General features: G+C 42.1%; 54 protein-coding genes and 1 riboswitch (2 of these 55 running past the window's edge). Of the genes, 22 read left to right on the top strand and 32 right to left on the bottom strand.

All coding sequences use genetic code 11. The annotated features are described in order from the left end of the window. Both DMZ48_RS18780 and DMZ48_RS09325 read right to left on the bottom strand, forming a co-directional pair. Positions 1–160 carry the start of a TolC family protein gene (locus tag DMZ48_RS18780; protein ID WP_242009166.1) on the bottom strand. Its footprint begins 1064 nt before the window's first position, so the window shows 160 of its 1224 coding nt (coding positions 1–160); the start codon lies at positions 158–160; the stop codon falls past the left edge of the window. After that, the gene (locus DMZ48_RS09325; RefSeq protein WP_242009167.1) at positions 150–3290 is read right to left on the bottom strand and encodes an efflux RND transporter permease subunit; all 3141 of its coding nucleotides are present in this window, start codon (positions 3288–3290) and stop codon (positions 150–152) included. Before DMZ48_RS09325 ends, DMZ48_RS18780 begins: the two co-directional genes overlap by 11 nt. Positions 3291–3469: 179 nt before the next feature. Between DMZ48_RS09325 and DMZ48_RS09330 the strand changes: the two genes are divergently transcribed. The 8 genes from DMZ48_RS09330 to DMZ48_RS09365 all read left to right on the top strand — a co-directional run bounded on the left by DMZ48_RS09330 (position 3470) and on the right by DMZ48_RS09365 (position 11500). After that, entirely contained in the window at positions 3470–4135 is a 666-nt protein-coding gene (locus DMZ48_RS09330) for a response regulator transcription factor (protein WP_143954866.1), read from the top strand. Further along, positions 4132–5529: a sensor histidine kinase gene (locus DMZ48_RS09335; RefSeq protein ID WP_143954867.1), complete on the top strand. Its 1398-nt coding sequence runs from the start codon at positions 4132–4134 to the stop codon at positions 5527–5529. Before DMZ48_RS09330 ends, DMZ48_RS09335 begins: the two co-directional genes overlap by 4 nt. Positions 5530–5601: 72 nt before the next feature. Beyond that, a complete protein-coding gene (locus tag DMZ48_RS09340; RefSeq protein ID WP_143954868.1) occupies positions 5602–7599 on the top strand; it encodes an LTA synthase family protein in 1998 nt (665 codons plus the stop codon). After that, positions 7568–8461 (top strand): diacylglycerol/lipid kinase family protein, encoded by an 894-nt coding sequence (locus DMZ48_RS09345; RefSeq protein WP_162558696.1) that lies wholly within the window; start codon positions 7568–7570, stop codon positions 8459–8461. The genes DMZ48_RS09340 and DMZ48_RS09345 overlap by 32 nt, the downstream gene beginning before the upstream one ends. Positions 8462–8535: 74 nt before the next feature. After that, the gene (locus tag DMZ48_RS09350) at positions 8536–8985 is read left to right on the top strand and encodes a thioredoxin family protein (protein WP_143954870.1); all 450 of its coding nucleotides are present in this window, start codon (positions 8536–8538) and stop codon (positions 8983–8985) included. Beyond that, positions 8975–9964: an FAD:protein FMN transferase gene (locus tag DMZ48_RS09355; protein ID WP_143954871.1), complete on the top strand. Its 990-nt coding sequence runs from the start codon at positions 8975–8977 to the stop codon at positions 9962–9964. Before DMZ48_RS09350 ends, DMZ48_RS09355 begins: the two co-directional genes overlap by 11 nt. Continuing rightward, positions 9961–10167, top strand: coding sequence for a DUF4266 domain-containing protein (locus tag DMZ48_RS09360; protein ID WP_143954872.1), 207 nt, complete (start codon positions 9961–9963; stop codon positions 10165–10167). The genes DMZ48_RS09355 and DMZ48_RS09360 overlap by 4 nt, the downstream gene beginning before the upstream one ends. Before the next feature lie 10 nt (positions 10168–10177). Further along, a complete protein-coding gene (locus DMZ48_RS09365) occupies positions 10178–11500 on the top strand; it encodes a DUF3570 domain-containing protein (RefSeq protein WP_143954873.1) in 1323 nt (440 codons plus the stop codon). A gap of 20 nt (positions 11501–11520) precedes the next feature. On the opposite strand, the gene DMZ48_RS09370 is transcribed toward DMZ48_RS09365, so the two are convergent. The 6 genes from DMZ48_RS09370 to rpsF form a co-directional block, all read right to left on the bottom strand. Then, complete coding sequence (locus tag DMZ48_RS09370; RefSeq protein ID WP_143954874.1) at positions 11521–11898, bottom strand: nuclear transport factor 2 family protein; 378 nt, start codon at positions 11896–11898, stop codon at positions 11521–11523. Positions 11899–12017: 119 nt separating this feature from the next. Further along, a complete protein-coding gene (gene hisS, locus DMZ48_RS09375; protein WP_143954875.1) occupies positions 12018–13391 on the bottom strand; it encodes a histidine--tRNA ligase in 1374 nt (457 codons plus the stop codon). A gap of 54 nt (positions 13392–13445) precedes the next feature. Then, positions 13446–13916 carry a DUF6495 family protein gene (locus DMZ48_RS09380; protein ID WP_143954876.1) on the bottom strand — a complete coding sequence of 157 codons (471 nt, stop codon included), beginning with the start codon at positions 13914–13916 and terminating at the stop codon, positions 13446–13448. A gap of 67 nt (positions 13917–13983) precedes the next feature. Then, complete coding sequence (rplI, locus tag DMZ48_RS09385) at positions 13984–14439, bottom strand: 50S ribosomal protein L9 (protein WP_143954877.1); 456 nt, start codon at positions 14437–14439, stop codon at positions 13984–13986. Between the two features lie 12 nt (positions 14440–14451). Next, positions 14452–14748, bottom strand: coding sequence for a 30S ribosomal protein S18 (gene rpsR, locus DMZ48_RS09390; protein WP_143954878.1), 297 nt, complete (start codon positions 14746–14748; stop codon positions 14452–14454). Between the two features lie 4 nt (positions 14749–14752). Next, a complete protein-coding gene (gene rpsF, locus DMZ48_RS09395) occupies positions 14753–15091 on the bottom strand; it encodes a 30S ribosomal protein S6 (RefSeq protein ID WP_143954879.1) in 339 nt (112 codons plus the stop codon). Between the two features lie 208 nt (positions 15092–15299). On the opposite strand from rpsF, the gene DMZ48_RS09400 reads away from it, so the two are divergent. Beyond that, positions 15300–15992, top strand: a complete 693-nt coding sequence (locus DMZ48_RS09400; protein WP_143954880.1) for a LytR/AlgR family response regulator transcription factor — start codon at positions 15300–15302, stop codon at positions 15990–15992. Positions 15993–16014: 22 nt separating this feature from the next. On the opposite strand, the gene priA is transcribed toward DMZ48_RS09400, so the two are convergent. Genes priA through nadC form a run of 4 tightly spaced genes read right to left on the bottom strand, consistent with a single transcriptional unit; the run spans position 16015 to position 20741 of the window. Then, positions 16015–18480: a replication restart helicase PriA gene (priA, locus tag DMZ48_RS09405; protein WP_143954881.1), complete on the bottom strand. Its 2466-nt coding sequence runs from the start codon at positions 18478–18480 to the stop codon at positions 16015–16017. 31 nt (positions 18481–18511) lie between these two features. After that, a complete protein-coding gene (locus tag DMZ48_RS09410; RefSeq protein WP_143954882.1) occupies positions 18512–18943 on the bottom strand; it encodes a DUF2147 domain-containing protein in 432 nt (143 codons plus the stop codon). Between the two features lie 9 nt (positions 18944–18952). Then, on the bottom strand, positions 18953–19882 hold the full coding sequence (locus tag DMZ48_RS09415) for a YihY/virulence factor BrkB family protein (protein WP_143954883.1): 930 nt from the start codon (positions 19880–19882) through the stop codon (positions 18953–18955). A 1-nt stretch (position 19883) separates the two neighbouring features. Continuing rightward, on the bottom strand, positions 19884–20741 hold the full coding sequence (gene nadC / locus DMZ48_RS09420) for a carboxylating nicotinate-nucleotide diphosphorylase (RefSeq protein ID WP_143954884.1): 858 nt from the start codon (positions 20739–20741) through the stop codon (positions 19884–19886). Between the two features lie 155 nt (positions 20742–20896). On the opposite strand from nadC, the gene rlmH reads away from it, so the two are divergent. The 5 genes from rlmH (at position 20897) to DMZ48_RS09445 (ending at position 26594) form a co-directional block, all read left to right on the top strand. Then, positions 20897–21370, top strand: coding sequence for a 23S rRNA (pseudouridine(1915)-N(3))-methyltransferase RlmH (gene rlmH, locus DMZ48_RS09425; protein ID WP_143954885.1), 474 nt, complete (start codon positions 20897–20899; stop codon positions 21368–21370). 14 nt (positions 21371–21384) lie between these two features. Then, entirely contained in the window at positions 21385–21960 is a 576-nt protein-coding gene (locus DMZ48_RS09430) for a non-canonical purine NTP diphosphatase (RefSeq protein WP_143954886.1), read from the top strand. A gap of 148 nt (positions 21961–22108) precedes the next feature. Then, positions 22109–23848 (top strand): DEAD/DEAH box helicase, encoded by a 1740-nt coding sequence (locus tag DMZ48_RS09435; RefSeq protein WP_143954887.1) that lies wholly within the window; start codon positions 22109–22111, stop codon positions 23846–23848. A gap of 247 nt (positions 23849–24095) precedes the next feature. After that, complete coding sequence (locus DMZ48_RS09440) at positions 24096–24857, top strand: carboxypeptidase-like regulatory domain-containing protein (protein WP_143954888.1); 762 nt, start codon at positions 24096–24098, stop codon at positions 24855–24857. 66 nt (positions 24858–24923) lie between these two features. Then, complete coding sequence (locus DMZ48_RS09445; RefSeq protein ID WP_143954889.1) at positions 24924–26594, top strand: alpha-amylase family glycosyl hydrolase; 1671 nt, start codon at positions 24924–24926, stop codon at positions 26592–26594. On the opposite strand, the gene DMZ48_RS09450 is transcribed toward DMZ48_RS09445, so the two are convergent. Genes DMZ48_RS09450 through DMZ48_RS09460 form a run of 3 tightly spaced genes read right to left on the bottom strand, consistent with a single transcriptional unit; the run spans position 26595 to position 28212 of the window. Beyond that, positions 26595–26975: a VOC family protein gene (locus DMZ48_RS09450; protein WP_242009168.1), complete on the bottom strand. Its 381-nt coding sequence runs from the start codon at positions 26973–26975 to the stop codon at positions 26595–26597. Then, the gene (locus DMZ48_RS09455) at positions 26968–27501 is read right to left on the bottom strand and encodes an SRPBCC family protein (RefSeq protein ID WP_242009169.1); all 534 of its coding nucleotides are present in this window, start codon (positions 27499–27501) and stop codon (positions 26968–26970) included. Before DMZ48_RS09455 ends, DMZ48_RS09450 begins: the two co-directional genes overlap by 8 nt. 57 nt (positions 27502–27558) lie before the next feature. After that, positions 27559–28212 carry a TrmH family RNA methyltransferase gene (locus DMZ48_RS09460; protein WP_143954890.1) on the bottom strand — a complete coding sequence of 218 codons (654 nt, stop codon included), beginning with the start codon at positions 28210–28212 and terminating at the stop codon, positions 27559–27561. A gap of 117 nt (positions 28213–28329) precedes the next feature. On the opposite strand from DMZ48_RS09460, the gene DMZ48_RS09465 reads away from it, so the two are divergent. Then, positions 28330–29016, top strand: a complete 687-nt coding sequence (locus DMZ48_RS09465) for an SIR2 family NAD-dependent protein deacylase (RefSeq protein WP_143954891.1) — start codon at positions 28330–28332, stop codon at positions 29014–29016. Here the strand turns inward: DMZ48_RS09465 and DMZ48_RS09470 are convergent. Continuing rightward, positions 28985–29458 carry a heme-binding domain-containing protein gene (locus DMZ48_RS09470; protein ID WP_143954892.1) on the bottom strand — a complete coding sequence of 158 codons (474 nt, stop codon included), beginning with the start codon at positions 29456–29458 and terminating at the stop codon, positions 28985–28987. The genes DMZ48_RS09465 and DMZ48_RS09470 overlap by 32 nt on opposite strands. Before the next feature lie 42 nt (positions 29459–29500). Here DMZ48_RS09470 and DMZ48_RS09475 point away from each other — a divergent pair, with 42 nt between their 5' ends. Further along, positions 29501–30037 (top strand): hypothetical protein, encoded by a 537-nt coding sequence (locus DMZ48_RS09475; RefSeq protein ID WP_143954893.1) that lies wholly within the window; start codon positions 29501–29503, stop codon positions 30035–30037. Positions 30038–30137: 100 nt separating this feature from the next. Then, on the top strand, positions 30138–31481 hold the full coding sequence (gene purB, locus DMZ48_RS09480) for an adenylosuccinate lyase (protein WP_143954894.1): 1344 nt from the start codon (positions 30138–30140) through the stop codon (positions 31479–31481). Between the two features lie 66 nt (positions 31482–31547). Here purB and DMZ48_RS09485 read toward each other — a convergent pair whose 3' ends face one another. From DMZ48_RS09485 to DMZ48_RS09500, 4 genes are read right to left on the bottom strand one after another with little or no spacing between them, the layout of a single operon-like run. Then, positions 31548–32090, bottom strand: coding sequence for a DUF4252 domain-containing protein (locus tag DMZ48_RS09485; protein WP_143954895.1), 543 nt, complete (start codon positions 32088–32090; stop codon positions 31548–31550). A 53-nt stretch (positions 32091–32143) separates the two neighbouring features. Further along, entirely contained in the window at positions 32144–32704 is a 561-nt protein-coding gene (locus DMZ48_RS09490) for a DUF4252 domain-containing protein (protein WP_143954896.1), read from the bottom strand. Between the two features lie 26 nt (positions 32705–32730). After that, positions 32731–33165: a hypothetical protein gene (locus DMZ48_RS09495; protein WP_143954897.1), complete on the bottom strand. Its 435-nt coding sequence runs from the start codon at positions 33163–33165 to the stop codon at positions 32731–32733. Continuing rightward, positions 33152–33661, bottom strand: coding sequence for an RNA polymerase sigma factor (locus DMZ48_RS09500; RefSeq protein WP_143954898.1), 510 nt, complete (start codon positions 33659–33661; stop codon positions 33152–33154). The genes DMZ48_RS09495 and DMZ48_RS09500 overlap by 14 nt, the downstream gene beginning before the upstream one ends. A gap of 146 nt (positions 33662–33807) precedes the next feature. Between DMZ48_RS09500 and DMZ48_RS09505 the strand changes: the two genes are divergently transcribed. Both DMZ48_RS09505 and DMZ48_RS09510 read left to right on the top strand, forming a co-directional pair. Further along, positions 33808–35361 carry a S41 family peptidase gene (locus DMZ48_RS09505; RefSeq protein WP_143954899.1) on the top strand — a complete coding sequence of 518 codons (1554 nt, stop codon included), beginning with the start codon at positions 33808–33810 and terminating at the stop codon, positions 35359–35361. Positions 35362–35420: 59 nt separating this feature from the next. Then, entirely contained in the window at positions 35421–36839 is a 1419-nt protein-coding gene (locus tag DMZ48_RS09510) for a S41 family peptidase (RefSeq protein ID WP_143954900.1), read from the top strand. 52 nt (positions 36840–36891) lie between these two features. Here DMZ48_RS09510 and DMZ48_RS09515 read toward each other — a convergent pair whose 3' ends face one another. Next, complete coding sequence (locus tag DMZ48_RS09515) at positions 36892–37947, bottom strand: YncE family protein (protein ID WP_143954901.1); 1056 nt, start codon at positions 37945–37947, stop codon at positions 36892–36894. 2 nt (positions 37948–37949) lie between these two features. Further along, positions 37950–39785 carry a TonB-dependent receptor plug domain-containing protein gene (locus DMZ48_RS09520; RefSeq protein WP_143954902.1) on the bottom strand — a complete coding sequence of 612 codons (1836 nt, stop codon included), beginning with the start codon at positions 39783–39785 and terminating at the stop codon, positions 37950–37952. A gap of 30 nt (positions 39786–39815) precedes the next feature. Next, positions 39816–40024, bottom strand: a riboswitch (cobalamin riboswitch). Positions 40025–40144: 120 nt separating this feature from the next. Between DMZ48_RS09520 and DMZ48_RS09525 the strand changes: the two genes are divergently transcribed. The 3 genes from DMZ48_RS09525 to DMZ48_RS09535 are packed head-to-tail and all read left to right on the top strand — an operon-like array spanning position 40145 to position 43138. Then, complete coding sequence (locus tag DMZ48_RS09525) at positions 40145–41296, top strand: ABC transporter substrate-binding protein (protein ID WP_143954903.1); 1152 nt, start codon at positions 40145–40147, stop codon at positions 41294–41296. 53 nt (positions 41297–41349) lie between these two features. After that, positions 41350–42330 carry a FecCD family ABC transporter permease gene (locus DMZ48_RS09530; RefSeq protein WP_143954904.1) on the top strand — a complete coding sequence of 327 codons (981 nt, stop codon included), beginning with the start codon at positions 41350–41352 and terminating at the stop codon, positions 42328–42330. 10 nt (positions 42331–42340) lie between these two features. Beyond that, positions 42341–43138 carry an ABC transporter ATP-binding protein gene (locus DMZ48_RS09535; RefSeq protein ID WP_143954905.1) on the top strand — a complete coding sequence of 266 codons (798 nt, stop codon included), beginning with the start codon at positions 42341–42343 and terminating at the stop codon, positions 43136–43138. A 213-nt stretch (positions 43139–43351) separates the two neighbouring features. Here DMZ48_RS09535 and DMZ48_RS09540 read toward each other — a convergent pair whose 3' ends face one another. The 10 genes in view from DMZ48_RS09540 to DMZ48_RS09585 are tightly spaced (at most 28 nt apart) and all read right to left on the bottom strand, a layout consistent with a single transcriptional unit that may run on beyond the window. Beyond that, a complete protein-coding gene (locus DMZ48_RS09540; protein WP_143954906.1) occupies positions 43352–44197 on the bottom strand; it encodes an endonuclease/exonuclease/phosphatase family protein in 846 nt (281 codons plus the stop codon). Then, positions 44194–45831, bottom strand: a complete 1638-nt coding sequence (locus DMZ48_RS09545) for a sulfatase family protein (RefSeq protein WP_143954907.1) — start codon at positions 45829–45831, stop codon at positions 44194–44196. Before DMZ48_RS09545 ends, DMZ48_RS09540 begins: the two co-directional genes overlap by 4 nt. Positions 45832–45841: 10 nt before the next feature. After that, positions 45842–46735 (bottom strand): alpha/beta hydrolase, encoded by an 894-nt coding sequence (locus tag DMZ48_RS09550; protein WP_143954908.1) that lies wholly within the window; start codon positions 46733–46735, stop codon positions 45842–45844. A 5-nt stretch (positions 46736–46740) separates the two neighbouring features. After that, complete coding sequence (bglX, locus tag DMZ48_RS09555) at positions 46741–49002, bottom strand: beta-glucosidase BglX (RefSeq protein WP_143954909.1); 2262 nt, start codon at positions 49000–49002, stop codon at positions 46741–46743. Position 49003: 1 nt separating this feature from the next. After that, complete coding sequence (locus tag DMZ48_RS09560; RefSeq protein WP_143954910.1) at positions 49004–49798, bottom strand: carboxylesterase family protein; 795 nt, start codon at positions 49796–49798, stop codon at positions 49004–49006. A 9-nt stretch (positions 49799–49807) separates the two neighbouring features. Further along, complete coding sequence (locus DMZ48_RS09565) at positions 49808–51193, bottom strand: glucoamylase family protein (protein WP_143954911.1); 1386 nt, start codon at positions 51191–51193, stop codon at positions 49808–49810. Beyond that, on the bottom strand, positions 51190–52557 hold the full coding sequence (locus tag DMZ48_RS09570; RefSeq protein WP_143954912.1) for a glucoamylase family protein: 1368 nt from the start codon (positions 52555–52557) through the stop codon (positions 51190–51192). Before DMZ48_RS09570 ends, DMZ48_RS09565 begins: the two co-directional genes overlap by 4 nt. A gap of 15 nt (positions 52558–52572) precedes the next feature. Further along, positions 52573–54312, bottom strand: coding sequence for a LamG domain-containing protein (locus DMZ48_RS09575; protein ID WP_143954913.1), 1740 nt, complete (start codon positions 54310–54312; stop codon positions 52573–52575). Positions 54313–54340: 28 nt separating this feature from the next. Beyond that, a complete protein-coding gene (locus DMZ48_RS09580; protein WP_143954914.1) occupies positions 54341–55879 on the bottom strand; it encodes a RagB/SusD family nutrient uptake outer membrane protein in 1539 nt (512 codons plus the stop codon). Between the two features lie 11 nt (positions 55880–55890). Then, positions 55891–57671 carry the 3' portion of a SusC/RagA family TonB-linked outer membrane protein gene (locus tag DMZ48_RS09585; protein ID WP_143954915.1) on the bottom strand. Its footprint extends 1225 nt past the window's final position, so only the last 1781 of its 3006 coding nucleotides appear in the window; its start codon lies off the right edge, out of view; it ends in the stop codon at positions 55891–55893.

Consider the following 57671-nt stretch of genomic DNA (forward strand, 5'->3'; position numbering starts at 1 on the left):
CTCTTGAACTACTTAGACCGGTGTTATTTTTCCACCCCTTATCAAGAGCCTCTTGAAGTGAAATGGATGCCTCCTGACCCTGAATTCCTATTGTAAATAACAAAATGATCAAAACGCAAAATACAGCAGGTGAAAATTTAAAATATATCTTATTTTTCATCAGAACCTTTTTTATCATTATTCATAAAAACAGTGTAAAAAACAGGTAAGACCAGTAATGTGAGTAGCGTGGAAGTGAAAAGTCCTCCGATCACCACGGTTGCAAGTGGTCTTTGGATTTCAGCTCCGGCCGAAGTGGATATTGCCATAGGCAGAAAACCAAGAGCAGCCGCCATAGCGGTTAGCAGTACGGGGCGTAATCGCTTTTCCATACCGGTCAACACCCTTCTGTGTATATTTTTCATTCCATGTTCACGCAATTCGCGGAATTCCTCGATGAGCACGATACCATTCAATACTGCAATACCAAAAAGCGCGATAAATCCAACTCCCGCCGAAATACTAAAAGGCATATCCCTGAAATACAGCAAAAGGATACCACCAACGATAGCAAGTGGTATTGCACTGGAGATCATCAATACTTCCCTAACATTACCAAAGGCAAAATACAATAACAGAAATATGAGCAAGAGCGATACGGGTACCGCGATTATCAATCTGTTTTTCGCACTTTGTAAGTTCTCGAACTGGCCACCATAGGTAACAGTGTATCCGGTGGGTATATTGATCTGCTCATTTATGATCTGCTGCACATCCTTCACTACGGATGCTAAATCTCTGTTTCTGACATTTACCCCCACTACAATCCTGCGACGCGTATCATCTCTGGATATCTTAGCAGGTCCTTGGGTATAGGTGATGGTCGCAAATTCAGACAACGGAAGGGAACGTCCATCATTGAGTGTAATTGCTGTGCGTTGCATATCTTCTATACCTTGCCGATAATCCGCACCAAAACGGAGTACAAGATCGTATTGTTGCTCACCTTCGAAAACCACCCCAGCAGTTGCCCCGGAAAATCCGGCGGAGATCAATTGATTCAAATCATCGATGTTTAGTCCGTAACGCGCTATTGCAGATCTGTTATAGCGCACTGTGATCTGAGGAAGACCTGTGATCTTTTCTACGGTGATATCGGATGCCCCCGGAACATTCGCGATCGCTTTTTGAATTTCATTCGCTTTTGATGCCAGAATATCGAGATCCTCTCCAAAAATCTTGATGGCAAGATCTGCTCTAACCCCGGTAATGAGCTCGTTGAATCGCATTTCAATGGGCTGGGTAAATTCATATTCAATACCCGGAATACCGTTTACAAGTGCCTCTTTAAATGCCTCGGCCAATCCTTCTTTGGTGTCAGCCGTGGTCCAGGTATCCTTCGGCTGCAAGGTAATGATCACATCACTTTCTTCCATAGACATAGGATCGGTTGGAACTTCCGCAGCACCGATTCTGCTGACCACCTGTTTTACCTCAGGAAATTTTTTAAGAATCTTCTCCATTCTTGTCGTTGCTGTAATCGTATTACTCAGGGTGGTTCCGGTTTTCAATATCGGCTGAATCACAAAATCACCTTCGTCCAGGGTCGGGATGAACTCTCCCCCCATTCGGCTGAAAAGAAATATGGCGACACCCAGCAATAAAGCAGAAATAGTTATCACCGTTTTTTTCCATCTTAAAGCCATTAACAAACTTGGCTTATACATGCGTTTCAAAGCATTGATCAGTCGATAGGATATGCCCTTGTTGTTATTCTTTTGCGGTTTTATGAAAATAGATGCCATTACCGGTACATAGGTAAAACACAAAATCATCGCACCGAGCAAGGCATAGCAGAAAACGAGAGCCATCGGTCTGAACATTTTCCCTTCCACATTCGCCAACGATAAAACAGGTATAAAAACGATGATAATGATCAATTGTCCGAAAACAGCAGAATGCATCATTTTATTGGCCGATTCTATGGCGATCTTATCGATCCCGGATTGCCGTTCCTGTTTATTAAGGCCGACTAGCGATGTTCCTCCTGTACTTAACCGAAAGGCGATAAATTCAACAATGATCACTGCCCCATCGATAATGATTCCAAAATCTATGGCACCTAAACTCATCAGGTTTGCGTCGATACCGAAAATATACATCAATGAAAGGGAGAAGAACATACATAAAGGGATCACCGAGGCGATCACAAGTCCGGAACGCAGATTTCCCAGTAACAGAACCACAACGAAGATCACAATAAGACAGCCCAGAATAAGATTTTCAGCGATGGTAAGAGTTGTTTTATGAATAAGTTCGCTTCTGTCCAAAAAAGCATTGATCCTGATTCCCGGAGGCAGGGAGGCACTGATCTCTTTTACTCGTTCCTTAACAGCGGCGATCGTCTTATTCGCATCGGCATCCTTCAGCATCATTACCTGTCCCAATACCTTCTCTCCTTCTCCATTTGCTGTGATCGCTCCAAACCTGGTTGCATGGCCGAACCGTACTTCCGCAACATCTCTGACCAATATAGGACGTCCATCTCTTGTTGTGATGACCATTTTACCGATATCTTCCATCGAGGATACCATCCCTTCTCCTCTTACGAAATAAGCCTGATCCGACTTTTCGATATAACCTCCACCGGCAATACTGTTATTGCGTTTCAGGGTTTCATAAACCTCGTTCAGGGAGATTCCGAGATTCCTGAGTTGTACCGGATCGATGGCTACTTCATACTGTTTGAGATTCCCACCCCAGGTATTCACCTCAACAACACCAGGAATTCCTGAAAGCTGTCTTTTGATGAGCCAATCCTGAATCGATCTCAATTCTGTAATACTATAACGGTCGCGGTATTCAGGATCCACATCGATTACATATTGAAAGATCTCACCCAACCCAGTGGTTATTGGTCCCATAAATGGTTCGCCGAATCCTTCAGGAATCCTCGATTGCGCCATTTTTAATTTTTCTGCGATCAATTGACGTGGTAAGTAGGTTCCCAGATCATCTTCAAATACAATCGTTACAACTGACAAACCAAATTTTGACACAGAACGGATCTCTTTTACACCTGGTAAATTGGCCATTTCGAGTTCCACAGGATAGGTAAGAAACTTCTCTACATCTTCGGTAGCCAGGTTTCTTGTCGTGGTGATCACCTGAACCTGATTATTCGTTATATCCGGAACGGCTCCAAGTGGAAGATTAAATAACGAATAGATACCAAAGGCTGCAATAAATCCTGTGAATAGAAGAATTATGAGCTTATGCTTAACACTATATTGAATGATCCTCAGAAACATGGGTTAAAGTTTGCTAAGCAGCCAAATCTATATGATATCTCTGAAAATTGGCTAAGAATTGTCTTAAGATAGCCTTAATTCGATGAAATACACGCTGTATTTTAAGGACTTTTTCGATTTTAAGCAAATCTTAAGAGTGCACTAAGAAAATCCTTAAATTAGTCTATCATATTTAGACCATGAATATATTGATCGTTGAAGATGAGCCTGGAATTGTAGATTTTCTTAAGCAGGGACTTGAAGAGGAATCCTATAATGTCTCTGTAGCCTATGAAGGACGCAGCGGACTCACTATGGCAATGGAAGGTCATTTAGACCTGATCATTCTTGACTGGATGGTTCCCGGAGTAAGCGGTATCGAGATATGCAGACAGGTACGAAAAAATGATCTGTCAACCCCTATCATATTTTTAACTGCAAAGGATACCGTAGATGAAACCGTTTTTGGCTTGCAGGCCGGAGCGAACGATTATATCAAAAAACCGTTTCATTTTGCAGAATTACTGGAACGGATCAAAGTTCAATTACGATCCAGAACCGAATCTGAAACTTCATATCATGTCGGCCCTATCGTTCTGAATCCATCCACCCATCAGGTCTTTAAAAGTGATAAAGAGATCAAACTCACTTTAAAGGAATTCAGCTTGCTGGAATACCTCATGAAAAACAAGGACCGGGTTTGTACCCGGGCAAGGATTCTCGATCACGTTTGGGATATTAATTACGGTTATGATACCGGGGTTATCGACGTTTACATCAATGCGTTGAGAAAGAAACTGGACCTCACAAACGAAGACTATATTCAAACCATACGAGGTGTAGGATATCTTATCAAGAATCAATGAAATTTCGCTTTAAAACACGAATCGCCCTTTACTACCTGATGGCAACCACTGTTGTGGTGGCTACCGTCTTCTTTCTCATTTTCTTTATTGTTAAAAAAACCGTATATGACAGTCTCGATCAGGATCTTAGCCTGGAATCAAATATTCACCTGGCCGAAATTGATCCCAATAGTTTAAAATTTGAAAATAAGGAAGAATGGGAAGAAAGAGAACATAGGGAGGTACAGGTAAATCCGGTATTCGTACAGGTCATTGATCAATATGGCCATACCACTGATAAGTCTCCGAACCTTAAAGAATCATTGCTTTCCTTTGATAGTAAAGAACCGGATAACGGACACTTCAATACATTTCTGAATGAAACCCTGATACGTCAGACTCAATTACCGATTCAATTTCAGGGAAAGACTAAAGGATATATATTAACCGCGATGTCATTCGAATCTTCCCGAATGGTGATCATCAAACTTCGAAATATACTATTGCTAACCTACCCAATGGTAGTGTTCGGATTGTTCTTTATTTCCCGGTTTCTGGCAGGAAGAAGCATTGAGCCGATCAGGGAAATCACGGATACAACCAGACGTATTCACAGAAATAATCTTAGTGAACGCGTAACATTACCAGCAAATGAAGATGAACTTTATGAACTGTCTGCTTCCATCAATGAACTGTTGCAACGTATTGAAGATTCACTGAACAGAGAGCGACAATTCACTTCAGATGCCTCTCATGAATTGAGAACACCACTGGCATCCTTGAGAGGTACACTGGAGGTACTGGTAAGAAAAGGTCGGTCACAGGAAGAATATGAAAAGAAAATAAATTACAGCCTTAAGGAAGTTGATCGTATGTGCGAAACGATCGACAAACTTTTGTTTCTGGCGCGATATGACCATAGAGAGCAAAGACTGGAAATGGCTTCGGTAATTCAATTACTCGATGAAACCATTAGTCGAAATGCGCCTATGATAGCTGATAAGAAGCTGAAGATCCAAATGAAAACAGATCCTCAGAATCTCACGGAACTAATCGAAGTACCCAGATATTATGCCTCGATGATACTTGATAATATCCTATCCAATGCGATCAAATATTCGCATGCTGGAAGCGCCATTCAGATCGACGTTCATCAAAAAAAAGAAAAGTTGCTCTGCAGGATCACTGATACTGGTATCGGTATAGCGCAACAGGACTTAAAAAATCTTTTTAATGCATTTTACAGGTCTGAAGCGCTGGATCATAAAGATATTACAGGAACCGGACTCGGACTCTCCATTGCGAAAAAAGCAGCGGATGCCATCGATGCTTCAATCAAGGTAGCAAGTGAGAAAGGATCCGGAACAACTTTTGAAATTCTTTTCTCCTACCCCCCCATAAAACTCCATTCTTAATCGAATTTTAAGAATCTGCTAAGCCTATCCTCAGATTCGACTGTTACGTTTGATTTCCGTAACACTCACAAAATGAAATCAAAACCAACAGGAAAAAGATATAGTCTTTTGGTGCATTATCTCTTTTTCTTTCTCATCATTTCTGCGGTCTTCAGACTTCTTCTACTGATCCTGGATTTTGAGGATACAGACCATGGAATTATCGATATTTTACATTCCCTGATTACCGGAACTTTTTTTGATATCGGTGTTATTTCCTTTTTCCTTTTACCCGTCACACTTTATCTCTTTCTGTTACCCTCCCGATGGATCGGATCTGTTTTCGATAAGATCATTATCATAGGAGGAACAGTCCTTATGACCGTAATTCTTACATTTTCCTTCTTCGCAGAATTCGTTTTTTGGGAAGAGTTCAGCAGACGATTCAATTTCATTGCCGTTGACTATCTGATCTATACATATGAGGTGGTGAGAAACATTGATGAATCATACCCGATCCCTGTATTAGTCTCCGCTGTTTTACTATTGGCCGGAGGCCTTCAGTATTATTTTAAAAGGAGAAGGTATTATGATCAGACCTTTACACATTCTACACCGAGATCGCTACGCGGATTATTTTTATGCATCAACATTTCAATGGTGCTCTTCTTTTCCTTTAAAGTGGATAATGAAATGGCAGAATGGTCTCCTAACCGATATAATAACGAAATTTCTAAGGCAGGGATCTATTCGTTTTTCGCCGCCTTCAGGAACAATGAACTCTCGTATCCGGAATTTTATGAAACGATCCCGGATGAAAAAGCATTTGAGGAAGTCAGAGCACAACTGACTCAACAAAATGTAGCATTTTCCAATGACTCGAAAACTTCGATCTACAGAATGATCACAGATACAGTTCCGGAAAGCCATCCGAATGTAATGCTGATCTGTGTTGAAAGTCTGAGTGGGTCATTTTTGGGATCCTTTGGCAACCCAGAAAACCTGACCCCTAACCTTGATACACTTTCAGAAAGGGGCATTTCATTCACAGATCTGTATGCTACCGGAACACGCACGGTCAGAGGCATGGAAGCGCTAACCCTCTGTATTCCTCCCACACCCGGTAGAAGTATCGTGAAACGGGAACAAAACGAACATCTGTTCACAATTGGAAGTGTTTTCCGGGATCAGGGATACAACAATACCTTTTTTTACGGCGGTGATGGATATTTCGACAATATGAACCATTATTTCAGTTCAAACGGATTCGATATCGTAGACCGAGGCAGAAAACTCAACGTAGGAGATGAGATCATGACGCATCGGGAAAACATCACGGATACTGAGGTTAGTTTTGAAAATGCATGGGGAGTTTGTGACGAAGATCTCTTTGGAAAAGTTCTAAAATATAGTGATTCACTAAGTGAGAAAGCGAATAAGCCTTTTTTCAATTTTATCATGACCACTTCAAATCACCGGCCGTACACCTATCCGGAAGGTCGCATCGATATCGCTTCAGGAACCGGCAGAAAAGGTGCTGTAAAATATACCGATTATGCGATCGGAAATATGATCCGCTCTGCACGAAAGCATAGTTGGTTTAAAAATACGGTGTTTATAATCGTTGCGGATCATTGTGCAAGCAGTGCCGGAAGATGGGATCTGGACGTGGCAAACTATCGTATTCCTGCTATAATCTATAATCTCCCGGGACATGAAAATCCGGAAAAAATAACCAAGGTGTGTTCTCAGATCGACCTGTTACCCACGCTGTTCGGAATGCTTCACTGGACCTATGAAAGTGACTTCTATGGTCGGGATATTTTAACTGCCAATAGTCTTGAGAGGGCATTGATCGGAAATTACAGAAAACTTGGACTATTGGAGAACGATCGTCTTGTGGTATTAGGAGACGAGGGATCCTCTGATTTTTACCTATGGAACCCTGCTTCAAATACACTGACACCTGATCAGGCAGATATCGCACTAAAAAACAAGGCTATTTCCTATTACCAGTCGGCATACTATCTGTTCCATCATCAGGGATTAAATGATAAAAATGATGAAGACGAAGGTTTGGTTCATAATTAATCCGATCTCCGGAAGGGGAAAACATACCCTGGAAAGATCACAGATTGAAAATCACTTTCCGGAATCGACCTATACTATTGAAGTTCATATCACCCAATATAAGCTTCATGCACATCATCTGGCTCAAATGGCCGTTGCACAGAAGGTCGACATGGTTGTTGCCTGTGGTGGAGACGGAACGATCAATGAGGTTGCCTCGGCCTTGGTCAATACCGGGGTCACACTGGGATGTATTCCTTTGGGTTCCGGAAACGGATTTGCATCACACCTCAGGATGCCTTCTGATATTTCCCGTGCCTTGTGCATGATTTCAGACAGGGAAAGTACCCGTATCGATATCGGTAAGATCGACGACTCCTATTTTTTCAGTAATATGGGTATCGGATTTGATGCAGAAGTGATCCACCGCCATAAGAGAGATAACAGAAATCCCTTTTTGGCCTATTTAAAGGCTGTTTTAAATGCATTCAAAAATTATCCGTTTGATTATAACCTCACCTTTGAAATCGGAAATGAAACCCATAAAATTCAGCCCTTTATGTTCTTTATTTCCAATTCAAATCAAATGGGCTATAATTTCTCACTTACCCCAAAAGCATCACTCAATGATGGAAAACTGGATCTGGTCATTATAAAACGAAGCTCCAGGCTTTCCATACTCACTCTGGGAATACTGTTGCTATTCAAAATGGAAAAATTCTATCCGGGATTACAATATCACAGTATCGAAAATCTCGAAGTTGCACATGAAAGAAACGAACCGATCACCTGCCAGAAAGATGGAGAACTTTTTCCTGTTTCATCAGATACGATCAGGATCTGTGTAATCCCTAATGCATTGAATGTGATTTCGAATATATAACCCCTTAAGACAATCTTAAGATTACACTAAGGATATTTATAGAAACACCATTTACTTTTATCAAAATTCAACACATGAAGAATATCTTGTTGCTCACTATAATCGCCTTGTTTTCAATAACAGGCTTGCATTCGCAGGAGTGGTATAATGATCTGGATACAGCCAAAGAAATGGCTGTTACTAAAGATGAACCGATCATTCTGGTCTTTCAGGGTTCAGACTGGTGTGCTCCATGTATCAAACTGGACCGACAGATCTGGAGCACAGAAGAATTCAGGAATTATGCCCGGGACCATTACATAATGCTCAAGGCTGATTTTCCCAGAAAATCGAAAAACCAGTTACCGAACGAACAAGCAAAGAAAAATGAAGCTCTTGCCGCCCGCTATAATAAATCAGGATACTTTCCCTTTGTTGTGATCCTCGATCATCAGGGTGAAGTTCTTGGAGAAACAGGCTTTAAGAATATGTCCCCCCAGGACTACATTAATCATATTAACTCCTTCTTACCGGATGCCGACTAAATCAGTGATTCTTCTGTTCTTTATCATCAATGTCTTTAGTTCGCTTCAGGCCCAACACCCCTATAAGCGAACTCTTAAGCTCATGGGAAGCAGGTTTGACATTACGGTAGTTGCAGCAGATGAAACTGCCGGGAATGGTTACATCGATGATGCTGTTTCAGAAATCACCAGAATTGAGCGCCTCATTTCCTCTTGGGATCCTGATTCTCAAACTTCAAAGATCAATGCGAATGCCGGAATTCAACCCGTAAAGGTTGATCACGAACTATTCATGCTGATCAAAAGAGCTATTGGAATTTCGGAATTGACAGATGGCGCGTTCGATATAAGCTATGCGGCGATGGATAAGATCTGGCATTTCGACGGCACCATGAAGACGATGCCACCGGATAGCCTGGTAAAAGCTTCGGTTTCCCGTGTTGGTTATCAGAAAATAATTCTTGATGATAAGGCTTCAACAGTATTTCTCAGGGAAAAAGGAATGAAAATAGGTTTTGGAGCGATCGGTAAAGGATATGCGGCAGATAAAGCTAAAACCCTTCTCATGGATAAGGGGGTAACAGCCGGAATTATCAATGCTTCTGGAGACATGAACACATGGGGTACGCAAACCACCGGAGAACCTTGGAAAGTTGCCATCACCAACCCTATGGATAAACACAAAGCTTTCGCTTTACTACCTATCGACAACAAAGCCGTAGTAACATCCGGCAATTACGAAAAATATGTGATCTTCAACGGCAAGCGTTATACTCATATCATAGATCCGAGAAGTGGTTATCCGGCAAGTGGTATCATCAGCGCCACCGTCTTTGCTCCGAAGGCTGAACTTGCAGATGCTCTTGCTACTTCGGTCTTTGTTATGGGTAAAGATATAGGCCTGGATCGCATTAATCAGCTACCTGGAGTGGAATGTATCCTTATCGATGATCAGGGAAATATTTTTACCTCAACCAATATTAAAATCGACACACAATGAAAAGAATCCTGATGATTGCAGGATGTATATTCATCACATCCTGCACCACCGTAAAAGAATATGAAAAAGTATATCTGAATGACCCGGATATGGTTTTAGGCAGCAAAAATGCCGATCGTTTTCAAACGAGTTTTCAAGCTTACAGAGAAGCAGCAGCCGGAGCCAATGGCGGTAAGACCGGTGGTGGTTGCGGATGTAATTAACTTTCGATTTATGAAGAAATTCATCTATATAACTGTACTAATCTTTTGTGTTCTGCCTTTAAGAGCACAGGAAAAAGAAGAACAGGGTTCTTCTGAGTATAAGAAAAGAGTACTCGAATCTACAGAAGTAGATCTGCTTTCCAGTTACTATTCTCAGGATGGTGACAACGCCGCGGTAAGCGGAGGGATCGGCACCGAAAAACTCACTGATTTCACACCGACCATTGTGGTTGCCATACCGCTTAACGATGACGATGTACTGACAATCGACGCCGGAGTATCGGCTTACACTTCAGCATCCTCAAGCAATATAAATCCATGGGATGGCACTTCAGAAGCAGACCCGTTTCAGGCAAGTTCAGGTGCATCTTCCAGTGACATGTGGGGTAACTTTACCGGAACATTCAGTCATAGTTCCGATGACAGAAACAGTATTTGGACAGCCAAAATATCAGTCTCTTCGGAATATGATTATTTTTCAGTAGGATTTGGAGGAAGCTATACGAAACTGTTAAATGAAAAGAATACCGAACTTTCAGGACATCTGAATGTATATCTGGACACCTGGAATCCCATTTATCCCTACGAACTTCGGCCATTTGCCCCAGGAGGAAGTGGATTAAATGATTCTTTTTATCAGAACCATACCATCACAGGAAATCCCGATTATCAGCCTGTTTTCGATCCTTTTCGGGATAAAGGAAGAAATTCATACTCGGCTGGAATCACCGCTTCCCAGATTTTTTCAAAGCGATCTCAGGGAACATTGATGTTCGATATCGTAAGGCAGGACGGATTATTATCGACCCCTTTTCAAAGGGTATATTTTCAGGATGTTGAAGGCAGCTATATAGAAAACTTTCAATTAGCTGACGCCATCGAACAATTACCGGATTCCCGAATGAAAATAGCCGTCGGTGCGCGGTATAATCAATATTTGAATGAAATGTTCGTTCTGAGAACCTATTACCGGTATTATTTTGATGATTGGGGAATTCGCTCACATACGGCAAGCCTTGAAATACCGGTGAAGATCGCCAGTCGCTTTACTTTATATCCATCCTATCGATATTACTCACAAACCGCAGCGGATTACTTTGCACCTTATGAGCAACATCTGTCTACCGATGAATATTATACCTCTGATTATGATCTGAGTAAATTCAATGCCAACCAGTTTGGCTTCGGGATCAATTATACAGATATCTTTACCGGATTTAAATTTTTACATCTGGGCCTTAAAAGTTTTGATCTGAAATATTATCATTATAAAAGAAACACCGGCCTTACGGCCAACATTATTACGGGCGGATTTACGTTCCTGCTTGAATGACCTGATCGCATTAAATGATTTCAGGCTTTCGGAATTCCGCTTGTATCATAATAGAATCGGGCAGATACTATTTTCCCATCGAGAACCTCATAAACACAAAGTTCCTCCATACTGTGTCTGCCCCCTTCTTTAAATGTAATATCATAGAACATCGGTACCGCAAAATGATTACCGGCCACTAAAGGCTCTCCCACCTCGCCTGAGTGAAATTCCTGAATATTAGAGGCCCACTGATCGTATCCTTTAATAATCGCTTTCTTTCCATGCGTCTCATCATTTGGAATTCCATCCATCTCTTTACTAATAGCATTCTCGGCATATAATTCTTCATATGCCTGATGATAATTACCATTCTGACATAACTGCACGAGTCTTTCAGCAACTTCTTCTGTGTTCATAGTCCTGCAATTTAAATTGACACTTCCTTAAATGTAACACTTTAAACACAGAAATCACTGAACTTTAAGTGATTATAAACAAAAAAAGAGGCTTAAAACCTCCTTTTAATTATAAATACCTATGCTTTTATTCGTTCTTCCAATTCCCGGTAATCGATGGTGAACTGTTGTCCGGTATGCATCTCCTTCAGGGTGAACTGCTGGTCAGTTATCTCCTGAGTTCCAGCCAGCACGACAAAAGGTATAGCGCGTTTATTCGCGAAATTCATCTGTTTTTTCATCTTGGCACCGTCAGGGTAAAGTTCAGCCTTTATACCTGCTCGCCTTAAGCGAGTGACTGCTTTTATGGCATATTTTGACTCCTCATCGCCAAAATTCAGGAAAAGAACCTGCGTATTTCTTTGCACTGAATCAGGGAAGAGTCCGAGTTCTTCAAGTACAAGATAGATTCGATCTAATCCGAAAGAGATCCCTACACCACTAACGCCTTTGAGTCCGAATATTCCGGTAAGATCGTCATAACGGCCTCCACCACCAACAGATCCCATTTTAACCTGTTCCGGTGCAGCGACTTCAAAAATCGCCCCGGTATAATAATTGAGCCCGCGGGCCAATGTAATATCTACCGTTAGCGTTGCGGTTTGTAAAGACATATCTTCAAATGCATTCAGAATAAACTTCAATTCTTCAATACCTTTGAGTCCTTCTGCAGAACTGCTTAAGAGATCAGAGAGAAGCTCCAGTTTTTCAGTATTGGAACCGGTAAATGTAAATAAGGGCGCTACCTTAGCGATCGCCGTTTCGGAAATACCTTTACCTAGCATTTCATCACGTACACCATCAGGTCCAATTTTATCAAGCTTATCCAATGCTACCGTAAAATCGATCAGTTTATCAGAGGCACCGATTACTTCCGCTAATCCGGCCAGGATCTTACGGTTATTGATCTTAATGGTAACTCCCTGCAGATTAAGATTTGTAAAAACTGCATCATACAGCTGTACGAATTCAACTTCCTGCCAGAGGGAATCAGAACCAACCACATCGGCATCACACTGATAGAACTCTCTAAACCTTCCTTTTTGAGGGCGATCGGCTCTCCACACAGGTTGAATCTGATAACGTTTAAACGGCAGATCGATCTCATTCTGATGCATGACCACGTAACGCGCAAAAGGAACGGTCAGATCATAGCGTAAAGCCTTCTCAGTGATCTTTGGCGCCAGTTTCGCGGCATCCTTGAGCTCGTATACTTCCGGGCGCACCTTTGACAGGAAATCACCTGAATTGAGAATCTTAAAAATCAGTCTGTCACCTTCTTCACCGTATTTACCCATCAGGGTATCCGAATTTTCAAAACTCGGAGTTTCGATAGGTAAGAATCCGAACAGTTCGAATTGATTTCGGATGGTCTGAATGATATAATTACGTTTGATAACCTCCTCAGGACCAAAATCTCTGGTCCCTTTAGGTATACCTGGTTTCTGTGCCATGGATAAATCTTGAATTTTAAACAAATATCGAATATATGAACGGTAACTGAAAGTCTATGGGAGCATTTCTTCGAACCAGCGAAACAATTCTCCGCGGGTGATAACGCCTCCTTTTTCGATCAGTTCGAACTTATCTTTATTCGAATCTTCCGAATACTTTTTGGCCGCGGTCATGATCTCTACGGAATCCTCCAGGAAATTTTTCCTGAACCATGCAAATCCACTTTCTGTAGTCAGGTCAACAGCGGGATGTAGCACCCGGATCGCAATTAGCTTCATCTCTGCGACTCCACATTCGAAAAGATGCATCTGTTTTTCAGAAATATTCTCTATATAATCTACTTTACTGAGTACACCTTCCCAGATAAGGTCGCTAAACACATCGAGCTCTTCCTCAGCTACTTCGGGTTTATCAGCTTTGAGACGCTCCCATTCCGTCCCGGTTATGGATTGGGTTGCAAGGAAATTGATAAATTCCTGATGTAATTCTTCAAATTGTTCTTTTGTAAGTCTTCTGTATTTCATAATGCTGCAAAAATAAAAAAGGCCACTGAAGTCAGTGGCCTTAATCTATATAATCTCGGTGTATAAATTACTTGGCTTCCGCTACAACTTCAAATGGGAAATCAACGATTACCTCACGGTGAAGTCTGATAACTGCTTCGTATTTACCGGCAACTTTAACATTACCACCTTTGATAGAGATGAATTTCTTTTCGATCTCTACATTTCCTTCAGTACGGATCGCTTCAGCAAGATCTGCATCAGTTACAGAACCGAAAAGTTTGTTTCCGGAACCTGTTTTAGCAGTGATCTTAGTATCAAGCTCTTTAAGTTGAGCTGCTACTTTCTGAGCATCTTCAACGATCTTTTTCTCTTTAAAAGCTCTTTGCTTCAGGTTTTCAGCCAATACTTTTTTGGCAGAAGCAGTAGCCAATACAGCAAATCCCTGTGGGATCAGGTAATTACGACCATAACCGTTCTTAACGGTTACCACATCGTCTTTAAATCCTAGATTATCTACGTCTTTCTTTAAAATCAACTCCATGGTTACCTGCTTTTATTTTAATAAATCTGCTACGTATGGCATTAACGCAAGGTGTCTTGCACGTTTAACGGCAGTAGACACTTTTCTTTGATATTTCAGCGAAGTACCGGTAAGTCTTCTTGGAAGTAGCTTCCCTTGCTCGTTTACAAATTTCAGGAGGAAATCCGGATCTTTGTAGTCGATATACTTGATACCTGACTTTTTAAAACGACAATACTTCTTTGTTTTGCTGGTCTCTATGTTAAGAGGAGTAAGATATCTGATCTCTCCGTCTTTTTTTCCTTTTGCTTGTTGCTCTATGGATGACATATGATTAAGCTTTTTCTTTTAGTTTTTTTCTTCTTTTCTCTGCCCATGCGATAGCGTCCTTATCAAGTTTTACAGTAAGGTAACGCATAACACGCTCGTCACGTCTGAACTCAAGTTCATAGGTTTCAATAGCTTCTCCAGCTACTTTGAACTCAAAAAGGTGATAAAAACCACTTTTTTTGTTTTGGATCGGGTAAGCAAGCTTCTTAAGCCCCCAATCTTCTTTCGATACAAATTCTGCCCCCTTAGAGATTAAGAAATCTTCAAACTTCTTAACTGTTTCCTTTATCTGGGTCTCAGATAAAACGGGATTTAGAATGAAAACAGTTTCGTAATGATTCATTTTCAATGATATTAATTAATTTTCAAGGGTGCAAAAGTAATACTAAATAACTAAATAAACAAACACTTAATCTTATGTGCTTTGTTTTAGGGTGAAAACCACCTTTTTCCAACACAAACCCGCGTTTTCACAACATTTTCTTTGTTTCACCTCTGTTTTTTCACTAACATTGTACTGTTCATAAACCCAACCACTTACCTGAGTAATTATGAGAATGAATTGTATTATCGTAGACGACTCGAGTATCCAAAGAATGTCTGTTGCCCGGTTGATTAGAAACCACCCTATGCTGAACCTCATTGCTGAATACAGCAATGCTATCGAGGCTAAAAATGGTTTGAAAAATCAGAAGGTCGATCTCATTTTTCTGGATATTGAGATGCCCGTTGTGAACGGGTTCGATCTTCTAGAGTCATTGAGTGACCCACCACAGGTAATCCTGATTACTGGTAGTGCAGATTACGCATTGAAAGCCTTTGATTATGATGTAACCGATTATCTCCACAAGCCTATTACCCAGGAGCGTTTTGAAGCTTCTGTTAAAAGGGCACAGGAAAATTACAAACTTAAGATCGCTTCTAAAGAGGATGACGAGCATATCTTCGTAAAGAGCAACCTTAAGAAACGTAAAGTATTCCTGAACGAAATCAATTGGGTCGAGGCCCTTGGAGATTATATCAAATTGGTTACCGATGAAGCGAACATCGTGATTCTGTCTACTATGAAATCCTTCGAAAAGGAGCTACCTGCAGAAAGATTCCTAAGAATTCACAAATCTTACATTGTGAATCTGGATAAAGTAGAGAAATTCAACAGTAAAAGCGTAGAAGTTAATGGTAAAAAAATACCTTTAAGCAGAAACAAGAAGCAAGAGCTTTCCGAAGCTTTAAGCAACTTCTAACAAATTTTTACATTCTTGATGTCTAATAATTATCGACATCATAAATGACACGAACACTTCTGAAATTGGCAATAGCATTAAAGCTGTTGTCAATTTTTTTTAGCTGCTGTTTTACCAATCCCACCGATCGGTCTGCCGGAATTTTTATCACCAGATTCTTATTATACGAATTCCTCACTCTGGGAATTGCCGGAAACTCAGGTCCCAGCACCTCCATCGCAGCATCTACCCGGAGTACATTACGCACATATTTCGCATACCATTCTGATGATTCATTGACCTTATTATAGTCTTTATGACGAAAGGTTATCTTGATTAGCCTGTAAAACGGTGGATATCTAAACTGCCTCCGCTCTTCCATCTGTTCTGAAAACATCGTTTCGAACCTGTTCATGGAGGCCTGCTGCAAGATCTGATGAAAAGGGTTATAGGTCTGTATGATCACCTTCCCTCTTTTAAGGGTACGCCCTGCCCTTCCGGCGACCTGCTGTATCATTTGAAAGCTTCGTTCATGCGCCCGGAAATCCGGAAAATTTAGCATGGTATCCGCCTGCATGACCCCTACTAAGCTCACATTTCGAAAATCAAGTCCTTTAGTCACCATTTGAGTACCTACCAGGATATCCAGTTCCTGCTGTTCAAAGGCCGAAATTATCTTATCATATCCGTATTTACCCCGCGTGGTATCAGAATCCATCCTGCCCACACTGGCTTTAGGAAATAACACCTTAACCTCCTCCTCGATCTGCTCTGTCCCGAATCCTTTTGTATCCAGCTCATCACTACCACAAGCCAGACATTTTAACTGTCGGGCCATCCGGTATCCGCAGTAATGACAGCGCAGTTGATCCTTGAATTGATGATAGGTAAGCGTCACGTCACAGTTGGGGCAACCGGGAGAATGTCCACAGGTATTGCATTCCAGTACGGGCGCATATCCCCGCCTGTTTTGAAAGAGTATCACTTGCTCTCCTTCCGATAAGGATTCCTGAATTTCCTCCATAAGCCGATCCGAAAAATGACCGTTCATTCTTCTTTTTTTCAACTTATCCTTAATATCCACCAGCTCCATATCAGGCATCAGCACGTTTCCATATCTTCTCGTGATATTCACAAGGCCGTACTTTCCGGTTTGTGCATTGTAGTAACTCTCCATCGAAGGAGTAGCCGACCCCAGCAAAACCCTGGCATGATGCAGCTTCCCCAGGACGATCGCTGCATCCCGCGCATGATATCTCGGTGCAGGATCATATTGCTTAAAGGAAGTTTCATGTTCCTCATCAATGATAATGAGTCCGAGAGACTCATAGGGGAGCAATAGTGCCGAACGCGCACCGATGACCACCTGCGCCCCTCCTTCATTGGCAGCGATCTTATTCCAAACCTCCACGCGTTCATTAGCGGAATATTTTGAATGATATACCAGTACTTTTTCTCCGAAGTACTCGCGCAACCTTCGGATGAGCTGGGTTGTAAGTGCTATTTCCGGCAACAGGTACAGAACCTGCTCTTCCCTGGCTAATACCTCCGCGATCAGCTTAACATAAACTTCTGTTTTACCGGAAGAGGTCACACCATGCAACAGCACAACATCCTTACTCTTAAATTCCGAGGAGATCTGTAAAAGTGCCTCCTGCTGATATTCATTAAGCTCCTTGGTCTGATCGAGTTCGCCTTCCTCATATCCGACCCTGTCATGTTGCAGCAAATACGCTTGCAGTATATTCTTTTCGATCAAACTTTTGATCACCGCTGACGAGGCACCACTCCGTTCCTGCAACGTCTTTACTTTAACAGGCTTGGGATCGGATACTTCAAGGGTAAAAAGACTCATGATCACATCACGCTGCCGTGGTGCTCTGCTAAGCTCTTCAAGCAACTGATTCAGAGCCTCATCTGTCGAATAGTTTTCATGAAGCTTAACGTACCTGATCATTTTAGGTTTATACTGCTCCTTAACTTCTTCTCTGATTTGGATCACTCCTTTTGCAAGCAATCGTTTTATAATCGGAAGTACTCGCTTACGATCTGTAATACCGGCTATCTCCTGTACATTTAAAACAGACTGATGCTGCAAAGCTTCAAATACAAGCCATTCATCATCTTTCAGAGTTTCTTCCGAATCATCAAAGGTTTCATCACGAATCACCATGGTCTCGCTTTCCAAAAGAAAAGAAGGAGGCACAGCAGCCCTGAATACCTCTCCCACACTACACATATAATAAGAAGCAATCCATTCCCAGTGCTTCAGTTGCACCTCTTTTACAAGAGCAACCTCATCCAGAATCTGATCGATCTCCTTTGCATCATAATGCTGAGGCGGATCCTGATGTACCGACCTAACCAGACCGGTATAGATCTTTGCTTTACCAAAAGGCACAGCCACCCTGAATCCCGGCGAAAGAAATGCTGCCTCTCGCTCAGAAACCTCATACGTATAGGTCTTAGGTATCGGAAGTGGTAAAATGACATCTATGAAATGTCGCATGAAAGATTGAATATTTTAATTGAATATAGCGCTATTCCGCTCTGAACCATTCCTGTGTACGAAACAGGAAGGCTATATACCCTCTGACATTGAGCTTATTTGGATCATCTTCATCGAGCCAGATCTTACAACGATATACCTTGCCCTTATTCGGATCGAGAATAGTTCCTCCTTCATACTCATCCCCATCCTGTTCAAGATCTTCAACGATCACCATCCCAAGAATAGGTTTATCCTTTTTGGCGCCTTCACATTTATCACATACATTATCCTTCTTGGCTTTGTTCAGGATCTCAACTACCTTCCCATAAACCTTTCCATTCTCCTTATAAAGTTCAACGATGGATTTTGCTTCTCCGGTTTCATCATCAATGGTTTTCCATTTACCAAAAATGTCCTGAGAATAGACATTTATTGCAGACATGATAAACAGTCCTGCAAACAGAATGATACTTCTTTTCATACTTTAAGTTTAATAGTTGTTGCGTCTTAAACTCCTCAACGAGGCATTTAGCTCAAAGCCCAGTAAAAGGATGCTTGAATTTAACCAAATATAGAGCATTAATATAAGTAACGCTCCTATGGATCCGTAAATTTCATTATACTGGGAGAAATTCTCTATGTAGATTCCAAAGAGATAGGTATTTAAAATAATAAGGATCGTAGTCAGTAATGCCCCGGGAGAAAAGAACCTGGATTCCTTCCCTTCTTTCGTACCGAAATAATAAAGCACTGCTGTGGTCACATAAGAGATCATTACAAAAAAGAAGAATTTACCGATCCTCACGCCCACCAGATTATCTCTTTCAACGCCTTCAACCACAGGTGTCCCTGCAAATTGTGTTAAAAACTGAAGATATACATATACGATAACCGCGAACAGGAATAACAAAGCCAATAAAAGTGCAACCCCGAGCGATACAAAATATTGCTTCACCACATTTCTGGTGATCCGCACATGGTACGAAGTCTCAAAACCTCCGAAAACAGCATTGATACCATTTGCCATCAGTAATATAGAAAGAAAGAATACCGACGAAAGTAAGCTGGCCCTTCGGTTCCCTATGATATCTGAGATGATACCATCGAAGAATTCAACGGTTTTAGGCGGTAATAAACTATCCACGAAATTCAGAAAATCGGTCTGAAAACCATCGATCGGCACATAAGGGATGAGATTCAGCAAAAACAGCAGAAATGGAAAAATAGCCATAAAGAAACTGAAGGATATGGCACTGGCTCTGTAGGTCAATGCCCCACGCACAATACCCACAAAATACATCTCCAGAAGATCGTAGATCGATAACCCCTCAAACCCCGGTAGTCGCAAACGCTTCAGAATGTCGACCAGAATATTGATCAACGGGATTTTAGCGAGTTTAGCTTCGATCTCTTTAGACATATTAGACTGCTTTTAAGCTCAGATCCAGATTGTATACCGAATGTGTCAATGCCCCTGAAGATATATAATTTACGCCGCATTCCGCGTATTTTCTTATAGTTTGTTCGTTAATTCCTCCGGAAGATTCCGTCTGGCATTTATCACCGATCAGCTGAACGGCTTCACGGGTTTGCTTATAATCGAAATTGTCCAGCAGAATACGGTATATACCTCCCGCTTCAAGAATGGTGCGTACTTCTTGAAGATCTCTGGCCTCAACGATGATCTTCAGATCGAGGTTCTTATCCTGCAGATACTGCTTCGTTTTAGCTATTGCTTTTTCGATGCCTCCTGCAAAATCAATATGATTATCCTTTAACATGATCATATCATATAAGGCAAACCGGTGGTTTTCTCCTCCACCGATCTTTACCGCCCATTTTTCAAGAGCTCTAATCCCCGGAGTTGTTTTCCGGGTATCGAGAATCTTTGTTCCGGTTCCTTCGAGGAGATTTACATAATAAGCCGTCTTCGTCGCTATAGCACTCATACGTTGCATGGCATTTAACACCAGTCGTTCCGCTTTTAAAATAGACTGAGACCGCCCCTCTACATAAAAAACAATATCACCATAAGCAACCGTTGTTCCGTCTTTGATAAGGGTTTTAACAACCATTTCCGGATCAACTGCCGCAAAGACCATTTTAGCAAATTCCACACCGGCGATCACCCCCTTATCTTTCACGAGGAGTTTTGCCACCCCTTTAGCTTCATGTGGAATACAAGCCAATGAACTATGGTCACCATCACCGATATCTTCACGTAATGCATTGGCTATGATCAGATCGAGTTCTTTACGAAATTGTGCTTCGCTTATCATGTTAAAAATTTTCTGCTAATTTATTAAAAATGCCGAACAGCCTGTACTTCTCAAACGGCCATTCGTTCAAAATCAGGGAAACTCCATATAGGATGAACAGGTACTTATTCTGATTTTAAGTCTTTATTTTCACGCTTTGTTAATACTTTTGCAGCATGCAGATCAAATTACTGGCAATCGGAAAGACAGACAATAAGGACCTCGAAAAACTGATCGATATCTATACCGACCGGTTAAAGCATTATATCAGGTTCAGTCTGGAAATAATACCCGACCTAAAGAACACGAAAAATCTTTCGGAACAGCAGCAAAAGGAAAAGGAAGGAGAGCTCATTCTGAGATCGATGAATCCTGGCGATAAACTAATCCTGCTGGATGAAAGAGGAAAATCGCTGGATTCGGTACAATTTTCAGAATACCTGCAAAAGCATATGAATTCCGGGGTCAGACAAGTGATCTTTGTAATCGGCGGTCCTTACGGATTTTCTGAAGCTGTATATCAAAAAGCGGAAGGAAAATTATCGCTGAGTAAAATGACCTTTAGCCACCAGATGATTCGTCTATTCATCACCGAACAGATCTACAGAGCCTTTACGATCCTGAAGAACGAACCTTACCACCATCGCTAAAACCATTAGGCAACATGAAACTTGTATTCGCTACAAACAACCCGAATAAATTAAGAGAAGTACAAAATTTACTTCCTGAATCTATCACTGTACTCACTCTGGAAGAAATCGGCTGCGATGAAGATATCCCTGAAACCGCAGACACAATTGAAGGAAACGCGGCTCAAAAAGCGGAATATGTTTACGAAAAATACGGCTATTTCTGTTTTTCTGATGACACCGGACTCGAGGTAGATGCTCTTAACGGAGCCCCTGGTGTTTATTCAGCCCGATATGCCGGACCTCAGAAGAATGCCGGCGACAATATGAAGAAGCTACTGGAAGAATTAAAGGGAATTTCCAACAGAAATGCCCGATTCAAAACGGTAATTGCTTTAAGATCGGCAGAAGGGATGCAATTATTTCCGGGTATTGTGGAAGGCGTTATAACTACGGAAGGAAAAGGAACTCATGGCTTTGGATACGACCCTGTATTCATGCCCGATGGTTATGACAGGACCTTCGCCGAACTATCGCCGGAAGTCAAAAATGAGATCAGCCACAGAGGCCGTGCAGTGAGGTCTTTGACCGATTACCTGAACGGTAAGTGATCCGGTAATGAAGCCTGATAAACCTCAAGGATACAATTTATTAAATATCAATATTTTAGATATTCGAAAAAATATAATATTTCTCGTGATATACTATCGTTTATCCATTTATTAAGAGTACCTTTGCGCCCTGTTTTTAAATACATTTATGAATAAATTCAAACAATTAGGGCTGAACGACTTCCTTGTACGCGCGGTAGAGGATCTCGGCTTTGAAACTCCGTCAGAAGTGCAACAAAAAGCGATCCCGGAATTATTAGCCCAAGACACCGACATGGTGGCACTTGCGCAGACCGGTACAGGAAAGACGGCCGCATTTGGATTTCCAATGATCCAGAAAGTTGATGTTAACAACAGAGACACACAGGGTCTTATCCTTTCTCCTACAAGAGAACTTTGTTTGCAGATCACCAATGAACTGCAGTTATACTCAAAATATGTCAAAGGTCTGAATGTAGTAGCCGTTTACGGAGGTGCGAGCATCACTGAACAGGCACGTCAGATCAAAAGAGGGGCACAGATTATTGTAGCAACTCCCGGAAGAATGAAAGATATTATCAATCGAAATATGGTTGATATTTCTACCGTTGAATATTGTGTACTGGATGAGGCAGATGAAATGCTGAATATGGGATTCTATGAAGACATCACCAGCATCCTTTCGCACACACCACACGAAAAACACACCTGGTTATTTTCTGCGACCATGCCCAAAGAAGTGGCTTCCATCGCTAAGGAGTTTATGAAAACTCCGTTGGAGATCACCGTAGGTGTGAAGAATTCCGGATCCGATAAGGTACAACACGAATATTATGTGGTTGGAGGAAGAGATCGTTATGCAGCATTGAAACGTCTGGCTGATACCAATCCTGATATTTTCTCAGTGGTATTTTGCCGTACGAAACGCGATACTCAAAAGATCGCAGAAAAGCTTATCGAAGATGGCTACAATGCAGGTGCACTACATGGTGACCTAAGCCAGAATCAACGCGATATGGTGATGAAAGCATTCCGTACGCAACAGATCCAAATGCTCGTTGCTACAGACGTAGCTGCCCGCGGAATCGACGTTGATGATATCACGCACGTAATCCATTACCAGTTACCTGATGAAATCGAAACCTATACGCACCGTAGCGGACGTACAGGTCGTGCAGGTAAATCAGGAACTTCTATGGTGATCATCACTAAAAGTGAAACCCGTAAGATCCATGCGATCGAACGTATCATCAACCAGAAATTCGATGCTCGTAAAATACCGAACGCCGAGGAAATTTGTGAAATACAATTATATCACCTGGCTAGTAAGATCAAGAACACGAAAGTAAATGACGAAGTTGAGGCTTTCCTTCCTGCTGTCAATGATGTACTCGAAGGGATCGATCGTGAAGAACTGATCAAAAAACTCGTATCTGTTGAATTCAGCAGATTTGCAAACTACTATAAAAACGCCAGTGACGACCTAAACGCAGGTGGAGATAGTTCTTCCAGATCTGACAACGGAAGTGGAAGTGCAGTTCGTTACTTTATCAACGTTGGAGCAAGAGATGGATATGACTGGAAAGTACTTAAGGATTTCTTAAAAGAGCAACTAGGACTCGACAGAGATGATATCTTCAAAGTTGAAGTAAAAGACAGCTTCTCATTCTTCAATTCCGAAGCGGTTCACACCGACCTTATCTTGAGCACTTTCTCTGAATTTAAATTAGACGGAAGATTCATCAATGTGGAGGTATCCAAGAATACACGCGGTAAATCAGACAGAGGAGATTTCGGCAACAGAAAGCGAAAGCGTTCCGGAAATGACAACTGGTCTAAGAAATCGTTTGGCTCAAAAGGAAACCAAAATAAGAAGGGTAAAAAGTCTAAGGGCAAAAAGAGATTTTAGTTAATTATAAATTAAAAACTAAGGGTAAAAGTCAATATTTTCCATAGTTTAGTATTTTTAGCATCAGATACCATACGGACAAGCGATAGGTTTAATCATATAAATAATCACTTGTCCGTAGGGATCTGCTAAAAAAAGGAGACCAATTCAACCCGAAAACAACCTGCTAAACGAAATTATATGAGCCCAATGACTATACTACTACCCTTGGAATGTTGGATATCTGATCAAAAAAAAGGTTGAGCGGATGAACAAGTTGATCCTATTTATCATACTGGTTTTTTCCGGATTTGCATGTTTTGCTCAGGAAGATGAGATGCGGGGAACCGTTGTGAACTCTGAGACCTCATTTCCGCTGGAAAATGTACACGTGGTCAATCTGAATCAGGTGATCGGAACCATTACCGACGGTAAGGGTGAGTTCGCTATTTCAGCACGAGCAAACGACACCTTATACTTTTCCTTCATTGGATATAAAGCTATCAAGATTCGGGTAACCAATGATATGCTCAAATTTCAGAATACCAAGATCGACCTGACCGAGTTGGCTTACGCTTTGGAAGAAGTGGTAGTCATGCCATTCCAGCTTACCGGTTATCTCGAGATCGATTCCAAAAATATTCCGATAAATACTTCGCGTCGCTATCGTATACCTGGCCTTGATCTGGGTTATGAAGCCGGTGACAGCAATCCTAATGCCTTTGCAAAAACGCTGGGCTCTATTTTCAATCCTGCGGATTTCCTGCATAACCTGTTTGGCAAAAAGCCTCAGCAAATGCGGAAATTGCGTAAAATGAAAGAAGACGACCGGATCCGTGATCTTCTCAGTTCAAAATATGATCGTGAAACCCTGATGGCATTGCTGCAGGTGGATCGCGACGAGATCAATGAAATTCTAAGAAACTGTAATTATTCAGATAGTTTTATACAAACCGCCAATGACCTCCAGATTCTGGACGCAATTAGCGGATGCTATGAAGAATATAAGGTATTGAACAGAAACAATTAGAATCGGTCATACCTCCCGATAAAACGGGCTGGCTTATTGACCGATTGATTTCAATAAGCAGCTACTATGCATAAAGGACTACTCGCTATTCTACTTCTAACAGTTTTAACCGGTTGCGATTCTCCCAACCGTAACAACAAGCAGTCTATGAAAAAGAATCCTTCAACCCCGTTCCTCTGGGAGGCAGCGAATATGTATTTCCTGCTGACAGACAGATTCAACAATGGAGACACCTCCAACGATGTGAATTTTGAACGAAACAGGGAAACAAAACCCCTGCGCACCTTTATGGGTGGAGATATCAAAGGCATCATTCAAAAGATCGAAGAAGGATATTTTGATGATCTTGGCGTCAATGCAATCTGGTTCACTCCGGTCGTGGAACAAATACATGACGGTGTCGATGAAGGTGCTGGTTTTACCTATGGTTATCATGGTTACTGGGCAAAAGACTGGACCGTGCTGGATCCGAATTTCGGAACGTCGGACGATCTTCACAAACTTGTCGAAACCGCTCATGCCCATGGTATCAGGATCGTATTTGATGTAGTGATGAACCATACCGGCCCTGTTACTGAAAAAGATCCTGTATGGGGTGAAGATTGGGTTAGAACCGGTCCGATGTGCACCTATGACAATTTCGAAAATACAACGAGCTGTACCCTGGTGGCAAACCTTCCGGATATCCTTACCGAAAGCAACGAAAATGTTGAACTCCCCTCCTTTCTCACTGAGAAATGGAAGTCGGAAAACCGGTATGAAAAGGAAATGCAGGAACTCGAGGCTTTCTTTGAAAGAACAGGCTACCCAAGAGCTCCACGATTTTATATCATCAAATGGCTTTCGGATTATGTCTCCGAATTTGGGATCGATGCATTTCGTGTAGATACAGTGAAACATACAGAGTCTGAGATCTGGCAGGAATTATATGATGAAGCTTCCCTTGCCTTCGAGAACTGGAAAAAAACTCATCCTGAAAGGGTGCTGGCAGACATTCCTTTCTTTATGGTCGGTGAGGTATACAACTACGGGATCAACGGTGGTCGTATGTTCGATTATGGCGATAAGAAAGTCGATTTTTATGAACACGGATTCAAGAGCCTGATAAATTTTGACATGAAATACGATTCTCAAAAAGATTATGAATCGCTTTTCTCAAAATACGACAGTCTTTTACATAACGAACTTAAAGGCAAAAGTGTACTCAATTATCTGAGTTCTCATGACGACGGTTCTCCGTTCGATCAGCATCGTGAACGTGCCTATGAAGCAGCAAACAAATTATTGCTTACTCCGGGGGCCTCTCAAATCTATTACGGAGACGAAACAAACCGTCCTCTGATAATTCCGGGAGCGGAAGGAGATGCTAACCTAAGATCATATATGAATTGGGAGGATCTTCAGAATAACGATTCCGTCAAGGCAATTCACGAACATTGGAAAAAACTGGGAACTTTTCGAAAACAACACCCTGCGATAGGTGCCGGCTTCCATAAGAAAATAAGCGATAATCCATATGTTTTCAGTCGAATCCTGGAAACTGATAAGTTGACTGACAAGGTAGTGGTGGGACTCGACCTGATGCAGGGTGCTAAATCAATCCCTGTCGGCGATATCTTTCCTGATGGCAGCAAGGTGACGGATCATTATTCAGGCATGGCCATTACGATTAAAGATGGTAAAGCAAAATTGGAAAGTCCGTTTCGTATCGTTCTACTGGAAAAAACCGAAGAATAATCAGTGAAGGGAATGCAGCGCAATTCGGTTGCCTTCAGTATCAATAAAAACGCCCATATAACCATGTTCAGGTGAGATCATGGTTTTTGGCTGATACAACTTCCCTCCTGCAGGAACTACTCTGTCGAGTTCTTCCTGCAGGTCGGTACAATTAAAATAGATCAGAACACCTACCTGACCAGGGATATATGATTTTTGCTTGATGAGCGTTCCCTGTGCTCCAGGTACGTTGCCTTTATCAGGAAACCACCCCATTATTAGTCCGTTAAGATCATGTACCGTAATAGTCACCCGGAAAACCGATTCATAAAACTGTTTTGCCCGATCCATATCGTTAACCGGTATTTCGAACCATCCTACCATATTGAGATTCTCAGCCATTGTTTTCAAGTACTTTTTTAAGTTTTGCCAAACCCTGTTCAAAATCCTTTCCAACCATTTTATCCATGCTCATAAAAAACATCATGATCCGCATGGGCAACTTATGATTTCCCGAAAAACCCCAACTGACCCGGGTATTTTCCGGTGTTACACTTACCACTTTCAAATACGATTCGGAAATCGAGGCAAAGGGGCGTAAAAACCGGAGTTGCGACTCGATGATATCATTTTCAACGATACGTGTGATCTCCTGTTCGCCCTCTCCCACTTCCTTATTGCCCTTCCAGTAACTTATAGCTCCAACAGTACCGTCAGTACCGCGAATTTCTTTGAACATTTCGGGGTCCCGTTGTTCCCAAGGAGACCATTCCGATTGATTTCGGAGATACTTCAGGTAATTAAAAACTTCCGGTAAAGGTCTTTTGATTTGAATGTTTCGGCTAACGTGATAATTCTTTGGAGCAATGGCGGTAATTAACAGCAGAATCACAAAGATCCCGGCTATTATATATACTATTATCATCATGTGTAGTGAACTTTAGTATTCCATTAAAGTTAAGCAATAAAATACTAAGTTTAATCTTCAATCTCTGTTTTCAAACCTTTTCATTACGCTTTCTATGCTCCTTACCGACTTTTTTGTCCATTCAAGACGAATGCGTTCCTTCTCCTTTTCAGACAATTTCCAGGCTACCGATGAACGTCGTAAACGCTGTGTAACATCCTGTAGTATTATGGCAGCAGAAACAGAGATATTCAGACTTTCAGTGAAACCCACCATTGGAATCCTTATTCTTACATCTGCCATTTCAAGAACCTCATCGCTCAATCCCTCCTTTTCTGTACCAAAAAAGAATGCGGTAGGAGTTTCTATATCAAGGTCTGCCAACTCAATGGAGTCACCGTGTGGAGACGTGGCCGCTATGCGATACCCTTGCTCCTTGAGCATGGATATACAGGTAGAAGTAGTATCATATCTGTGAACATCCACCCACTTTTGAGCTCCCATTGCAATATTCTTATCCAGCCGCTTACCGAAGCGCTCTTCGATAACATGAGCATGCTGTACACCGAACACATCACAGCTCCTGATTACCGCACTGGTATTATGAAATTGAAAAACATCTTCAATGGCAATGGTAAAGTGATTGGTCCGCAAGCTCATAATAGCTTCGATCCTTTCCATTCTTTCTTCTGTAATAAACCCTTGCAGGTATGATAAAAGTGATGCTGACATGAATGTAATGCAATTGTTTAACCCGGCCTGGCAGGTCACCTTCCCGGTGTTTGAGATGTCAATATAATTTTTTCACTGTAAAAGTAATCCTTATTTTAGAGTTTTCTAAAACCTATCATGGAACATATAGTAGTACTAACAGGAGCAGGAGTCAGTGCAGAAAGCGGCATCCAAACCTTCCGGGATGCAGATGGACTTTGGGAAGGACATGATGTCATGGATGTAGCATCTCCCATCGGTTGGAACAAAAACATGGAACTGGTACTGGACTTCTATAACCAGCGTAGACGACAGCTTTTGACAGTCACTCCTAATGCGGCTCACTATGCGCTGGCAGAACTACAAAAAGAATACAGGGTCACTATTGTCACCCAAAATATTGACGACCTCCACGAAAGGGCCGGAAGTTCACGGGTGATCCACCTTCACGGGGAATTGCTGAAAGCAAGAAGTACCTTCGATGAAAACCTGATCTACGATTGGAAAAAAGACATTAACCCGGGAGATTTCTGTGAACACCATCATCAACTCAGACCCCATGTCGTATGGTTCGGAGAAGCGGTTCCAATGATCGAGTACGCCGCCGAAGCGGTTTCTAAAGCAGATATCCTCATGGTGATCGGCACCTCCATGCAGGTTTATCCAGCCGCAGGATTAGTGCATTATGCTCCTAAAAGAACTCCGATCTATTTTATAGATCCCAGACCTAGAATCACAGAGGATGAATTACCAAATCTTAGTATCATTGCAGAAAATGCAACAGAAGGTGTTCCTATTGCGGTTGCCCGGATATTGAAAAAGTAGCCATTTCCCTGTCGGCCCAAGCGATGAGCTGATTGATCTGATCATCGGTGAGTTTCGCTTCCGGATGCATCCAGGTATAGGAATCTAAAGGCATATGACGATCCCTTACGAGCTCTATAACTTCTTCCAGCTTATGAGATTTTCGTTTATCGGAATAGGAGTCCCATTTTGAAAAATCCAGTTTTCTTTTACCGTCTTCAATATGATCGTTCAACCAGTAAGAAACCGGAGCCACATTTGCATACCACGGATAGTTCGTATTATTCGAATGGCAATCATAACATGCATTGGTCAGTATGGCCTCCACCTCTTCCGATGGATGAAGTGTCATAATAATATCGGTAGGTGGTGTAGTATCTGAGTGATTCTTTTCAGGCTGAAAGAATTGCATCAGTATAAGTACGAGTAACAGGAAAACAAGAATTTTTTTAACAATACGCATAGCTTCATTAATTTAGCGATATCAAGTTAATTAAAAATTCTTTTGGAAGCTGATCTCTGGTCGAAAATCCACAATATTACCACTTCCAGGACCGATCGGGACCGGGCAGCAGCCATCGTCTTGAACTCCCCGGAATCTTTCAATGAACTTACGTCTCTCGCTTTCTCCCGTCATAAAGAAAAAGAACGCACTGCTTTTCGTGTAATGGAATTGGTTTGTGTGCAATCTCCAGAACTTCTTGATGGACACTTAGACGTCTTTATATCGGGTATTTCTGCTCTAACAGCTTCGGAATCGCGGAGACCTGCCGCAAAGATCTGCGCTATAATCGCAGGACATCCGGATTTAAAAAATTCACTTAAAAAAGAAGAGCAGGAGAAACTGGCTGAAGTAAATTTCGATTGGCTCATCGGAAAAGAAAAAGTAGCCGTGAAGGTATTTGCCATGGAATGCCTGTTTCAGCTTCGCGATGAACTCCCCTGGATCAGAGAGGCATTAAAACCGGTTCTAGAACAGGGAATTCCCGCACATACTGCTGCCTATCTGGCTCGTGCACGACATATTCTTGATAAATTGTGATTTTTGAACAGATAATTCCGGTAAATCGATTAAAAAAGCATCGGAAATTAGGTTTAATTTTTATAGTAATTTAAATTTGTGCCTTTCAAAATTTTACCACATGAAATTATCGTCACTGAATGCCATCTCTCCCGTAGATGGAAGGTACAGAAACAAGGTGGAAGACCTGTCTGCTTATTTTTCAGAATTCGCACTTATCAAGTACAGAGTACTGGTTGAGATCGAATACTTCATCGCCTTATGTGAATTACCGTTACCACAACTGGATGGGATAGACACATCTTTATACCCGGAGCTTAGATCTATCTATGAAAATTTCTCGGAAGAAGATGCTACGGCTATCAAAGAGATCGAAAAGGTGACCAACCACGATGTGAAAGCCGTTGAATATTTCATCAAAGAAAAATTCGATATTCTGAATTTAGCTGCCTATAAGGAGTTCATTCACTTCGGACTTACCTCACAGGACATCAATAATACTGCAGTGCCATTGTCCATCAAAGATGCTTTGGAGAAATCCTATATTCCGGTACTTGAAGAAGTGATCGAAAAATTATCATCATTGGCTGAAGATTGGAAAGATATTCCAATGCTGGCAAGAACGCACGGACAACCTGCATCTCCAACCCGTCTCGGAAAAGAGATCTCAGTGTTTGTAACCCGCTTAACACAGCAATGTGAAGTATTGAAATCCGTTCCCGATGCAGCCAAATTCGGAGGAGCGACCGGAAATTACAATGCACATAAAATCGCATATCCAAAAACCGACTGGAAAGCTTTTGGAACACATTTCGTGGAAGACATTCTGAAACTGCATCATTCATTTCCTACGACACAGATCGAACACTATGATCATATGGCCGCATTGTTCGATGCAATGAAGCGTATCAATACCATAATTATAGACCTTGATCGAGACATCTGGACCTATATTTCCATGGACTACTTCAAACAGAAGATCAAAAAAGGAGAAGTAGGATCTTCGGCGATGCCTCATAAAGTGAATCCTATTGATTTTGAAAACAGTGAAGGTAATCTCGGGATCGCCAATGCTGTATTTGAACATCTGTCAGCGAAGTTGCCTTTATCCCGTTTACAAAGAGACCTTACGGACAGTACGGTTTTAAGGAACATCGGAGTACCTTTCGGGCATACCCTCATCGGGTTCCATGCAACGCTCAAGGGATTAAGTAAATTATTGCTGAACGCAGATAAGCTGGCTGCAGATCTTGAAAATAACTGGGCTGTAGTAGCGGAAGCGATTCAAACCATCCTTCGAAGAGAAGGGTATCCTAACCCCTATGAAGCTCTTAAAGGATTAACGAGAACCAATCAGAAAATCGACGAGCAGGTCATTGCAGATTTCATTGACACGCTTGAGGTTTCCGAAGCCATAAAAAACGAATTAAAAGTGATCAGTCCTTCAAACTATACAGGAATCTGATCCTACAAAAAGAAAAAGGCCCGATTAACAACGGGCCTTTTTTAATTATTTAAGTTGGTCAGATCCTTATTCCCCAAAGAAATTAGCGAGTTGCGATAAACCTTCTCCATCCATATTTCCTTTTTGAACTACTTCCATAAGCTTGGTCATATTTTCAGGTTTCATATCATTTCCCAATACTCTAATCAGGGCGAAACCAAGACTATCCTGGCTTCCGAAGACAATCACTTCATCGATCGCATCATCGTCACCAAGATACTTAACAACCCCTTTTTTGTCTCCCATATTGATACGCATCAATTCCTGATAACGATCATTGCTTAAAATTTCATTGATCTTTTGTTTCTCACTCTCAAAATCCACAGTACTGTTGGGACGTATTCTATAGGCGAGAACATTTAGCTTCTTGATGGAATTATAAGCCTCCTTTTGTTGTGGGGTCAGGTCGATCTCCGAAACCTTCAAAATACTGGAAGGGATATCGATCACGAGAAAATCTGCTTTCTCGGAATTGTTTACATAATATTGCTGAAGTGTCTCTCCCTGATTACAGGAAACCAGCATGAACAATCCCATTAATACTATCGGTATGATTCTAATTGATTTCATTTTTGACTGATTTTTATAAAGTACCATTCCCGCCAGTTGGCGGGATGGTATTGTTATTTATTTTCTGCTGATTTGGAGGCCTTACCCAATTGATCTCCTCCAGGAAGGTTCATAGATTCGGTAAGTTTCGAAATCTGTCGGAGATCGATATCACCTGTCAAAGATAACAGAACTGTTTCGAGTTTTTTCCCGTTGATATCTATATCCTGCTGATCGATACCTGTGACGAACATCAGGAGTTCCTTCACATGATTCTCATCCTTGCCTTGTTTCACATAAAACTTAACATTGGTTTCTCCATCCTTAACACGCATCAACTCTTCCAGTGAAGACGATTTAAGATGCGAAGTAACCCATTGATTGATATCCGATGATATATTTCCCTTATCGGTGGTCAATACCTTAAAACTCGTTATGCTGTTCACCAGTTTAAAAAATTCCTGGGCCTCCGGATCGTCGGTACTAACGCTCATCTTTGCTAAAAGCTGAAACATTTTTGGCTGCATGGTCACATAAGATACATCATCACTCGACTCATATTTCTCGAAGATTGACTGACCAAAACCGATTACCGGCATTACTGCAAGCGCTATAATTAAAACAATTTTTTTCATGATTTCCTGTAGATTAGTTTAACTTTTTATTTTAAAAATTTGTTTGTATTCTTTTCAAATTCTTTCAAATAACTCATTCCCTGAGTTCCTTTATTGAAATTTTCTGAAAAGATGGCTAAAGCCATTTGTGCCGATTCCAGCTCCTCCTGCGTATAATTCGCCTGCAGGGAATCTGTTTGCGACGGTTGGTTAATAAAAATTCCTACGAGAAGTGCGGCTACTGCAGCTACCGAGATCCATTTCAAAAGATATACTTTTCTTCCAGGTTTTAATGGAATGGCTCTGGTTGACCTTTCTTCTCCGGATATTTTGAAAAATTGAAACATGCTTGCGTATTGCTCAAGGTGTGGTGCAACTTCATCGCTGTTGAAATAATCCTGAAGGACTTTCTCTTCCGCAATACTCGTATCTGCTTCAAAATACTTTTCTAAAAGTGCTTCTATGTGATTAACTGATGCCATAGTTGTGTTTTTTTATTAATTGCTCCCTTACGGTTTTTCTTGCTCTTGACAGCGCCACTCTAATCGCTGTCGGATTCATGTCCAGCATCTTGGCGATCTCGTCGTATTCATACTGTTCGACATCTCTTAACTGTAAAACCATTCGCTGTTGTTCCGGTAACGTGTTCATGATCTTGTTCATCCAGTCGAGACTATCATCAACTTCTACCTTTTTCTGCAGCGACACGTTTTCATCTTTGTAATTACTGTGTACCAGCTTCAGATTCGACGCCTGTTTCGATTTTAATCGGTCCAGGCAATAATTCTTGGTCATGGTCATCGCAAATGCTTCCACATTACGATACTTTTCCATGCTGTTACTATTGGTCCATAATTTCAGGAGAACTTCCTGGGTGGCGTCTTCTGCTTCTTCAGTCGATACCAGTAATCGTTTCGCCATTCGAAATAATTTATCTCTGAAGGGCATTACAATATTTATAAATTCCGACTGTTGCATTATTTTTGGTTCGTTATTTGGTCCTTAAATCGGCTCTATAAAAGGAAGACGAGACAAGTCAAAAAATGTTACAAGAAATTTTTATTCTCAATAAATGTAAGTATTATTGCGTTTACTTCTTTATGGAAGCATTAATCGAAAATATTATGAAAAACTCCTCAAACTTATTGTTAACCATACTCTTGTCACTATTCATTGTGTCGTGTAGTAAGGATGACGACCCGGGAACCGGAAACGGCGAAGGACAGGGAAATGGAAATGAAGTTGAACTGAACAGCGAGATCAATGATTTCGTATGGAAAGCGATGAACTTCTGGTATTACTGGCAATCGGATGTTACCGCTCTTGCCGATTCCAAAGATGATGATCAGGATGATTATTATACCTACCTCAATGGATATTCTGACTCAGAAGACCTTTTTGATGATTTGGTGTATCAGCCCGGAGTGGTCGATGATTTCTCCTGGTATATACCGGACGTTGAAGAACAGCTTAACGAATTCCGCGGAATTTCTTACACCTATGGAATCAACCTGGGCTATTATCTGGTACGTGTATCCAGTGACAGTGATGATGCGGTTGTTTATGTGACCTATGTTGTTCCCGGTTCTCCGGCAGAAGCAGCTGGAATTACCAGAGGAGACCTGATCTATAGTGTTGATGGTACCGTGCTTACCGTAAACAACGTAAATTCAGCGATCGGTCCGTTATATTATAACCCTACTGTGTCCCTGGGAATCGCAAAGATCGAAGATGGTAACTATACGCCACAGGGCGATGACATCGAGATCAGTGCCGCAGAGATCACTGAGAATCCTGTGTTTTATCATAGTGTCATAGAAAAAGAAGGCAAAAAGATCGGCTATCTGATGTATAATGGCTTCAGAAGTACTTTCCACAAGGAACTAAATGATGTATTCGGAGAATTTAAATCTGCCGGAGTTGAGGAACTTGTGCTTGACCTTAGATATAACGGTGGTGGATCTGTTCTAACCTCTGCCTACCTCGCCAGTATGATCAGTGGCAAAATGAGCACAGAATCTGTTTTCGCCAGCCTGAAGTACAACAGTAAAAGAAATGAAGCAAACGGATATACGTTCCCTTTCTATAATAATGCAGCGGTATTTGATAAAACTACCGGACTTTATACCGGTGAGAGTGTTACCATAAATCGTTTGTCAAACCTGACAAGACTTTATGTGATCACTACCCGCAGAACTGCTTCTGCAAGTGAAATGATTATTAACGGACTGCGCCCGAGCATGGAAGTGATCACTATTGGAGAAACCACTGTGGGTAAAAATGAAGGCTCTAATACACTTGTCGATTCTCCTCCGACATCTGCCAGCGATGAAGAGGCTTATCTTGATGTTGACAATCGTAATCCAGCTCATGAAGTAGGATTACAACCGATCACCTTCAGAATCTACAACTCCCTTGGTCAAAGCGAATACACCGATGGATTTGAGCCTAAAGAAACCGTTGTGGAAGCCGATTATGTGAGTGGTCCGTTATTGCCGATTGGTGATCCGGAAGAAGGGCTCCTAAAGGCAGTTCTCGATGATATGTTCGGTATTAGTGCTAAATCAGCCTTACAACGACCTGGAACAACCACCAGTAAACTGAGCACCATCAAAGGCAAAAAATTCGATTCTGAAATGTTCGTTCTCCCCGGAGAAATGGAATATCTTGAAAAATAAGTGATACAGACTCATAAAAAAAACGCTCCCAGAGCGTTTTTTTTATACCTTAACCTAAGATGAAAGAACTTAGATCAATCCTCCCCTTTTGCCTACTATTTCTCACCCTTGCAGGGTGTGATGACCTCGACGACAAAATATATACTCCGGATAATACTCTGGAAGTTCAGGACTTCATCTGGAAAGGACTAAACCATTATTATTACTGGCAGGAAAGTGTTGGAGATCTTAGTGATAACAGATTCCCCTCTAATGAAGCTTATACTGATTTTCTGGAGAACTATACCGATCCGGAAGCGCTCTTTGACCATTTATTATCCGATGAAGATCGTTTTAGCTACATCACCAGTGATTATCGAGAACTTCAGAATTCTCAGGCCGGAACCGATCTTTCCAGCGGTATGGAATTCGGACTGGTTCGTGTCTCGGGCACTGATGATGTTCTGGGATATGTACGATACATCATTCCCGGTTCCAATGCCGCCTCCAAACCTGTTAAACGAGGTGACCTTTTTAACAGCATTAATGGAATTCATTTAACCATTGATAATTATTATGATCTGTTATATAATGATGCTATATCCTTTACTATTGGAAAGGCGACCTTAGATAATTCAGGTACAGTAATCGACACCGGGGAAACGGTGGAACTGTTAAAATTACAGCTTACTGAAAATCCTGTTTTAATCGCTAAGGTTTTACAGGCAGGAGACCTTTCGGTGGGTTATCTGATGTATAATCGATTCACCAGAACTTTCGAAAATGAACTGAATCAGGCATTTGGGGATCTGGCACGTGAAAATATTCAGGAGTTGATCATCGATCTAAGATATAACCCTGGCGGATCGATCAGTACCGCAACGCTGCTTGCGAGTCTGATTACCGGACAATTCAATGGCAAGTTATTTACCAGATTGGTATATAACAGCAAAGTGCAGCAAGAGATCAGTTCCGGCAACAGTGAATATCATTTATCTGACCGGATCGACGGAATTTCACTGAATCAACTCAGTCTGAACCGGGTCTATATCATAACCAGTTCCCGAACCGCATCAGCCAGTGAACTGATAATTAATGGTCTTAACCCGTATATCGATATTATAAAAGTAGGTGATGTAACAACTGGTAAGAACGAAGCCTCGATAACCCTTTACGATTCTCCGAGTTTTGGTTTTGATGATCCAGGTTTAAATCCGAATCATACCTGGGCAATGCAACCCTTGGTTTCACGGAATCAGAATGCCGATGGTTTCTCTGACTATACGGATGGATTTCAACCCGACTACCTCCTGAAAGAAAACCTCCGGGATCTGGGGATACTTGGAGAAACGGATGAACCCTTACTGGCCAGAACACTGGAATTGATCACTTCTGTTTCTTCCAAAATCACCACTAAATATCCACCGTATCCCGCCGATCCTATCGATGGCTCTGAGAATAAGGGTCCGGCATCCGGAAATATGCTTGACGACCAATAAAAAAGGCCGGTTGCGCATTTGCAGACCGGCCCTTTTACCATTGCTTCCAGAATTAATCGTTGAAATAAACTCCACCAGGAATGATTCCAGCGGTAAAAGTTTGTACTTGATTAAAGTTCGTAATATCAAAGATGATCACAGATCCGCGACTTGCATAATCTCCCGCATCGGTTCCAAACAAATATCCGTCATGTGCGGTCAACGAATAGAATGACCCCTCGAATGCAGCCGTATCAGGTAAAGCTTGCGTTGAGACCGTAGTTTGATAAACGCCCCCATTAAGCGTATAGAACATATTACTTCCCGCTGCTGTCAGATTAGAAGGGTGATCTGTTACTCCGAAAGCCAAATTAAGAGTCACCTCATTCGTGGTCATATCTATTTTCACCAGTTCTCCGGCAGTTTCTTCATCAGCATAAGAAGGTTTTCCTCCACATAGTACCCATAACGTATTTCCGGAAATGACCATGCTATTAGGACTGTAGGCTACGGTAATGGTTTTTACCACCGTTTCATCTGTAGGATCGATCACCGAAATCAGGTTATTCTGACCGTATCCACCCTGATGAGCCACATAGATATAAGTCCCGTTATAAAGAATTTTTTCAGGTCCGAAATCAACAGGAATTTCTCCGGTAACAGTCTTTGAGTCCAGATCGATAACCGACACAAAATCATCATCATTATCATAAGGGTCTCCCCAGTTGGTTACAAATCCTTTGTCATTAGTTCCTGCGAAGGCTCTTGGCTGTAATTGACCTTCCTCAATCGTTGCTGTATTTTCCAAGGTATAACGATCTGCAACGACAATTCGGTTTGAATTGTTCACAACCACATATGCATCATCACCGGCAAAACCAAGTGATTGTACTATATTTCCAAGTTCTTCATCGTTTACTCCCTGATACACCTCATTCTCGATCTGTGAAAGATCCTGAGGAATGAAGCTGAGTGTTCCAGTACCGTTATTGAACGGACCTTCATTGGTTATCAGTATACCATTCGCATAATCACCTGTGATGATTTCTGTAGTATCATCATCATTACTACAGGAAACTAAAAACAGGACACCCAGTAAAGCAAAACCGAATCTTTTAAATTGTTTCATTATTAATTTATATTATAGGTTAATTGAAATTGAAAGTTTCTTCCCGGCATCGGTCTGTAGGCCACATTTTCATAATACTTATCAAAAATGTTAGCGATTCGGAGTCCAAGGGTTAATCCATGATCTCTTTGAAAGAACCGGTAATTGATTCCCAGATTAGCAACCATATAGGCATCTACAGTATCCGAATTATCTGTGGTAGTATAGACTTCGCCGTTCATCAGAAACTGATAATAGGCATTCCATCTTCTGAAACTATAATCCGCTAATCCGGTGATCTTATGATAAGGCACATAGATCAGTTGTTTATCGGTATTATTATCAATGGCTTTGGTATAGGCATAAGATGCATTAAAATGCAACTGATGCTCTCCAATCGAAATTTTATATTTACCCCTTAATTCAAGACCATAATTGGTTGCAGAGGCTACATTAACGGGCACCCATTGACCACTCGTATCCGGTTGCCATTTGATCATATCCTTTGCTTTGATATAAAATAGATTTACGGTAAAACGGAATGGATGAAAATTCAAAATGTTACCGAGTTCATACTGCATGGAATGTTCAGGTTCCAGATCTTCATTTCCTCCGGTATCCCAGAAAAGATCATTAAAGGTGGGTACTCTGTAATTCCGTGAGATGTTTGCCTTGATGGAATATTCCGGCAACACCCGATAGATCGTATAGGCTGAAAAAACCATTGGATTATCGAATTCATTTAAAAATTCCTGCCTTAGGTTTATCCCATACTTCCAGTGTTCACTCAGTGTGTGATCCGCCATTAATCCTACGGCAAGTGTATTACGGTTGTTATCCCCAATATTACTGCCATCTGCTGAAACGGAAGTATAGTTGAGAAGGAGACTCGTCTTGATCCTGCTGGAAATATGATAGTCTAAATTATAATCTGCAATGGCCGAATGTTGTCTTCCGAACGTATACCGATCTGATTCATGGTCTGCATAATACTCATATCTTTCAAACAGATATGCAATTCTAAGCTCCGACTCATAAGATCTTCCTGTATTAGTCCATTTAAGCATAGACCTAATATTTTTATCTGCGTATTTATCACTTGCAGGTGCGGTAAGAGTTCCTGAGAAATTGCGATCACTATCACCGAACATGCCAAAAAAACCTAAGGTATTTTTATCATCGAGTTTGTACCCGGTATTCAGACTTAGATTTAAGTGCTCAAACGCTCCGTTCCTGTTACGGATCCCGGTACCCGGATATTCATAATCATTATCGGATGTGATGCGGTCAATACCGGCATCCAGATAAGAATTCTTACCAGAAAGTTGTGACCTTAAATTATAGCTTAATGTATTGAACGACCCGTAACGCACCTGATAGCGATGACTGTCATCTTCATCAAATGCTATTCTGTTTTCGAGATGAACACTTCCACCTACCGCACCACTCCCATATTGCACACTCCCTCCACCACTGCGTATGGTCACTGCATCATAAGCGTTTGTCATAACGGTATTAAAGTCAACCTGGCCATTGATCGGAGAATTGATATTGATCCCGTTCCATATCACTGCAGTCTGAGCTGCATTCGTACCCCGAAAAGAAGGCGAAGAAACCATTCCATATCCATTTTCTTTGAAATATATAAGCGAATTAAAAGTGAGCAGGTCGGTTAAAGTGGCTGTATTTCTTTGTAGAACAGAATCCTTTAAGGTCTCTGTTTTTAAATTCTGAGAGAACTTATACAATCTGGAATCGGATACTACAACCTCTCCCAGATCATAGATCGTATCCTGCTGTGCCTGAACACTGGCAACTACCGCAAGCATTAAAAATAGAATATATCCGAATCGCTTCATAGGGTAACCTTTATCCCGAAGGTATTTTCTTGTTGTATTATCTTTCCGGCAGGTCTCCTGGCTTGCATCTTTATCACTTCCTTCCCGTCTTTCAACAGTGGAAACCGAAGTGTGATAAGTACCGTAAATACGGCTGAGCTTACAGTTGCGGGAACAGCTCCGGAATCTCCTTCCAAGGATCACCGGATTCCCTTTTAATCCGATTCTGATGGTTCAGAACCGAAACCGAAATCTGCCGCAAAAATAGTTATTTTGTTTAACTTTTCTCGCCAAAGGGTAAATAATATTAACTTTGTCGATATCTATTTCGATCGGTGATCCGGCCTTCGGTTATCCCTTCCATCAATCTAAAACCATCTATGAAAAGAGGTATTTCACTAATTATCATACTATTACTATATTCCTGTAAACAGAATCCGGATACGGATACTACTCCTACAAATACTTCTGAAATCGGTCTGGAAAATACGATTACATATGCCAACGGATTTCGAATCCGACATGTTGAAGGATACACCGAGGTAGATGTTCTCAAACCATGGACCAACAGTGAACAGGAATTTCACTATGTTTTTATTCCGGATAGTATCCAGTCTCAGGTTTTGATTGATTCGTCAGCTTATGATGCGATCGTTACCACCCCTGTAAAAAGTATTGTGGTAACCTCAACCACACATATCCCTGTATTGGAAGCGCTGGGCGTTGAGAATTTACTGCAAGGTTTTCCAGACACCCGATACATTTCCTCTCCAAAAACGGCTACCCTTGTCAAAGAAGGGGTTATTACAGAATTAGGGATCAATGAGGCGATCAATACAGAAGTTCTGGTAGCTTTGGATCCGGATGTAGTTGTTGGGTTTTCGATCAACAATCAGAACCGAACCTACGACAAGATCGCTCATGCGGGTATTCCCGTAGTTTATAATGGCGATTGGGTGGAAGAACATCCACTTGGTAAAGCTGAATGGATACGATTCTTTGGAGTAATTTTTGAAAAGGAAGCGCTTGCAGACAGCCTTTTCAATTCGATCACCGAGAACTATAACGCAGCGGTAAAATTAGCCACCCTTGCTCATGAGACCCCCACGGTAATGAGCGGTGCCATGTTTAAGGATATTTGGTATTTACCGGCCGGAAAGAGTTGGGCCGCCCAATTTTTCAAAGATGCCAATGCCGATTATCTATGGGCAGAGACCGCTGGAAGCGGAAGTCTTTCGCTGAATTTCGAAAGTGTTCTTGCCACCGGTAGAAATGCCGATTATTGGATAGGTACTGCAGGCTTTACGTCGTATGCCGATCTCGATGGGATGAACAATCATTACAAAGAATTCGATGCGTATAAAAATCGCCGAACTTTTACCTTTAGCAAAGTTAAAGGTGAAGGCGGTGGCGTACTGTATTACGAACTGGCACCGAATCGACCGGATCTGGTTTTAAAGGATCTGATTCGTGTACTGCATCCTGATCTTCTCGAAGCCTATGAGCCCGTATTCATTAAACCACTCGACTAAACTTGACGCCTAATTCGACATATAAGTTCAGTTTTTTACTGCTTTTTGCGGTTATGATAGTACTATTTCTGTTAAACATAAGTCTGGGATCCGTTTCCATACCCTTTACAGCTGTAGTTAACATTTTAACAGGCGGAGATGGTGGGAACGAAAACTGGGCCTATATTCTGATGCATTATCGTTTACCCAAAGCCTTTACTGCAATCCTGGCAGGAAGTTCACTGGCTTTGAGCGGACTCCTGATGCAGACTTTATTTCGCAATCCTCTTGCCGGTCCTTTTGTACTGGGAATCAGTTCAGGAGCTAGTCTGGGCGTTGCACTGCTTATCATGGGGACATCCCTCCTGCCGGGAATAGGTACTGGTATAATGACCGGAAGTGTAGCCATGGCCATTGCTGCCAGTTTAGGTAGTTTTGTGGTACTGCTTTGTATTTTCATAATGGCTTCCCGGGTAAGAGACACCATGGCTTTGCTGATCATCGGACTTATGTTCGGGAGTCTTACCGCTGCCATTGTTAGCGTGCTATCCTATTTCTCAAACATGGAACAGCTTCAAAGATATATATTCTGGTCATTCGGAAATCTTGGAGATCTCAGTTGGTCACAAGTCGTGATATTCATCGTGATCGTTTTTTCCGGAATAACGATAAGCATCCTTTGTATAAAACCGTTGAACGGATTGCTTTTAGGGGAGAACTATGCCCGTAGCATGGGAATGAACGTAAAAAAAGTTCGTTATCTTATTATCATTGCGACCAGTTTACTTGCCGGAAGTGTTACGGCATTTGCAGGGCCCGTAGCATTTATCGGCCTGGCTGTACCGCACCTGAGCCGTCAGATCTTCAGAACTCCTGATCATCGAATTCTGATGCCTGCAGTGCTGATCTCCGGTGCGATATTGATGCTGGTATGCGACACGGTAGCACAATTGCCATTTTCGGCCTATTCCCTACCGATCAATGCGGTGACTTCCCTTATTGGAGCTCCTGTAGTAATCTGGTTATTGGTAAGAAAACGTAAACTATTGTTTTAACCGATTTATCATGGCAGAAAAAAAATTATCAGAGAAGATTCTCGAGGTGGAAAACCTGAATACCGGTTATCGTACCGGGAAACGCACTGTCAGCCTCCATAAGGATCTTCGATTTGAACTTTCCCGTGGAGAATTGATCGCCATGGTTGGCCCCAATGGTATCGGAAAATCTACTTTGTTACGCACACTTTCCGGAATACTCCCACCTTTAGGAGGTTCTATTTATCTGGAAGATAAAAGGATCTCAGAATATACACCATTAGCACTCGCAGAAAAGATGAGTCTGGTACTTACCGAACAAATTCCGGCAAAAGCTCTGAAAGTAAAAGAAGTGATCGCGCTGGGACGTCAACCCTACACCAATTGGATAGGACATTTGAGTAAAACAGATCTTTCCATAATCGGCAGAACGATCGAACAACTGGGACTTGAAGAAATCAGAGAATTACCTTGTTACGAATTAAGTGACGGGCAATTTCAGCGAGTAATGATCGGTCGGGCTTTAGCTCAGGATACCGGACTTATTATACTCGATGAACCTACTACACATTTGGATATCTACCATAAGGCCTATATTTTGAAATTACTGAAAAGAATCGCTCACGAAAATAACAAATGTGTTCTTTTTTCTTCCCACGAGATTCATCTGGTAAATCAATTATGTGATAAGGTGCTGGTCTTACAAAAAGATGATTATGATTTTGATCAACCCTGCAACCTTATAGAAAAAGGGAGTTATCAAAAACTCTTTCCGGGTGATCTCATCGATTTTGACAGTAATACCGGTAGTTTTCGGATCAGGAATTGAAGAAAATTATTAATTATGGATTAATTGAAAATTGAGAATGGAGAATTGATCCACTGAAACCGTTCAATCTTTTAAAATCACTGCCAGCTGTGAAGGCACTTCCAACACGGGCCAGGGTTATAAACACTGAAAAGCGATGACACGTGTCGTGCCGTCACGTCAGCAAATGAAATGATTTTAACCAGACAAACCAGAAATATTATCTAACAGCTATTATTTACCCTCAAATCTAATATGGGTTAAAACCGGAAAATGATCAGAAATGAATCGTGCATCAATGGTTTCCGATAAGGTTGCCTGCCTGATCACTTTCCATTGATCTCTGGAAAGAAATATATAATCGATCCTTTTTTCAGGTACTTCCGATATCTCAAACCCATTGAAGGTAGCTATCGGCCCAAACCGATGCTCTTTTGCGAGTAGGAAGGAATCATCAAAAACTTCATTAAGTTTACGAATGGGTTCACTTTCAGGAGTCAGATTCAAATCCCCCATAACGATCACTGGTAAATGATCCGGATTCATGACGGTGGCCTTATTAATAATTAAGGCTGCACTATTGACACGGGCTTCATTTCCGATATGATCAAAATGTGTATTAAATACCATAAATTCTCTACCGGTTTCCAAATGCTTTAATCGCAGTACCGTACAGATCCTGTTCAGGGCAGCGTCCCAACCTTTGGAGGGTTTTTCGGGGGTTGCGGATAGCCAGAAAGTTTCCTGATGTAATAGCGCAAATGCTTTTTTACGATAGAAAACAGCGGTAAACTCTCCCTTATCATTCCCTTCATCACGTCCGATACCCACATAATCATACCCTTTAAGTCCGGATTTCAAATCCTCCAGCTGATGTTTAAGCCCTTCCTGGGTCCCAAAGATATCCGGACTGAAATACTGAAGCTGATCGATCATAAAAGCTTTACGATGGTCCCAGTTATTCAAACTGTCGCCTGGATTGTCATATTTGATGTTGTAGGTCATTACCGAAATTTCCTGAGCTGAAAGCATCAGGGAGAGATGCAGGCATAGTAGTAATAGTAGTGATGTTCTTTTCATTCCATGGGCTTACCACGTAAGCGTTTAAATAGTTCGTAAGATTTATTGATTTGTTCCTGTGAGGCTGTTTCAAATTCACGGTCGGTAACCTTGTAAACATCCTGTACAGAATCCAGTTTCCGTTGTAGTTCTGCAATGATATCCTCATATTCGGGATCGTCGATCAGATTTTTAAGTTCTTCAGGATCCGAAGTAAGATCATAGAATTCCCAGGCATCGATATCATCGTAGAAGTGCATCAATTTATAGCGACCGGTTTTTATACCATAATGTTTCTTAACCATATGGAATGCCGGGTAATCATAATAGTGATAATATAAAATATTGCGAAAATCTGCTTCTTTCATCGTTCCTGTCAACATAGGTTTCAAAGATTCGCCTTGCATATCTTTCTTATATTGCGAAGCTCCGGCAAAGTCCAGGAAAGTCTCTGCGAAATCCAGGTTCTGCACCATGGCATCGTTTTCAGTACCCGGTGCAATAACTTTTGGATAACGCATCAGTAATGGGGTTCTGAATGACTCCTCATACATAAATCGCTTATCGAACCACCCCTTTTCGCCAAGATAAAAGCCTTGGTCCGAAGTGTACACTACCAGTGTATTTTCAGCTAATCCGTTTGCTTCCAGATAATCCAGTAAACTCCCCACACTTTCATCAACAGCAGCTACTGTCGCCAGATAATCGTGTAAATAACGCTGCCCTTTCCATTCAGCCAGTGCTCTTCCTTTTAAGTTTGCGCGATGGAAGGCGTCATTCTTTGCCTGATACGCTTCATCCCAGACTTCCCGTTGTTCCGGACTCATCCGGTCAAAATCTGTGGTCCACGGATTATTTGCCAGTTCCGAACTCCCTTCAGCTATCGTAAGTTTCAGATCATGACCTTCATACATGTCCTTATAGATCGTCTGTAATTGTTGTTGTGCAGCTTTCTGCCCCACATGGTCTGCGAAATAGGTGTCAGGAAGCGGAAATTTTATACTGTCATATTTATTGATATGACGTAAGGCAGGCATCCAGTTTCTATGAGGTGCCTTATGTTGAACCATCAGTAAAAAGGGTTTACTTTTTTCTCTTGAATCCAGCCATTTGATAGCATCTTCGGTTATGAGGTCAGTAGCATATCCCTTAATAACGGTGGTATCTCCGTCTTTGATAAAGTTGGGGTTATAATAATTTCCCTGATCCTGAATTATATTCCAGTAATCAAAGCCCTGCGGATATCCGTGAAGATGCCATTTTCCGATCATTGCCGTTTGATAACCCTCCTTCTGCAGAAACTTCGGAAAGGTGGGCTGGTCGCCATTGAAACGGTCTCCGTTTTGTCGAAAACCGTTGATATGACTATGTTTACCCGTAAGAATAACTGCTCTGCTCGGACCACAAATTGAGTTGGTCACATAGGCTTTGTTGAATTTCACTCCTTCTTCAGCAATCCTGTCGATGTTCGGTGTAGGCGCGAGTTTTGAGAGCGGATGGCCATAAGCAGAGATCGCCTGAAAAGCGTGGTCATCAGACATTATAAAAAGAATATTGGGCCGGCTATCAGCAATAGTATCCGTTACTGTACTGTCTTGTTGCTTTTTACAACCGAACAGGCAACTTAGAACGATTATAGCCCAAATACTTTTCATTTGAAAAAATTTATTTTTCCATTATGACCTCCTCATTGACGATCTTATCGCCAACCATAGTTTCTCTGATAAATGCTGCGATCTCCTTGGTCTGATCATATCCCTTTCCAGACCACTCATGTCCACCACCGGGAATAGAAACCAACTTGCTGGAAACCCCTAGTTCTCGGAGCTTTTTAGCCATTGAGGAAGAACCATCAAGGGGCAGATATCCCGCAGCGTTCGTTTTACAAAAATGATGTGGAGCACTCCCATAAGGAACGAGTTTATCGTTCGTACCATGAACAAAATAAGAAGGTACTGCATTCTCCTCCGTGATATAATCAACATCGAGTATTGCCCCCGCCAATGAAATTACTCCCACGATCCCTTCAGGTCGTTCGATCTGATGTCCATAAGCCGGATAGTTCAGCATAAAAGCAGTATTCAGAATTCCTTCTGCGCCGGCAGAACTACCGGCCAGAATGATCTTATCGGGATCAAATCCCAGATCATTACTATGTTCCTTTAAATAATCAAGTGCCTGAGCGATATTCCTACTGGCGTGTCCAAAAGTATTCACCTTATCTTCGGAAGGGCAATCACAACTGAAACTCCGTCCCTTCATGGTCAGATCATAACTTATCGAAGCTACATTAAATCCTTCCATACTCATCGCTTTGCTGAATTCCACTTCTTTCTGACCGTCACGTGTACCCACTGCAAAACCTCCCCCATGCATCAAAAGAATTAATGGCTTCGGATCAGATTTATCCAGGTCTGTCACCCGATAATAATCCAGCTTTAAGGTATCTTTATAAATATAAGTAACAGGACGAATACCGGATAGTGAAGCACTCGACTGGGCTTCCGATAAAAGAGGAAGCATCAGTATAAACAGCAATAACGATTGGAACTTACGCATAAATTTTATTTCATTTCAACCGTTACTTTACGGTCGGTTGTGGCATCTTTTCCTACAAATATCTCGAAAGTTCCCGGTTCTGCAATAAATTCTAGCTCACTATTATAGAATTTAAAACTATCGGGTTTCAGATCAAAGGTTACCGTTTGCTCCTCGCCACTTTTCAGCAGAATTTTTTTAAACGCCTTCAATTCACGGGATGGAGGGGTAATACTTCTCACAACATCTCTGATGTAAAGCTGTACCACTTCCTCTCCTTCTCTGTCACCGGTATTTTTCACATTTACACTTACCTGTACTCCGGAATTTAATCCGATCTCACTTTTACTTATTTTCAAACCTGAATATTCAAAATCCGTATAACTAAGCCCATAACCAAACGGGATCAGCGGTGAGTTCGGTGCATCAAGATAGTTGGATCTGAATTTCTGAAACGTGTCCGTCCCGGGTCTTCCGGTGATCTTCATACTATAATATACGGGTATTTGCCCTACATTTCTCGGCCAGCTGGTGGTCAGTCTTCCTGAAGGATTATAATCTCCGAATAACACATCAGCAACAGCATTTCCAGCCTCCACACCTGGATGCCATATCTGGAGAATACTCACAGGGAGAGCAAATTCTTCGGAGATATCCATTGGTCGTCCACTCATCAATACGAGTACTACAGGCTTGCCGGTTTTTACCAGCGCCCGGATCAGTACTTTTTGTGATTCCGGAATTTGAATATCGGTTCGGCTTGCAGCTTCACCGGTCATCTCCGATGCTTCTCCGACGACTGCTACCACAACATCTGCTTTAGCGGCATTGTCAAGTGCTTCCTTTAACATCGCTTCCGAAGTTTTTGAATCTACCGTAACTCTCAGACCGAAAACATTGATCTTTTCTGCCAGAGCTTTATCATCCGTAATATTTGCTCCTTTTGCATAAGAGATCGATGCCTGTGGAGCTACTGCTTTCAACCCTTCCATTATCGGAACAGCATACTGAATATCTCCGGTTGGAGCCCAGGTTCCTAACATATTGTTCTTTTCATTCGCCATGGCACCTATCAGCGCGATCTTAGCATTTTTCGCTAACGGCAAAACATCGTTTTCATTTTTCAGCAGAACAAAGGAATGAGCTGCCACTTTACGTGCGATCGCCCTGTGTTCAGCAGAAAGAATATCCTTTGCCGGACGAGAGGAATCATTATACTTGAAAGGATCATCAAAAAGTCCGAGCTTATATTTTGCTTCGAGGATCCGTCTGCACGCTACCGTAATTTCTTCTTCTGTAACTTTTCCCTCTTCCAGTGATTTTTTAAGTGTGGTGAGAAATCCTTCCCCTACCATATCCATATCGAGACCAGCCTTAAGCGCCAGGGCAGAAACCGCTTGAAGGTCACCGAGCCCGTGATCGATCATTTCATTCACCGAGGTATAATCTGAAACTACAAAACCTTTGAATCCCCACCGTTCTCTCAGCAGATCGGTTAGCAACCATTTATTTCCTGTCGCTGGTATTCCATCGATATCATTAAAGGAACTCATGGCACTTCCTACCCCTGCATCGACCGCAGCCTGATAGGGTGGCAGATACTGATTGAACATTTTCACACGACTCATATCAACAGAATTATAATCTCTCCCGGCCTCTGCGGCTCCATACAACGCCAGGTGTTTTACACAAGCCATCATCGTATTTGAAGCGGCAAGGTCATCTCCCTGATAACCTTTTACCATAGCAATCGCCACTTGTGACCCTAAATAAGGATCCTCTCCGGCTCCCTCCGCTATTCTGCCCCATCTCGGATCCCGGGCAATATCGACCATCGGTGAAAAGTTCCAGCAGATTCCATCTGCGGTAGCTTCGGTTGCTGCAACTCTGGCAACCTGCTCCACTAATCCCATATCCCAACTACAGGAAATTCCCAAAGGAATGGGAAACGTAGTTTTATACCCATGAATGACATCGGAACCGATGATCAACGGAATTTTTAGCCGGCTGTTCTTTACAGCGATCTCCTGAGCCTGTCGTACCCTGTCAGGACCAGCTACTCCAAAGAGACCACCTACCTGACCTGCTTTGATCTTTGCTTCTACATTTTCACTGACCACCGCACCAGTGGCCACTCCTCCACCCGGTGTCAGCAGATTTAACTGACCTATCTTTTCTTCCAGGGTCATTTTTGATAATAGTTCTTCCACCTCAGGAATTGAAGATTGTTGTGCTGTCACCGTAATAATGGTGAACAATAGAAGCACGATAATTGAATTTTTTTTCATGTTAGTTGTCATTTAGTTGTTTTGAGAACATCCAGGGCAGAAAATCAGGTTCTGCAAAGGCTGGATCCCAGCTGTTATGATTAGCAGTGTCGTATAATGTAAATTTAGGGTGTGCTCCGGCTTTGAGCAAAGCTTCAACCATCGTAAGTGAATACACTGGATCCACAACGTCATCCATAGCTCCGTGAATCACCCACATGTCGGTATGTTGTGCATACTGTTCTACCATTTCCGGATCACCACCACCACATATGGCGATCGCAGCCGCAAAAACATCCGGACGACGCCATAACATTTCAAAGGTTCCCATGCCTCCCATCGATAACCCGGCTATATAAACACGGGACTTATCTATATAGGATTCTTTCAGTGTTTGATCCAACAGGTCAAGAACCATTCTCAATGCCTTTGACGGGGCTACATTGCTATTGAACTTCAACTTCACACCGGTTTCAGATCGATCAACAGTAGCATTTGACCAGTAATCCTCTTTCGAACATTGCGGAAAAATCACGATCGCAGGGAAGTGTTTTCGATTTAATGGATCTGCAAAAACTTTTCCCCCATGTACGAGTTGAGCGTTGTTATCATCTCCTCTTTCCCCTGCGCCATGCAGGAACACTACCAGAGGATAACTTTTGGTTTTATCCATGTTCTCAGGATACATGATACGATAGAACAGGGAATCGGAATCCCTGACCAGCACTTTACTTTCATATAAAGAATCCTCCTGAGCCATTACTGGTAGCGCGACAAACCATAATAGCAAGACTAAATAAAATAAGCGAGTTTCCATTAATATAGTTTAGTAATTAAATCCTAGTAAATCCAATCCATCGGTAACATCGGTATTCTTCATGAACAAGTCCCATAACAAACCACTCCTGTAATTTTCAATCATAATGATCTGAGGACCCTGATCGATGGCCAAATAGGCCTGAGCCACCCAAAAATCAAATTCCGGACTAAACGCATCATAAAATCCTGCAGGACCGAGCAATTTGGTTCGGTTCTTATAAAAATAATGCATTGCAGCCAGAGAATGCTCAGGCGTATAAGGAATAGAACTAATGGCGGCTGTAGGTGAGATCACACCCGTATCGTTAGCAGGACTATGTGCGGAATAGCCCAGAGACCCATCATTATTTCGAGAATAACTCGCTGTAAGTCCCCAACAATCTTCGCCATAATCGGCAAAGCCCTTAGAGTTCTCCACACAATATTGATAATTGATCAACGTATGAAATCCATTTACCTCCATATAATTTGCATAGCCGTCACTCAATCTTCGGGGATCCAGGCCAAGATAAGAATAATGTGCCCAGAATAACGGACCTCCATAGGCCTCATTGCCCTGATGTTTAACTAAAAGCGGATATCCATATTTCGAGTTTGAACTAATGATATTTCCGTTATCGGCCCACCCATTATCGTATACATCTTTTGTGATGCCATGCTCCGGCGAAGCGGCAGCCAACACATAGGCGATCAAGGTTTCATTATATCCCTTTAAAGGGAGTCCGATTGCAAAACCATTATTCGGACTCCAATGCCAGTACAACGTATTCGTTCCATTGGTATACCAATCCCACTCCACTCCTTTCCACAAAGCTTCAGCCTGTCCGGAAAGTTCCTGCTGACTTGACGTGCCTTCACGTAAATATTCAGCCAGTGTAATCAATCCCTGAACAAGAAAAGCAGTTTCCACTATATCTCCTCCATCATCAAGACTACTGAAAGGAATAACAGCACCCGAACGACCGTCTATCCAATGGGGCCAGGCACCATGGAAACGATCTGCGCTTTCAAGAAAGTCAAGAATCTTTGCAAAACGTGACTCTGCGTCGCCAATACTGATGAAACCACGCTCAACCCCTGCAATTATGGCCATGATTCCAAAACCAGTCCCACCGGTTGCCACCACGTGAGCATCGGCATCGGGGTTGGATAACAGGTATCGCTCTCTTGCAGCTCCAGATTCAGATTCCGCATAATCCCAAAAATAGCGCAGGGTCTGTTCCTGAACAAGATCCATGATCTCTTCATCGGACAGGCTTTCATCACCCCCATTATCTCCACCACAGTCCAAACCACTGGTTCCCGGCTCATTACAAGGATTAGAGTCATCTGAAGAAGAGCAAGACCACAATATCAGTGTAAAAAATATGACAAGGAATTTATGACATTTCATAGATGCGGACTTTTAAAACCAAGCTTTCGCAATCCATTCATGACATCTTCGTTCTTCATGAAAAGATCCCATAACATTCCGGTTCGATAATTCTCGATCATTACCGGAATCGGTCCCTGATCAATGGCCAGATATCTTGGTAAATACCATTGATTCTGAAAACTGAAGGCATCATAAGGCCCATATTTACCGATAAGTGAATCCTGATCCCGATACATAAATCGCAAAAAGTCCATACTCTCCTTAGGAGTATAAGGCATGGAAGACAAAGCTGCTGTCGGAGAGATCACTCCAAGATCGGCTCCCGGTCTGTGTCCTGCATAACCCTTCATCGAATAGCTGGATGTAAGTCCCCAGCATTCGGGACCATACCCCTTAAAATTTTCAGGATTATCCACACAATACCGATAATGAATCAGAGCGTGGTTTTTGTTCAATTCCCAATAATCCGCATATTGATCGGAAAGTCCTCTCGGATCCAAGCCCAAATAGGAATAATGCGCCCAAAACAACGGACCAGTCGGGTAATCATCATGCTCGTAGAAATTGAGCACTGTGGGCAGTCCGTAGTAGGTCGTATCTTTTGCTATTGCTCCATCTCTCGCCCATCCCCTTTCATAGACCTCTTTGGAAACTCCATGGGTGGGTGAGGAAGCAGCAAGCACGTACATGATCAGGCATTCGTTATAGCCTCCCACCGGAAAATTCATATCCCATCCATAGTTCTCAGACCAATGCCAGTACAAAACATCCTTTCCTCCCTGTGTATACCAGTCCCATTCAACCTCCTTCCACAATTTCTGAATGCGGTCGACCAGGTTTAATTCGCGTTCGCTACCATTTTTAAAATACTCTCCGACGGTTAATAATCCCTGAATCAAAAATGCGGTTTCAACCAGATCGCCTCCATCATCCTTTTTACTGAAGGGTTTCGTCTTTCCGGTTTCTCCATTCAACCAATGTGGCCATGCACCATGGAACCGGTCTGCCTTTTCAAGAAAACCGATCATTTTCTCGTAGCGCTCCAATGCCTGCTCTCTGGTGATAAAACCTCTTTCCACACCAACCAGAATCGCCATAAGTCCGAATCCTGTTCCCCCAATGGTTACTATATTCTTATCATCGGAAGGATATATGTTATCCAGATGGATCCGTTCCGGAGCCAAACCGGAATTAGGTTCGGCTCCATCCCAGAAATAATCGAAAGTTTGTCGCTGTACCAGGTCCAGCATACCCACGCTGTCGGCAACCGCTGTATCTTCAACGACCACCCCAGTTTCCGCTTCTGTCTGTTTGGGTTCTGATTTACAGGCGAACAGACCTATTACCAGGGTGATCAAAATTGATTTTAGAAAAGTTCTCATACTCTCAAAGCTGAATTATTCATCATTCATAATCGTTTGGATCTCTTCTTGTGAAAGTACCTTCTCAAAGATTCTCAGGTCATCGATATAACTCAGATCCGATAAATGATCCCATTCTATGAAACGTGGTGCTCCGGAAGCTATGGAAAGTAAATCACATCCTGTCCAGTCTACGGCCGCATAGGATCCCTGTGCAACGACTTCCCCGTTTATATAGAGAATTGCCGTGGTTTGAGACATGGTAAAGGCGATATGTATATACTCACCGGCTGTGGCATCGACCGTTGCTGTAGCACCACCATCCACCCAGGTTTCTCCGGATCCGTTTCCTACATTGAGTTTAATGATCTGTTCCGTTTCACTTCCCTCCCTGAAAAGTCGGAATCCACTGGTTCGTATGTTTTGTGCATCAGGATTATCAGGATCCGGTTGGCTCATCGTCAGAATTCCAGCACGGGTTGGATCAGGATCCACCTTATACCAAAGACTGGCACTGAATTCATCGGAGGTAAGATTACCGGCCGGAAAGGTGAGATAAGAATCTGTTGCACCCGCATAAGCCTGAGACCCACTGAGACCATCATCGGTAAATCCGGGTGATCCCACTTCAGTTGCAGATATTCCTGAAGCCAGATCGATATTGTCTCCATTGAAAGGCATATAGAACACCTCGCCATCATATTCAGGTTCATAATCAGTTCCTCCTCCCATAACCAACTGAATTTCGGTTTCTGAAAGTGCCTTATTAAAGAATCTCAGGTCATCCATCGGACTACTATCCGAAAAGTGATCCCAATAACTAAACGTTTCTCCTCCCGAGCCAATGGTAATGGTTTCGCAACCGGTCCAATCGATAGGCGCCGGTAATGTTGAAGACAACATTTCCTGTCCGTTGAAATAGATCTTGCTTTCGGTCTGAGAAATGGTAAAAGCGACGTGCACCCATTCCCCATCTGCAACATTAAGTACGCCACCATCATTCCAACTTTCCCCATCACCAGTTCCAACGTTCAATTTAATTTGTTGATTAGCGCCGTCTCCTTCTCGGAATAACCGGAATCCCTGATTCCTGTCTTCAGCATCATCTCCGATCACTATGATCCCTGCCCGGGTAGGATCTCCACTCACTTTGTACCAGAAAGTACCACTGAATTCATCCGTGGTCAGAAGTCCTTCGGTTGGATAGGTCAGATAAGAATCCTGTGAACCCTTGTAAGCATTGGTACCTGCATAGGATTCATTAGCAAATCCGGGAGTCCCAACTTTATCGGCATCACGTAAGTTGACGAGATCAAAGAAATTCCCATCAAAGGCCATATAGAAGATCTCTCCGTCGAACATCGGTTCATAGGCCGGTATCTTTTCAAAGTTTACGGTTGAAGAAGAATTCTTTCCGTCGAGGTCGGTAGCAGTTACGGTCATCGTATGTTGTCCATCGGTAAGGCCCTGATAGAGGTATTCCTGAAGGAATATCCTGTAATCCTTAAAATTATCCCAGGTTTCCAATTGGCTGCCATCCATCGTTAAAGTCACGGTACCTAATTCGATATCGTCTTCCACTCTAAAATCGATATTCAAAGTGGTTATCGCTTCAAGCACCTGAATGCTCGTACCTTCATTCGGATAATTTATGGTTATTTCAGGCGCCGTTTCATCGTCACCCGGCTCAACCCTTGTGATAGAGTCTATACCATTATCACAGCCCGACAAGCATAAAATAAGAAACAGGCTTACTATATATTTTAAAGTTTTCATATTTCTGGTTTTTCAACGTATGTATATGTTATTGAAGATCCTGTAATAACGGAAATCTGTCTACCTGTGACTGCGGATAAGGCAGATAGGTTTTGTCAGCCGAAAAAGTTCTACCATCATAGCTCAACTCATCGATACGACCATTTCGGATCAAATCAAAATAGCGTTTCCCCCATTCCATGCTCAGCTCGGCATATTTCTCATCCAACACCTGGTCCAGTGTCACACCACTCAAGGCAGACATGCCAGCTCTGGCCCTTACAGCATTTACTGCAGCATCTGCAGACATTCCACTACCGGAAGCTCCCTGGGTAATGGCTTCAGCGTACATCAAAAGGATCTCAGCATAGCGAATGATATTATAATTCTTATTACTTCCATATTCGGTTCTACCCGGGATCAATTGATTAGAGGGCAGATAATGTTTCCCACTCGCAAACAATGCCCTTGAATAATCATTGATAACATCTCCATCTCGTGTGGTATTGGATACAAAGGAAGGTAACGTTGCATAGGCCGGGTCCGATTTGATCTCGTTGATTCCCCGATTTGTAAAAAGTACGGAAGTCTCAAGACGATCGGTTTCTCCCCGGTCCAGCATAAACTTAATAAACTTCATACTAGGTTCGAAGAAACCCCATCCACTTCCGGCTCCTGCCACTGCAGGTGTCCAGTTCTGCGGACCATAGGGTTGAAATAAATGTCCTTCCCGGTCGCCGGTTCCCATTCCAAAATCGGAATATTGCAATTCAAGGATCACTTCATTACACAGTTTTCCGGGAGTTTTAAATAACTCGTAAAAATCCGGATAGAGCTCAAATTTCCCTGAGTTTATGATCTCAGCGCAGGAATTTGCCACCTCCTGATAATTTGCCAATTCCTGATTTGCCAACGCTTTTACGGCAAGTGCTGTATATTTCGTAACCCCTCCGGGAACATCCAATCGCTCATTTGGCCTCATATCGGGCAGTAATGAGATCGCTTCATCCATTTGATCCGAAATATGTTGCATCACCTCTTCTTTGGTCGGTAATTCAGTTACCAGTAATAAGGCATCGGTGTCTGAGGTTTCCGGAATGAAGATATCGCCCCATACCAATGACAGCTGATATAGCATGATACCCCTTAAAACCTTGATCTCTGCAATGTATTCTTCTCCCTGCTGCACTCCATCGGCATCGGCAAATTCCTGATAACGCGCGATCTGCTCCATGGCAGTATGACAACTGATCACATCCGCATATACATTCTCCCAGAGAAAGTTATACATCCAATAATCCTTATTATAATTGAACAGGTCGGTTTCTGCATAATCCTGCTGATCACCCAGCCCCCCGGCATTTACATCATCGCCTCTTACAGCGATCAACATGGGTTGTTCCCATCCCCTGGACTGAAAGGCTGCATAAGCTCCGATCAGCGAGAGTTCCATATCTTCGGTCTTACCGAAATCGGTTCCTCCGGCGAAGTTGTTGTTCAACTGTGGCTCATCCAGTTTATCGGTACAACCGGAGATCAACAATCCCAGTAAAAAAACTATTAGCTTATATTTTATATTTGGTTTCATCGTAACGCTTTTTAAATTTTAAAATTGACACCAATGGTATACACGGCCGGAATAGGATAGGTTTGATTATCCACTCCATCCGGGACTTCCGGATTGAATCCGTTATAGTCGAAAACGGTCAGTGGTTTTTCCGCTGTCAGATAGATCCTTGTCTGCGGAAATCCCTTGTTTTCCCTTCCTCTATTGATGGTATACCCTACCGTAATGTTTTGAATACGGAAGAATCCTCCTTCCTCAACAAAGTAATCGTTCAGACGCTGATTCCACCCCTTTCTGATACCGGCTGCTGAAGGGTAACTGTTCGTAGTTCCCTCACCATGCCAGCGATTGATAGCGAAATCACGGTCGACGTTGGTATCGTTAGTAAAGATTACTTCTCCCCGTTTACGGTTCAGAATATGATTTCCACCCTGTCCTAAGGCATTCAATGAAAAGTCCAGATTCTTATAGGTAAATCCTAAATTGAAGCCGTAATAATAAGTTGGCAGATAAGACCCTAGTACAGTTCGGTCATCATCGGTAATATCACCGTCGCCATTGAGATCTTTATATTTAAAATCTCCCGGTGCCAGGTTATTGGCTACCGCTACGGGATCAGCATCAACTTCTGCCTGAGTTTGATATACTCCTTCGATCTCACGGCCAAAAAATGCAAAAATGGGTTCTCCTACCATGGATCGCTGACGAAATTCAGCGGATCCAGCATCTATATATTCGGCATCCCCCAGATCGAGCACTTCATTCTTAAGCGTTGAAAAATTAACTCCAAAATAATAACTGAATTCCGGTGATACGACTTTATTGTAATCGAGCGTTACCTCGAATCCTGAATTTCGAATCTTTCCGACATTCTGACGGGTAGTTCCAGGTATCAGTGCTCGTTCCACCGGAATAACCGCATCTTTGGTATCTCTTCGGAAATAATCGAATTCCAGTGAAAGGTCGTTACCGAAGAATCGGGCAGATAGTCCGGCATTGATCTCTTCGGTAACCTCCCATTTCAGTGCCGTAAAATCACTACTGGTATTTAAACCGCTGTAGCGAACATCGCCAAGTGCTGTATAGACCACCTCTGATGTAATAGAACCTTCACTGGAAGGAACCTTGTCATTACCAAGTTTACCCCAGCTACCTCTGATCTTCAGGTAGTCGAATATTCCGTTCTCATCCATAAAATCTTCTTCGGTTACCACCCATCCGGCACCTACGGTTGGAAAATATCCCCATTTCTCCTGGTACTTGTTCGTACCGTCAGCTCTGAAGGTTCCATACAGCAGATATCGATTATCGTAATTATAGGAGATCCTGGTAAAATATGAGAAACCAAATTCTCTGGAGGCATCGTCATAGGTTTCTAAGGGATCGATCACCTCAGCCTGATCTAGATAATAGGATTCTTTTCCTGTTTCGGGAAACCCATTCCCCAATGCACGTAACATCTCAAAGGATTCATCTCTGTAAGAAGTACCGATCATAGCTGTTAGATTATGATTTCCGAATGAATCGGTATAGGTAAGGGTATTATCCCAGATCTGATTGGAAATCGCTTCCTTTCGGTTCAATATGGAATTCGGATTTCTTTGAAAATTCTCACTTATATAATAAGAGAAGCGTAATTCTCTTCTATCTTCTGAGGTAAAGTTGTGATTATAGGCCGTACGGAAGGTCAGTTTACTGGGTACCAGCTGAAATTCTGCATAAAAATTTACCAAAACTTCTCTTATCCTGGAACGTAATTCACTAAAATCCATGGTCGGAAAAGGATTTTGTCCGCCCCGGTATCCCAGATCCT

This window comes from Robertkochia solimangrovi, from assembly GCF_007279655.1.
Lineage (GTDB): Bacteria > Bacteroidota > Bacteroidia > Flavobacteriales > Flavobacteriaceae > Robertkochia > Robertkochia solimangrovi.

Coding starts and splice junctions, on each gene's coding strand:
- DMZ48_RS09530 (WP_143954904.1), top strand. CDS start 41,350: ATGATAGTACTATTTCTGTTAAACATAAGTCTGGGATCCGTTTCCATA.
- DMZ48_RS09485 (WP_143954895.1), bottom strand. CDS start 32,090: ATGAAATCAATTAGAATCATACCGATAGTATTAATGGGATTGTTCATG.
- DMZ48_RS09340 (WP_143954868.1), top strand. CDS start 5,602: ATGAAATCAAAACCAACAGGAAAAAGATATAGTCTTTTGGTGCATTAT.
- purB (WP_143954894.1), top strand. CDS start 30,138: ATGAAATTATCGTCACTGAATGCCATCTCTCCCGTAGATGGAAGGTAC.
- DMZ48_RS09525 (WP_143954903.1), top strand. CDS start 40,145: ATGAAAAGAGGTATTTCACTAATTATCATACTATTACTATATTCCTGT.
- DMZ48_RS09490 (WP_143954896.1), bottom strand. CDS start 32,704: ATGAAAAAAATTGTTTTAATTATAGCGCTTGCAGTAATGCCGGTAATC.
- DMZ48_RS09445 (WP_143954889.1), top strand. CDS start 24,924: ATGCATAAAGGACTACTCGCTATTCTACTTCTAACAGTTTTAACCGGT.
- DMZ48_RS09540 (WP_143954906.1), bottom strand. CDS start 44,197: ATGAAAAGAACATCACTACTATTACTACTATGCCTGCATCTCTCCCTG.
- DMZ48_RS09350 (WP_143954870.1), top strand. CDS start 8,536: ATGAAGAATATCTTGTTGCTCACTATAATCGCCTTGTTTTCAATAACA.
- DMZ48_RS09345 (WP_162558696.1), top strand. CDS start 7,568: ATGATGAAGACGAAGGTTTGGTTCATAATTAATCCGATCTCCGGAAGG.
- DMZ48_RS09515 (WP_143954901.1), bottom strand. CDS start 37,947: ATGAAACAATTTAAAAGATTCGGTTTTGCTTTACTGGGTGTCCTGTTT.
- DMZ48_RS09570 (WP_143954912.1), bottom strand. CDS start 52,557: ATGAGAACTTTTCTAAAATCAATTTTGATCACCCTGGTAATAGGTCTG.
- DMZ48_RS09400 (WP_143954880.1), top strand. CDS start 15,300: ATGAGAATGAATTGTATTATCGTAGACGACTCGAGTATCCAAAGAATG.
- DMZ48_RS09380 (WP_143954876.1), bottom strand. CDS start 13,916: ATGAAATACAGAAGACTTACAAAAGAACAATTTGAAGAATTACATCAG.
- DMZ48_RS09520 (WP_143954902.1), bottom strand. CDS start 39,785: ATGAAGCGATTCGGATATATTCTATTTTTAATGCTTGCGGTAGTTGCC.
- DMZ48_RS09330 (WP_143954866.1), top strand. CDS start 3,470: ATGAATATATTGATCGTTGAAGATGAGCCTGGAATTGTAGATTTTCTT.
- DMZ48_RS09460 (WP_143954890.1), bottom strand. CDS start 28,212: ATGTCAGCATCACTTTTATCATACCTGCAAGGGTTTATTACAGAAGAA.
- DMZ48_RS09465 (WP_143954891.1), top strand. CDS start 28,330: ATGGAACATATAGTAGTACTAACAGGAGCAGGAGTCAGTGCAGAAAGC.
- DMZ48_RS09565 (WP_143954911.1), bottom strand. CDS start 51,193: ATGAAATGTCATAAATTCCTTGTCATATTTTTTACACTGATATTGTGG.
- DMZ48_RS09355 (WP_143954871.1), top strand. CDS start 8,975: ATGCCGACTAAATCAGTGATTCTTCTGTTCTTTATCATCAATGTCTTT.
- DMZ48_RS09360 (WP_143954872.1), top strand. CDS start 9,961: ATGAAAAGAATCCTGATGATTGCAGGATGTATATTCATCACATCCTGC.
- DMZ48_RS09455 (WP_242009169.1), bottom strand. CDS start 27,501: ATGATGATAATAGTATATATAATAGCCGGGATCTTTGTGATTCTGCTG.
- hisS (WP_143954875.1), bottom strand. CDS start 13,391: ATGGCACAGAAACCAGGTATACCTAAAGGGACCAGAGATTTTGGTCCT.
- DMZ48_RS09550 (WP_143954908.1), bottom strand. CDS start 46,735: ATGCGTAAGTTCCAATCGTTATTGCTGTTTATACTGATGCTTCCTCTT.
- DMZ48_RS09470 (WP_143954892.1), bottom strand. CDS start 29,458: ATGCGTATTGTTAAAAAAATTCTTGTTTTCCTGTTACTCGTACTTATA.
- DMZ48_RS09510 (WP_143954900.1), top strand. CDS start 35,421: ATGAAAGAACTTAGATCAATCCTCCCCTTTTGCCTACTATTTCTCACC.
- DMZ48_RS09435 (WP_143954887.1), top strand. CDS start 22,109: ATGAATAAATTCAAACAATTAGGGCTGAACGACTTCCTTGTACGCGCG.
- DMZ48_RS09495 (WP_143954897.1), bottom strand. CDS start 33,165: ATGGCATCAGTTAATCACATAGAAGCACTTTTAGAAAAGTATTTTGAA.
- DMZ48_RS09535 (WP_143954905.1), top strand. CDS start 42,341: ATGGCAGAAAAAAAATTATCAGAGAAGATTCTCGAGGTGGAAAACCTG.
- DMZ48_RS09415 (WP_143954883.1), bottom strand. CDS start 19,882: ATGTCTAAAGAGATCGAAGCTAAACTCGCTAAAATCCCGTTGATCAAT.
- DMZ48_RS09440 (WP_143954888.1), top strand. CDS start 24,096: ATGAACAAGTTGATCCTATTTATCATACTGGTTTTTTCCGGATTTGCA.
- DMZ48_RS09410 (WP_143954882.1), bottom strand. CDS start 18,943: ATGAAAAGAAGTATCATTCTGTTTGCAGGACTGTTTATCATGTCTGCA.
- DMZ48_RS09370 (WP_143954874.1), bottom strand. CDS start 11,898: ATGAACACAGAAGAAGTTGCTGAAAGACTCGTGCAGTTATGTCAGAAT.
- DMZ48_RS09580 (WP_143954914.1), bottom strand. CDS start 55,879: ATGAAACCAAATATAAAATATAAGCTAATAGTTTTTTTACTGGGATTG.
- bglX (WP_143954909.1), bottom strand. CDS start 49,002: ATGAAAAAAAATTCAATTATCGTGCTTCTATTGTTCACCATTATTACG.
- nadC (WP_143954884.1), bottom strand. CDS start 20,741: ATGATAAGCGAAGCACAATTTCGTAAAGAACTCGATCTGATCATAGCC.
- DMZ48_RS09335 (WP_143954867.1), top strand. CDS start 4,132: ATGAAATTTCGCTTTAAAACACGAATCGCCCTTTACTACCTGATGGCA.
- DMZ48_RS09575 (WP_143954913.1), bottom strand. CDS start 54,312: ATGAAAACTTTAAAATATATAGTAAGCCTGTTTCTTATTTTATGCTTG.
- rpsF (WP_143954879.1), bottom strand. CDS start 15,091: ATGAATCATTACGAAACTGTTTTCATTCTAAATCCCGTTTTATCTGAG.
- rpsR (WP_143954878.1), bottom strand. CDS start 14,748: ATGTCATCCATAGAGCAACAAGCAAAAGGAAAAAAAGACGGAGAGATC.
- priA (WP_143954881.1), bottom strand. CDS start 18,480: ATGCGACATTTCATAGATGTCATTTTACCACTTCCGATACCTAAGACC.
- rplI (WP_143954877.1), bottom strand. CDS start 14,439: ATGGAGTTGATTTTAAAGAAAGACGTAGATAATCTAGGATTTAAAGAC.
- DMZ48_RS09505 (WP_143954899.1), top strand. CDS start 33,808: ATGAAAAACTCCTCAAACTTATTGTTAACCATACTCTTGTCACTATTC.
- DMZ48_RS09545 (WP_143954907.1), bottom strand. CDS start 45,831: ATGAAAAGTATTTGGGCTATAATCGTTCTAAGTTGCCTGTTCGGTTGT.
- DMZ48_RS09560 (WP_143954910.1), bottom strand. CDS start 49,798: ATGGAAACTCGCTTATTTTATTTAGTCTTGCTATTATGGTTTGTCGCG.
- DMZ48_RS09430 (WP_143954886.1), top strand. CDS start 21,385: ATGAAACTTGTATTCGCTACAAACAACCCGAATAAATTAAGAGAAGTA.
- DMZ48_RS09365 (WP_143954873.1), top strand. CDS start 10,178: ATGAAGAAATTCATCTATATAACTGTACTAATCTTTTGTGTTCTGCCT.
- DMZ48_RS09500 (WP_143954898.1), bottom strand. CDS start 33,661: ATGCAACAGTCGGAATTTATAAATATTGTAATGCCCTTCAGAGATAAA.
- rlmH (WP_143954885.1), top strand. CDS start 20,897: ATGCAGATCAAATTACTGGCAATCGGAAAGACAGACAATAAGGACCTC.
- DMZ48_RS09450 (WP_242009168.1), bottom strand. CDS start 26,975: ATGGCTGAGAATCTCAATATGGTAGGATGGTTCGAAATACCGGTTAAC.
- DMZ48_RS09325 (WP_242009167.1), bottom strand. CDS start 3,290: ATGTTTCTGAGGATCATTCAATATAGTGTTAAGCATAAGCTCATAATT.